This window comes from Paraburkholderia lycopersici, assembly GCF_900096975.1.
Taxonomy (GTDB): domain Bacteria; phylum Pseudomonadota; class Gammaproteobacteria; order Burkholderiales; family Burkholderiaceae; genus Paraburkholderia; species Paraburkholderia lycopersici.
On record NZ_FMYQ01000035.1, the window covers coordinates 1 to 56,925 of the forward strand.

Genomic DNA, 56,925 nt, shown 5'->3' on the forward strand with positions numbered 1-56,925 from the left:
CTCTTGATACTTTTGCTGCTCCCGGCCGCCCAGAAGGACTGCCGGGTCGCCGCCGCATCAAGCGCCCACACTTATCGGCTGTAAATTTTTAAAGATCGCTTCACTCAAAAACGGCGCTTTGTTTCGCTGTTTTTTCGTGCCCTGCAACAGAAGGGAGGCGAATTATGCAGGGCCGAAGAACACCTCGTCAAGAGAAATTGGAAAATATTTTCGGGGCTGCTAGCTGACGAGGTTAAGATCATTGGCCACCCGCTATTGCGTTGAATTGCGGCCAGTCGACGAAATCGTCCATATGCACGGGCTTGTCAGCGTCCAATGCACCAGCGCTGAATAGATCGCGCCATTTGACACCAGATTGACACCAGATCGGAGAACGGTTTCCGTACCCTTCCCGCCGCGTAATCCGATTCGAGCGCTGGAAACGAACCGACACCCAATCCCATCCCATCGACCACAGCCTGGCTGCATTGGCTCGCAAGCGAACGCTTCGAGTTGCCCGCAGGCCGGATCGGCGATCTTGTGGTGCTCGGCAGCGCCGCTGGCCAGAACGATCCCTTCGGCCTCAGCGTGACGCTACGTTCTCATGGCGGCATATCCGGGCGGAAAGTCCTGCTCCTTTCAACCGCAAACTCGCCGGCCTCTATAACACCCGGCGCTTGCGCAATTTCGATGCGTTCAATCTCGCGCTCAATCGTCTGGCCTACTCCCTTCAAGTCGCCCGATAACAGCAACATTGCCGGCCAGCGCGACATAGATCGCTCGCCGCAAAGCGACAGCAATGCCCGTCGATACGCCCGACGGGTGGTCCCGCATATCTGAATGACCGCGCGGCAAGCCGCCACCAGCCGGCACAAACGGGCGCGTTACGCCGCCACGCTCGCGCCAATCCCTTCGGGAAGCGGCTCGGGCAAACCAACGCAAAAGCCCTGCGCGTAATCGATGCCAATACCGCTCAAGCGGCCGATGATCGCCTCGCTTTCCACGAATTCAGCGATCGTGGCTTTGCCGGCAGCGTGGGCCACCTGATGAATCGACTGGACGATCGTCCGGTCGAGGTCGCTGCTGGCGATGCCGCGCACGAAGCTCCCATCGATTTTCAGGTAATCGACGGGGAGGCTCTTCAGGTAGGTGAACGAAGACATGCCGGCGCCAAAATCATCGAGCGCGAACCGGCAGCCAAGCGCTAGCAAACTCTCCATGAGCGCAATGGCTTTCGAGAGATTGGTGACGCGCACCCTGGAGTCGCTGGGCCGCAATCCCGATGCAGCGGTACAGCGGCACGAAATCATCCGGTTTGCGCAAGCGCCGGAAAACGGCGGCGGCGCCCGCTCGCTTTCGCAGGCAATCGATCTGTTACGCAAGGAGAATCCGCGCCTGCAGGAATTCCCGTTCGAATGCTTATGCGCGCGAATGATCCGGGAGGGCCTGCCGGTCTACCTTTGATCGGACTGCATAGCGTTTTGGATACGGGCGTCGTCCCGCATAAGCGTCCCGTCCACCTGACCGAACAGCACGTTCGCGATCGCATGCAAGTCACGCTTCGAAGTGATCGCAGGGCATGCGGCGCGCTGCACGCGTGGCAGGCGAAAAAACGCTAACCTGTTTGAGGCTTGTGCGAGCGGCGAAGGCGCCCTCCGGGCGCGCCCGAAGTCGACATCACTGTAAGGAGTGACCACGAAGGAGTGACCACGATGAAAATGCAGCCCAAGACTTCCTCGATCGCATCGACCCTGCTGACTGCCACGTTCGCGCTCGTCATCGCAGGCGGCGCAAGCGCACAAACGGCCGCGCCCACGGGCGCCATGCCGCCAACGGAGCAACAGGGCGATGTGTCGTTCGTGTCCGGCGGGGTTGGCAGCGACGAATCGACTGCGCTGCGGCAAGCGCGCAACCAGTGGCCGCTGTCGCTGCTGTTCACCGGCCCCGGATCGTCATACGTCTCCGACGTCCAGGTGCAAATCGCAAACGCCCGCGGCACGGGCGTGCTCGACACGCGTTCGCACGGGCCTTACATGCTCGTGCGGTTACCCGCGGGCAGCTATACGGTAAGCGCCACCTACAGCGGCGTGACGAGGAAGCAAACCGTAAACGTGCGCGGCAACGGCAGCGCGCGAGCGACGTTCGCGTTTCCGGGCGCCCGTTGAGATTGGCCTGCAGTTCCCGCCAGTAGAGAGCGTTTGGCGGGCAACACCCGCCGGGACGACGTATCGGCGTTTTCCCGCTCGCCTGGCCGACCCGGCACATGTATGCGGAAGCGGCGAAGCGGCGGGATCGGGACGATGCTTCCGTCGAAGGCATGATGCCCCTGCCGTCCATACGCATGCCCAACGGCCTCGACGCGGGCCCAATCCGACGTCAGACGCCGGCCGGTCGCCATCGACAGTCCCGTGGCGCGAATACCGCCGCTCAAGGAAAGTAAGCGATGCGAAGGAGACGTCGTCCTGTCGCCGCGGCCGGCGACACCGTCGTATTTTCTCAGGCCCGGCCTCGTTCGATGAGTCGCGCGCCCACGATTCCGGGCCTCGCCCTGGAACGCGTCATGCTTGCCAAACCCGATGCCCCTTCACCCTCGCACTCGGGAGATCTGACATGCAAACCGGACTCGCCACTGACTTTTCGCACGTCAAACCGCAGGACACGGCATTCACGGGCGGTGGACTGCGCGACTTCTTCGTCTATCGCGATCTGGGAATCGCCAAGGCCACGCAAGGCAAGGTGGTGGCGCAACTCGTCAGGGCAAATCTTGCGCCGGAGTTGGGCACGGGCTGGCACCGGCATGAGGCAGATTTTCATATCGTCATCATGCTCAAGGGCTGGGCGCGCTTCATGTACGGCGACAAGGAAACACTCGTGGAAGCGGGCGACTGCGTGCATCAGGCGCCAGGCATCGCCCATTACCTCTTCGATTATTCGCCCGACATGGAGTACCTCGAAATCGTGAGCCCCGCCGATTTCAAGTCGATCGACGTGGAAGCGCCGTGCGCCGTGCCGGCGCCGGCGTCCTGGCAAGCGACGAGCCCCGAAAAATGACGCACGCGCCTTATTTGGGCTGCGTTTCGGCCGCGCGCGTAATCGCCGTTGCGGCATGCGCTTCGGCGTCGAGCAGCGCGCGCAGGGTGACCTGATCGCCGCTTGCCGCCTGCGGCGCCGCGATGCGCCGCGCGCGCGGCTCGTGGTCGTGGATGGTCGCGCGCACTAGCGGATAGATCTGCGCGTCCCAGCGGCGGCCGTTGAAGACGCCGTAATGGCCCACGCCCGTCTGCACGTGATGCGTCTTCATATAGGGCCGCAGTCCCGAGCACAGATCCTGGGCGGCGACGGTCTGGCCAACCGCGCAGATATCGTCCTTCTCGCCTTCGATCGTGAGCAGCGCGGTATGGCGGATCGCGTGCGGCTCGACGAGGCGCGCCCCCACCTTGAGCTTGCCTAACGGCAGCTCGTATTGCTGGAACACCGAACTGACTGTTTCCAGATAGAACTCCGCGGTGAGATCGGACGTGGCGAAGTACTCGCGATAAAACACGTTGATCGCATCGGCCTTGGCCGGATCGCCCTTCGCCCGCTCGTGGCGCATCTCCGCGAACGAGGCGAGGTGACGCTCGAGGTTCATCGACATGAACGCGCCGAGCTGAACGAAGCCCGGATACACCCGACGCTGCGCGCCGGGAAAACCGCCCGGCACCGCGCTGATGAGATTGCGCTCGAACCAGTTGATCGGCTTGCTGTTGGCAAGCTCGTTGACCTTGGTGGGATTCACGCGGCAATCGATCGGCCCCGCCATCAGGGTCATGCTCGCGGGCTGCGCGGGATCGTTGTCGGCGGCCATCAGCGATACGGCCGCGAGCGCCGCGACTGTCGGCTGGCAGATCGCCACCAGATGCGCATCGGGGCCGATGCGCCGAATGAACGACATGACGTGCTCGACATATTCGTCGAAGCCGAAGCGGCCCGCCGACAAGGGCACGTCGCGCGGGTTGTGCCAGTCGGTGATGTAGACGTCGTGATCGGCGAGCATGGTGCGCACGGTGCCGCGCAGCAGCGTCGCGAAGTGTCCCGACATCGGCGCGACGAGCAGCACGCGCGGCTGCGGCGTCGCGACGTCCTTGCGAAAGTGGAGCAGCGAGGCGAAAGGCGTGCGCTTGACGACTTCCTCGGTCACCGGCGTGCGCACGCCGTCCACGTCCACGAAATCGATCCGGAACGGCGGCCGCGCGTGCGAGAGCCCGCCAAGCTCGATCTGCTCCCACCAGGCATCGAGATAGCGCGCGTCGAATCCGTAAGCGAGCGCGGGCCAAGCCGCGAGCGCCGCGCGCGAAAACGACGCGGCGGTACGCCAGAGCCCCGTCAGGTCCGCGAACGCCTGATAGGCGGGATAGGCAAGCAGGTTCATGGGCACAGCCCCCGATTCTCTTGAACGCGAGGTCAGGCAGGCAATACATATGCCAGAGCCGTCCACTGGCACAGTGCTTGCACCGCTTCGGCGGCGCGCCATGCGCGCGCGAGCGCTCGCCCCGGCAGTCGCGGCACGCCGCGCCAGCCTGGCGAGAGCGCTTTGCGCAACCTGGCTGCGCCTTCGCGCATGCCGCAATGTAGTGCGGCCAGCGGCGCGAGAGGTGCATGCGAGAGCAATGCGCGCATTCGGTGCACGCGCGGGCGCTGCGCACGGCTTCCCGAGCGTCGCGCCGCTTCGTTGCCGTATCCCTACTGCCCGGGAGCTTCCCATGAGTCAGACGAATGCGACCCTGACGATCAGCAGCCGAAACTATTCGTCGTGGTCCATGCGCGGCTGGCTGCTTGCCAGACTCGCTGGACTCGAATTCGACACGGTGACGGTGCCGCTCGACGACGCGGCCACGCGCGCCGAACTGCTGCTGCTCTCGCCTTCCATTCTCGTTCCCTGCCTGCGCCACGAAGGTATCGCGGTCTGGGACACGCTCGCGATCTGCGAGTACCTCAACGAGATCTGCCCACAGGCGCAACTGCTGCCCGCGGACCGCAAGGCGCGCGCGCACTGCCGCTCGGTCTGCGGGGAAATGCATTCGGGCTTCAGCGCATTGCGCTCCGCGCTGCCGATGAACCTGCGCGGCCACTTTCCGAACTTTCGCATCTGGTCGCGCGCGCAGGACGACATCGAGCGCATCGTCACCATCTGGCGCGAATGCCTGCAGAAGTATGGCGGCCCCTGGCTCTTCGGTGAGATCGGCGCGGCCGACGCGATGTACGCACCCGTCGTCACGCGCCTGCTCACCTACGACGTGCCGATCGACCCCGACATCGGCGACTACTGCATGCGCGTGCTCAAGCAGCCTTACGTCGCCGAATGGATCGCGGCGGCCCAGGCGGAAACCGAAGACATCGACGAACTCGACATGGAGTTCTGAGCGCCGTTGCGCACCAATGTCGAGCACGACATCTCGGCCGCTGTGCGCGGTTCGGCGCGGCCACGCATCGAAAGCGTGCGGCGCGGCGCAGGCACCCGGATTTCAAGGCGTCACGCCACGCACGGCGCATCGCCTGGCACGGCCAACGCCATAAAACGCGCCTTGGGCCGCACATCGGCATGGAAGTTGCGTTGCTCCATGTGGCCCGATCACCGGCGTGGCGGCAGTTGCCGCGCGGCGCGCGTGCCCGCACGGCCTTGCTCTTGTCGAAGGCGCGAGCGGCACATGTTTTCTTGATCAGGCACATGCGTCGATGCGGCAACCGGCTCGCTCTCGGGGAGCAAGCTGGCGCACGCGAAATCGGCAACAGGCGTCGTCGATCGAGAGCAGCGCGCTGCGGCACGAGAAGCCAACCGTCGATCCGGGCTGTGGGGGCGCAATCTGCCCGAAACAGCGCGAAGAAGCAGCGGACGGAAGAACGGATATGACGCAAACATTCTTCAATGAGATGTTCGAGCACGGGGAATTCGACGTTCGGGGCCTGGCCGCCACGGCGTTCGCGCAGGCCGGCGAGCCGCGCACCCACTACCGCGAATTCTTCGCGTGGATGCGCAGCCAGAGCGAGCAGCAGATGCTCAAGAAGCGCGCCGAAGCCGATGCGATCTTCCGGCGCGTGGGCATCACCTTCGCCGTGTATGGCGAAAAGGACGTCACGGGCGCGGGCACCGAACGCACGATTCCCTTCGACGTGATCCCGCGCATCTTCCAGCGGCAGGAGTGGAACGCCCTCGAGCGCGGCCTGCGCCAGCGCGTGAACGCGCTCAACCGCTTCATCCACGACATCTATCACGAGCAGGAGATCGTGAAGCGCGGCATCGTGCCCGCCGACCAGATCCTGTGCAACGCGCAGTACCGCCCCGAGATGCAGGGCGTAAACGTCGCGCACGACATCTATGCGCATATCGCCGGCATCGACATCGTGCGCGCCGGCGAGGGCGAATTCTACGTACTGGAGGACAACCTGCGCGTGCCCTCGGGCGTGTCGTACATGCTGGAAAACCGCAAGATGATGATGCGGCTCTTTCCCGACCTGTTCGTGCGCAATCGCATCGCGCCGGTCGCGCACTATCCCGACCTGCTGCTCGACACGCTGCGCGCCGCCGCGCCCGCCGGCGCCGACAACCCGACCGTCGTGCTGCTCACGCCGGGCATGTACAACTCGGCCTACTTCGAGCACGCGTTCCTCGCGCAGCAAATGGGCATCGAGCTCGTGGAAGGCCAGGATCTCTTCGTCGAGAACGACTACCTCTACATGCGCACCACGCAGGGCCCGCAGCGCGTGGACGTGATCTACCGGCGCGTGGACGACGACTTTCTCGATCCGCTCGTATTCCGCCCCGAGTCGACGCTCGGCGCGGCGGGTCTCATGAACGTCTACCGCAAGGGCAACGTGACGCTGTGCAACGCCGTGGGCACGGGCGTGGCCGACGACAAGTCGATCTACCCCTACGTGCCCGACATGGTGCGCTTCTATCTGGGCGAGGAACCGCTTCTCCGGAACGTCCCCACGTGGATGTGCCGCAAGCCCGACGACCTGCAATACGTGCTCGACCATCTGCCCGATCTGGTCGTGAAGGAAACGCACGGCGCTGGCGGCTACGGCATGCTGATCGGTCCCGCTTCCACGCGCGCCGAGATCGAGGCGTTTCGCGCGGCGCTCGTCGCGAACCCCGACAAGTACATCGCGCAGCCCACGCTGTCTCTCTCCACCTGCCCGACGTGGGTCGAGACGGGCATCGCGCCGCGCCACATCGACCTGCGCCCGTTCGTGCTCTCGGGCAAGGAAGTGCGCATGGTGCCGGGCGGGCTCACCCGGGTCGCGCTGCGCGAGGGCTCGCTCGTAGTCAATTCCTCGCAGGGCGGCGGCACGAAAGATACCTGGGTGCTGGAGCGCTGAGCCGCCCGCCTGCGAATTCAGGACGATCGATCAGGATCGCAAATCAACCCAGGACGCCCGGCCGCACGCCCGCGCCACGCCAAACCGGAGGCCTCATGCTGAGCCGCACCGCCGAACATCTGTTCTGGTTGACCCGCCACACCGCGCGGGCCGAGCATCTCGCCCGCCTGCTCGACGCGAACTATCAGCTCTCGCTGCTGCAGCCGGAATGCGAGGGCGCCGCCGCGCCATACGGCGACGAAGGCGCCAGCCGCGGCTGGCTCGCGGTCCTTTCGATCGCCGGCCTCGCCGACCACTACCGGCTCGCGCACGACGGCATCGCGAGCCGGGAAGTCATCGCCTATATGGCCACCGACCCGGCGAATCCGTCGTCGATCGCCAGCAGCCTGCGCTTTGCGCGCGAGAATGCGCGCGCGGTGCGAGGCTGGGCCAGCGCCGACCTCTGGGAGACGTTCAACGGCACGTGGCTCGAATTGCAGCGCCTGATCGCGGACGGCCTGCACGAGCGGGACCCTTACGCCTTCTTCGAGTGGATCAAGCAGCGCTCGCATCTCGCGCGAGGCGTGCAACTGGCGGCGCCGGTGCAGGACGAGGCGTTCGAATTCCTGTGCCTCGGAGGCTGTGTGGAGCGCGCGGACCACATGGCGCGCACCCTCGAAGCGCACTGCGATCTGCTCGACATGCGCGCAGGCGCGCCCGCCTTCGACTATCACCGCGCAAGCGCGCTGCTGCGCGCCGTCTCGGCCTTCGACGCCTACCGCCAGCTTTACCGCTCCGCCATCGCGCCCGCGAGCGTCGCGGCGCTGCTGCTGCAGCGCGCGGACTGGCCCGGCTCGCTGGCGGCGAATCTCGACGAGATGCGTCGCATCGTGGTGCGGCTGCGCAACGGGCAATCGACGCAAACCGAACGCCTCGCGCAGCAGCTCTGCGACGAAGTCCGCCGGGCGCCGCTCGACGAGTGGCTCGCGAGCGGCGCGCTGCGCGACTGGCTCGTCGCGCTGATCGGGCGCGTCAACGAGCTTGCGCGGCGCGTGGGCAACACGCTCGTGCGGCCCGCCCTCCCCGAGTCGGTGGCCGCGGCCGCCTGAGTCGCGCGCGCCTTCACGACCGCGAAGCCGAAGCCGAGATCACGCGATGTACGAACCGCAACTTGTCGATGACGGGCGAAGCCAGTGCGAACGGATAGCCGTCGGGCATGCCGAGGCTGCGGTTCAGGCTGTTGAGCACGTAGGTGAGCGGAAACCAGCGCGCCATCAAGCCTTCGAAGCTCGCTTCGTCCACCGGTGTCTGGTCGACCAGCAGGGGCTCGTCGGGGCTTTCGGGCAGGAGCGCAAGGCCGCAGGCCGTCGCCGTGTCGAGCGTATCGACGATATGCAGGTAATGCGCCCACGTCTCGGCCCAGTCCTCCCACGGATGCGCCGACGCATACGCGCTCACATGGCGCTCGGCCCAGTCGGGCGGGGAGCCGTCGGCGTAATGCGCGGCGAGCGCCTCGGCGTAGTCGGCGCGCTCGTCGCCGAAGCGGCGGCGAAACGGGTCGAGCCAGCGCGTGCCCGCTATGAGGCGGTCGAAATAGTAATGGCCGACCTCGTGGCGAAAATGCCCGAGCAACGTGCGATACGGCTCGTGCAGCGAAATGCGCGTGCGCTCGCGATGCGCGTCGTCGGCCTCCGCGATGTTCATCGTGATGAGGCCGTGATCGTGGCCCGTCATGATGCGCGGGCCATCGCCCGTTTCCTCGAGGAACTCGAACTGCAGGCCATGCCCGGGGTCTTCGGCGCGCGTGACGAGCGGCAGACCGAGCGCGCCCAGCGTGTACAGCAGGCGCCGCTTGGCCGTTTCGAGCCGATACCAGTAAAGGCGGTTCTCGGGCCGCGCAAGGTCGGGGATCGTGCGCGTGAACTGGCAGGCGCGGCACAGCGTATCGGCGCAATCGGCGGGGATCATGCCGTTGCAGACGTTTTCGGCCGCGTAGTTGTGGCACTGGCGAAAGAACGCGCCCTGCGCCTCGGCATTGAGGCTGCGCCAGCGGCCATCGCCTGCGTCCTCGAACGCGTGCATTTCGCCGGTTTGCGGGACGTAGCCCAAGCGCGCCTCGCAACGCTCGCAGCGCTCGTTTTCGAAAAACACCAGCTGATTGCAGCGATCGCAGTGAAAAGTCTTCATTGCCGTATTCCCGTGATGGCCGCGCGGGCCGCAAAACCTCGCCGAGCACGCGGCGTGCCTCGCTCGCGCGTGGCCGCTGTCGCCCCGGTTTTCGCCGCAGTTTTCGCCGCCGTTGTCATATCCGGCACGCTCACCGCCCGCATCATACGCACGCTGCGCCGTGCGCCTTTGCGTCCCTTCCATTCATGTCGATCGAGGAGTCGGGTGTGTCCATCCGTGTCGCGTTAAACCATGTCACGCAGTATCGCTATGACCGGCTCGTGCGCCTCGCGCCTCACGTGGTGCGCCTGCGCCCCGCGCCGCACTGCCGCACGCCCATCCTCTCGTACTCGATGCGCGTGGAGCCCGCCGATCATTTCGTCAACTGGCAGCAGGACCCGTTCGCCAACTACCAGGCGCGGCTTGCGTTTCCCGAGCCGACGCGCGAGTTCCGCGTCACGATCGACCTGGTCGCGGAAATGGCGGTCTACAACCCGTTCGACTTCTTTCTCGAGCCGAGCGCCGAGCACTTTCCGTTCGCCTACACGCCCGAGCTGGCTGCGGAGCTCGCGCCCTATCTCGTGCGCGGCGAGCCGACGCCGCGCTTCGCCGCGTTCGTCGAGACGATCGACCGCACGCCGCGGGTCACCATCGACTTCCTCGTCGATCTGAACCAGCGCCTGCAACGCGAAATCGGCTACCTGATCCGCATGGAGCCGGGCGTGCAGACGCCCGAGGAAACACTGGAAAAAGGCTCCGGCTCCTGTCGCGACACGGGCTGGCTGCTCGTGCAGACGCTGCGCCAGCTCGGCCTCGCGGCGCGTTTCGTCTCGGGCTACCTGCTGCAGCTCACGCCCGACGTCAAGGCGATCGACGGCCCGCGCGGCGCCGAGGCCGATTTCACGGACCTGCATGCCTGGTGCGAGGTCTACCTGCCGGGCGCGGGCTGGATCGGGCTCGATCCGACCTCGGGGCTGCTGGCGGGCGAAGGCCATATTCCGGTGGCCTGCACGCCGGAGCCCGGCAGCGCCGCGCCGATCTCCGGCGCGCTCGACGAATGCGAAGTCGAGTTCTCGCACTCGATGTCGATCTTGCGCGTGCTCGAAACGCCGCGCGTAACGAAGCCCTACACCGAAGCGCAGTGGGCCGACATGCATGCGATGGGCGCCCAGGTGGACGCCGCGCTCGCCAGCCAGGACGTGCGCCTCACGATGGGCGGCGAGCCGACCTTCGTGGCCGCGGGCGACCGCGACGCGCCCGAATGGAACACCGACGCGCTCGGTCCAACCAAGCGCCGCTACGCCATCGCGCTGATGGACAAGCTGCGCGCGCATTATGGCGCGCTGGGCTTTCTGCACATCGGCCAGGGCAAATGGTATCCGGGCGAGCAGTTGCCGCGCTGGGCGCTGTCGCTCTTCTGGCGCGCCGACGGCGAGCCGTGCTGGCGCGATCCCGCGCTGTTCGCCGACGAGCGCTCGCCCGCCCATCACACGGCGCAGGACGCGCGGCGCTTCATCGAACACCTCGCCGCGAAGCTCGCGGTCGACCCGCGGCATGTACAACCAGGCTATGAGGACACCTGGTATTACCTGTGGCGGGAACGCCGCCTGCCCGTGAACGTCGATCCGTTCGACTCGCGCCTCGACGACGAGCTCGAGCGCCTGCGGCTGCGCCGCGTGTTCGACGCGGGTCTCGACACCGTGACCGGCTACGTGCTGCCGCTCGCGCGCGAGCGCAGCGACACACCGGCGGCGCAGCCCGCCTTGCAGGGTCCGCGCTGGATGAGCGGCCCCTGGTTCTTCCGCGACGAGCGCATGTACCTCATTCCCGGCGACTCGCCGATGGGCTACCGGCTGCCGCTCGATTCGCTGCCGTGGGTCGCGGCGGGCGACTACCCATGGCAGCACACGCGCGATCCGTTCGCCGCGCCGGCGCCGCTGCGCAGCGCGGCCGAGCTGCGCATGCAGTACGAGCGCAGCGTCGACGCAGCCGCGCAAGCGCGGCACGGAGAAAGTGCGCGCCTCGCCGCCGACGTCGAAGGCGCCGCAAGCGCCGACGGGACCGAAGCCAACCGCCCCCCCGAGCGCGGCGAATCCGCGGACTGGCTCCACCGCACGGCGCTGTGCGTCGAAGCGCGCGATCCCGCGCGCGCGGCGGGCCCGAAAGCCGAGGCCGCATCCGTCGGCTGCGGGCAAGGCCAGTTGCACGTGTTCATGCCGCCGCTCGCCGAGCTCGACGACTACCTGGACCTGCTCGCCGCCGTCGAAAGCACCGCCGCCGAACTCGCGCTTCCCGTCGTGATCGAGGGCTACCCGCCGCCGCGCGACCCGCGTCTGAAACTGCTCCAGGTCACGCCCGACCCCGGCGTGATCGAAGTGAACATTCACCCATCGTCGAACTGGGACGAACTGGTCGAACGCACCGGATTCCTCTACCAGGCCGCGCACGAAACGGCGCTCTCCACGGAAAAGTTCATGCTCGACGGCCGGCACACCGGCACCGGCGGCGGCAATCATTTCGTGCTCGGCGGCGCCACGCCCGCCGACAGCCCGTTCCTGCGCCGCCCCGACCTGCTCGCGAGCCTCCTCGCCTACTGGCACAACCATCCGTCGCTTTCGTACCTGTTCTCGGGGCTTTTCATCGGGCCGACGAGCCAGGCGCCGCGCGTGGACGAGGCGCGCAACGATCAGGTCTACGAACTCGAGATCGCGCTCGCCAGCGTCCAGCGCCAGGTCGATCTGCTGCATGGATTCGCCGAAGCCGCCGGCGGCGGCGAGCGCGTGCCGCCCTGGCTCGTCGACCGCGCGTTGCGCAACATCCTCATCGACGTGACCGGCAACACGCACCGCGCCGAGTTCTGCATCGACAAGCTCTACTCGCCCGACGGCCCGGCGGGCCGCCTCGGCCTGCTCGAACTGCGCGGCTTCGAAATGCCGCCGCACGCGCGCATGAGCCTCGCGCAGCAACTGCTGCTGCGCGCGCTCGTCGCGCGTTTCTGGAAGACGCCGTACACGCGCCGCCTCACGCGTTGGGGCACAGAGCTGCACGACCGCTTCATGCTCTCGACCTTCGTGCGGATGGATTTCGACGACGTGCTCGCCGAAACCGCCGCGGCGGGTTTCGCGCTCGACCCCGCCTGGTTCGCGCCGCACTTCGAGTTCCGCTTCCCGCTGGTGGGCGAGCTGCAGACGAGCGGCATCGCCCTCACCGTGCGCCATGCGCTAGAACCGTGGCATGTGATGGGCGAGGAAGGCGCGCCCGCCGGCACGGTGCGGTACGTCGATTCGTCGGTGGAGCGGCTCGAAGTGCTCGCGCTCGGCATCAACGAGAGCCGTCACGTCGTCACCGTGAACGGCCGCGCACTGCCGCTGCAGCCCACCGGGCGCGTGAGCGAGAGCGTGGCCGGCGTGCGCTTTCGCGCCTGGCAGCAGACGGCCGCGCTGCACCCCGCCATCGGCGTGCACGCGCCGCTCACGATCGATATCGTCGACACCTGGAACGCTCGCGCGATCGGCGGATGCCAGTATCATGTTGCGCACCCGGGCGGCCGCAATTATCAGACGTTTCCCGTCAACGCCTACGAGGCCGAAAGCCGGCGCCGCGCGCGCTTCTTCACGACCGGACACACGCCGGGTTCCGTGGAAGTCGCGCCGCCCGAGCGCAGCCTCGAATTTCCGTTCACACTGGATCTGCGCCGCGGCTGATCGCGGCCGATAACACGTCAAGCGCCCTAACCGAAGGTGCGCCTCGCAAACGAGGCGCACCGCCACGACTCACGATCTTGCCGACCCAATCCACCTTGCCGTTCGATTCCTCCGCCAGCGACGCGCCGGCGCTCGCGCCGCTGCGCACGCTGCCGGTGCGCACCGGACACTGGAACGAACTGCGCACGGCGGATGGCGAGCTGCGCGAGCCCTGGCAGCAGTTTTTCGGGCTGCTCGGCAAGCGTGGCGTAGCGGGCTTCGACGGCGCGGCGGCATCGGTCGCGCGCCAGGTGCGGGAAAACGACATCACCTATAACGTCTACGCGGACCCGGGTGGACCGCGGCCGTGGGCGCTCGACGTGCTGCCGCTCATCATCGACGAGGGAGAATGGGCGCAGATCGAGCGCGGCGTCGCGCAGCGCGCGCGCCTGCTCAACGAGATCGTCGCCGACATCTACGGACCGCAAACGCTGCTCGCGCGCGGCCTGCTGCCGCCCGCGCTGGTGTTCGGCCACCCCGGCTATCTGCGCGCCGTGAAAGGCTTCGCGCCGCCGGGCCGCCAGTATCTGCAGATCGTCGCCCTCGACCTCGCGCGCTCGCCCGAAGGCCAGTGGACCGTCGTTTCGCACCGCGCGGAAGCGCCCTCGGGGCTCGGCTATCTGCTGGAAAACCGGCTCATCGTATCGAGTCTCTTCGCCGAACCGTTTCGCACCATGCGGGTGCGTCGCCTCGCGCCCTCCTATTCGCAGCTCATCGCGACGCTCGCCGCAGCCGCGCGCGCGATCATGAACGCCGATGCGCGCAGCGCGAATGGCGCGTCTCCGCATATCGTGCTGCTCACGCCGGGGCCGTTCAGCGAGACATATTTCGAGCACGTGTTCCTCGCGCGCTATCTCGGCCTCACGCTGGTCGAGGGCAAGGACCTCACGGTACGCGACGACATGCTGTACCTCAAGACGCTCGACGGCCTGGAGCGCGTGCACGCGGTGCTGCGCCGTCTCGACGATAGCTTCTGCGACCCTGTGGAGCTGCGCGCCGACTCGACTATCGGCGTGCCGGGCCTGCTGCAGGTCATGCGCGCCGGCAACGTGATGGTCTCGAACGTGCCCGGCGCGGGCTTCGTCGAATCACCCGCGCTGCACGGTTTCATGCCCGGAATCGCGCAGGCCCTGCTCGGCGAGACGCTCACGCTGCCGGGCGTCGCGACGTGGTGGTGCGGCGAAGACGCAGCGTGGCGCGACGCGCTCGCTCAGGCGCCCGAGGCGCTGCTCGTGCCGACCTGGCCCGGCAGCTCGCGCGCGCCGTCCGCGCCGCCGGGGCTCGCCGCCGGGCCGCAAACGCTCGCCGACTGGCGCGAGCGCATCGAGCAGTTGCCCGACGCCTTCACGGTCCAGCAACCGCTGCGCTACAGCTATACGCCCCGCTACGAGAACGGCGCGGGCATGCTCGGCTCGCGGCCCGCCGTGCTGCGCGTCTATGCGATCGCCGACCAGGCGTGCGGCTGGCGCGTGCTGCCCGGCGGCTTCACGCGCCTCGCGGCGGAACATCAGGAATCGGTATCGATGCAGGTGGGCGGCAGCAGCGTGGATACCTGGGTGCTGTCGAGCCAGCCCGGTTCGGCTTTCACGCTCCTGCCGAGCCCGATGAAACCCGGCGACCTGCGTCGCGAGCGTCGGCGTGTGCCGAGCCGCTCGGCAGAAAACCTGTTCTGGGCCGGCCGCTACGGCGAACGCGCCGAAAACGGCGTACGGCTGTGCCGGCTGATTCTCGGCTCGCTCGAAGGCAGCGACGCGCAAGCGCTGTTCGGCACCTTCGTCGAACTCGCGGCCGCAAACGGCCTCGTGCCGTCCACCGGGGGCGAAGCGCGGCGCGGCCTCGACAACTTCGAGCGCGCGCTCGTGGCCAATCTGCACGAGAATGCGGGCGCAACGGGAATCGGCCGGACGCTCGCCAGCCAGGCGTACGCATGCGGCGAAATTCGCGGGCGGCTTTCGAGCGACCATTGGCGCACCGTGCTCGCCTCGCGCAACGACTTCCGCGACGCGCTCGAGGCGCTTTCACTCGCGCCGGCGCGTCACGGCGCGGCCATCGAACTCAGGCGCCCCACGCCTTACGACCGCATGGCGCTGATGGACGCGCTCGAGGCGCTCGCCACGCAGCTAAGCGCGATCAGCGGCTGCCAGGGCGACCGCATGACGCGCGACGAAGCGTGGCGGCTGCTGTTCGCGGGCCGCCACATCGAACGCGTGGCCGCGCTGGCCACGATGCTACGCATTGCCGCACACGAACGCACACTGGCCACGCCCGCGGGCTTCGACGTGCTGCTGCAACTGTTCGACAGCACGCTCACGTATCGCTCGCTGTATCCGGGGCGCCTCGAAGTGCCCGCCCTGCTCGACGTGATCGTGACCGATCCGACCAATCCGCGCGGCCTCTACGGCGTCTACGTGCGGCTGCGCGCGCGGCTCGACGAGATCGCCCAGGCAGCGGGAGGACCGCCGCGCGAGCCGTTCGCTTCGCAGCTCGCGCCCATCGAGGCGCTGCCCACGCTGGAGACGCTTTGCGAGCCCGGCGACGACGGCCGGTATCCCGCGCTCACGGCGCTGTGCGACAGTCTCGCCGGGCGCATGGCCGCGACGTCGAACGAGATCAGCGCGCGCTGGTTCAGTCACGCCGTGCCGCTCGCCGCGCAGGTATGGTCATGAACGGCACGCGCCTCGCGGTCACGCACCGCACGACCTACCGTTATTCGACGCTCGTCGAGACCGCGCAGCATCTCGCGACGATCCGCCCGCTCGACCTTCCCTGGCAGCGCGTGCTGGCGCACCGCGAACGCATCGAGCCCTCGCCGTCGTATCAGACGAGCCGCCGCGACGCGTTCGGCAACGAGGTCCTGTACTTCTCGTTCGACGCGCCGCACGACTACCTGCGGATGACGAGCGAGACGAGCGTGCTGCTCACGCCGCGCTATGCTTCGCTCGACGCTCGCGGCACGCCGGTCTGGGAAGACGTCGCGCGCATGCTTCGTTACACGGCGGGCGGCGCCTTCCATGCGGAGTCGGAGTTCTGCTTCGCCTCGCCGAATATCGCCTTGCTTCCCGAACTGCGCGCCTACGCGCTGGAGAGTTTCCCTCCCGGCATGCCCGTGCTGGCCGGCGCGATCGAACTGATGCATCGCATCCACGCCGATTTCACGTACCGCCCCTCGGCAACGGCGTTCGATACGCCTGCCGCGCGCGCATTCGAACTGCGCCACGGCGTGTGCCAGGACTTCGCCCAGGTGATGATCGGCTGCCTGCGGTCGATCGGGCTCGCGGCGCGCTACGTGAGCGGCTATCTGCGCAACGACCCGCCCGAAGACGCGCCGCCGATGATCGGCGCGGACGCCTCGCATGCGTGGGTGTCGCTCTACGTGCCCTCGGCGCCTTCCGCCGGCTGGATCGATCTCGATCCCACCAACGACGTGCTCGCCGATCAGGGCCACGTGACGCTCGCGATCGGCCGCGATTACACCGACGTGTCGCTCCTGCGGGGCGTCATACTTGGCGGCGGCGCGCATCAGGTGGATGTGGCGGTCGACGTAAAGGCGGATTGAGACGGATTGAGACGGATTGACACTACGGAGCGCGCACCGCCGCGCGGCGCGGATCTCCGGCCTGTGCGGAACGGCGCCCCGGGGGATCGGACCAACTGGCCGAATTCCTTCCCGATCCATATCGGCCACGCGACCGGTCCCGCCATGCCAGCGCCCCTCATCGCGTTGAGGCGGTTTTCGCATGGTGCAACGTCTATCCGATGCATGGAAAATCGGTCCATTCACGAGGGCCGGTGAATTGCGCATCAAAAAACACGCTCCCTCATCGTGAAAACATCCTCCCAAGCCATTGAATACAAAGGAACAATCAATACGCCCATGCAGGAAGACAGCCGGACTTCCCGTGAGATACATTAAATGAAACGAATCTTTCACTCACTGGAGCTACACGATGGACGTATTTATCGAGCCTTTGCCCAGAGGTCAATGGGGACCTATCGACGGTTATTCGCTGGAATTCGTCGATGGCAGCAAGTTCACCAACGACATATTCCGTTCGGAAGCACTCGCGGCCAGCGAAGCCATTCTGCGCGGTTACACACCGTTGCTGCCAACGGTACGCATCACGGACAAACTGGCTGTCGAACACTGGAAGCGGCCTGAAGCCTTGAAGCGATATTCGCCATAACCAGCGCCTTGCGCGCCCGCATGCACACGGCCAGATGCGAGACCGCGTGAACATACGGGCGCATCGCGCATATCAATCGACCGACGGACTGCATTCGCATTCGAGCGCCGCGACGCTCGCCGGCCGCTCCATCGCCGCGAGCCGCTGCAGCGTCACGAGTCCGGACACCGCCAGCGCGCAGCCAAGCACCAGGTCGGCGCGCACGCCAGCATGGTCTACGATCGCGCCGCCCACCGACGAGCCCAGCGCGATCGCCACCTGAATCACGCTCACGAACATCGCCGAGCCCGCTTCGGGCAGATCGGCGGTGCCGCGCTGGATCCAGACGGAGAAGCACAGCGGAATCGCGCCGAACGCGACGCCCCACATCAGCATCGCGGCGATTTCGCCAATGCGCGCGTGGTCGAGCAGGAGCATCGCCGCGAGCGCACACAGCAGGAGCGCGGTCATCGTCGCCACGGAAGTCTTGAGGCGCTTCGCGACCGCCACGGAGGTCAGCGCGTTGGAAAAGAAGCCTATTACGCCGAATGCGAGCAGCAGCAGCGTCATCGCGCTCATCGAAAAGTCCTGCTGCAAAAGCGGTGCGATGAAGGTGTAAGTAGAAAAATGCGCGCCGAACACGAGCGCCACCATCAGCATGCTCAAGCGCACGTGCGGGCGGCGCAGCAGCCTGGCGAAATCGGCGATACGCAATGCGGCGGCCGAAGGCAGCGACGGCACCAGCAACGCCTGCGCAATGAGCGCGAGCGCGACGAGACCACCCGTCACGAAAAACGACATGCGCCACGAAGCAAGGCCCGCGATAAAGGTGCCCAGCGGCACGCCGATCACGGTCGCAAAAGTCACGCCGGTGAGGATGATGGCCGTGGCGCGCGCGGCGTCGCTCATATGCACGAGGCGGCCCGCTGCGGCGGTCGCGAGCGTCCAGAAGCCGCCTAGCGCCGCGCCGAGCATCGCGCGGCCGATCAACATGGTGGCGAAATTCGTCGAGAGCGCGGAGACGATATTCGATGCGAGCAGCATCGACGTGAGCAGCAAAAACACGGACCGGCGGTCCATGCGCCCCGCGAAGATCATGAGGCCAGGCGCAAAAATCGCCGCCATCACGCCCGGCGTGGTCACCATCAACCCGGCGGTGCCCGGCGTCACATGAAGGTCGCGTGCGATCCCGGTGAGCAGGCCGACCGGCAGGAACTCGGAGGTCACGAACGCAAAGGCGCTGATCGCCACGGCGAACACGGACAGCCATTGGCGCAGCGTCGTCTCGTCCTGCCGTGAAAGCGCGCGATCTGGAATACGGTTGTTCATGATTCGATGACTGTTGGGTAACTGGCGAATAATAAAGACGATTGTTCGGCCAATACGCGCTAAAAAAACCGCGTAAATCGCCGTTAAATCGAAAATGCGGGAATGATGTTTAAATTAACATCAAAGAAAGAATCGCGTGCGACCTCGCAATTGGCGGGGTCGGCGAAAGGGTGATGAACGGAACATGACGCGGCGCGCGCTTCGCGCTAGCGCCGGCGAGCGCAACGATGTCGTTTCAGCGGGCGAAAATAAATGAAATCTTTTGCGTCGGGAAAATCGCGCATCTGATTCCAGCCGACCGGCCGGCAGTCGTCATGCGGTTCTTTCGGCCGGAGCAGCGGGTATGCCAATCGTTTTTTGGCGCTTGACCGCATACATCGCGAGATCGGCGCGGCGCAATGCCATTTCGATATCCAGGTCGTCCGCCGCGACCATCGTGAAGCCGACGCTCGCGCCGACGCTCACCAGCAAGCCCGGCGCCAGTTCGAACGGCCGCTCGATCGCTTCGGTCACGAAGGCGGCCCATTCATGGGGCGCCCGTTCCACGCGGGGCTCGATGATGACGAATTCGTCGCCGCCTATGCGCGCGACCCACGCGCCCGGGCTCGCAAGCGTGCGCAGGCGGCTGGCTACCTGCGCGAGCAGCACGTCGCCCGACTTGTGGCCGTGCGCGTCGTTGACCGACTTGAAGCCGTCCAGATCGACGAAGAAAACCGTCATGCCCGCCTTGATGAGAGACGCGCCCGAGCGACCCGCCGCGCTGAACAGGCCGTCACGGTTCAGGAGCCCGGTCAGCGCGTCGTGCCGCGCGCGATGACTGTTTTCCCGTTCGGCCTTCATCGTCGAGATGAGCATGGCGTTCAGGTGACGCGCCGCGACGCTCATCGCAAACACATAAAAGGGAATTTGCAGCAGCGTGAGCAACAGGACCGGCTCGCCGCCGAACAGCGCTCCAATGCAGCACGGGCCGAGCGAGAGGCAGATCATGACCGCCACGAGGCGCGGCGCCGCGAAATTGCGAAAGCAGATCCCGCCCACCATCGCGGCGGCCGAAAGAAAGGCCAGCGTGGCGGCGACCCAGTCCCGGCTCATCGCGCTGACCAGCGCGCCGTAACCGACTGTTGCTCCCCACAAGGGCGCAAGCAGGACATAGAAGTCGGTGGGCGTCGTCTTGCCTTCCGACGCGCGGCGCCGGGAAAGCGCGAGCGTGCCGAGGCGCATCGCGCATACGACAATCTCGGCGAGGACCCACAACTTGAACGGCAGCGTAGGATGCCGGCGCGCCAGCACCCATGCCACAGCCACGGTGTTCGATACGCCGCCGAAGAAGATCGGCAGGGTCCCGAACAAGGTGCCGACAAGCGCGACGCGAATGTCGTGGGGCGTATCCTGTCCGGGCGCGGTCAGCCATCGGGCCAGCCTGCCGCGCGGCAAAGAATAGATTTCGTTTCGGGCGCTCACATGCGTTACCGTTGGTCTCTTGCCGCGCACCAGACGGTCAGTCTGTCGCGCTCTCGAATTGCCGCTGCACCACGCCAGGATTCATGACCGGCGACTGTCAAGCCTTGACCCCGCGGCCGTGCCGTAGCAATACGGACCGCTACGCTAATGCCATAACGGCAGGCGGCGTCTCAAACTTTAGGAGCGCGGCGGGAAGCCGGTGCCGCGACCGGGTGGGGGAACTGTCGCACGGTGGCGCCGTCGGGTACGTAGCGCGCGAAAAGGAAATCTGCGAATACCGACGAAGGCATCGTCGGCGAATTCGAGCGATGCGAAACAGGCCCGCCCATTGACCCGAAGCCGCTTCGAAGTGCCATTGGCCGGCGCCTCGGTCCCGGTTGCGATCGATGGTCGCGACGAATAGATCGCGCATAAAAATCGCGCATAACATCCGCACCGGTTTTCGCGCGCAACGGCGTCAGCCTTTCTCAGGTATTTGCATTTTCGCGGGCAGGCACGATCACGCTACCCGGGCTGCCCGGTTGGGTACCCAGGCACCAGCAGGTTGCGCCGGTTGAGCGAACGGCCGCTTCGGTCGAGGAAATAACCGCGGTGCCCGCATATCGACGCTGATATACGCTACCGCTCGCGGACTAGCGATAGTTCACGAAGTTGATGATGTCGTTGAGAAACCACGGAAGAATCAACTGCGTATCGGGATCGCTGACGCCGACCGTGAGCCTCGGCGGCTTTGACGTCGAAGTGCCCGGCGTCGCGCGGTAGGGCGCGTGCAGCATGTAGGTATCGGTATGCGCGTCGGGCGGCGGCGACGCGCACCCGACGGTAAGCACGATGAGGAACGCTGCGCAGCACAAGCGCTTCATGATGGAAAACCCCAGCCACGTGACCTTGAGGTGCAAGCGTACCATTGGCCCCGCCGCTGCCGCGTGGACGTGCGCAGGCGAGTTGCCGGCCTTGCGTGCGCCTCAGTTCGCCCCGCGCTTGCGGATCAGCAGGTCGCTGTGTCCGTCCTGCACGGTCTCGCCGCGCTGGTTGAGCAGCACGAAGCGGCGGCCCAGCCGCCCCACACGCTCGCTCTTGCCGGCATCCAGTCCCGTGATCTCGAGGCGCAGCCGCAACGTGTCGCCGACGAAGATCGGCGCGATGAATTTCCATTCGTTCAACGACATCATCGCCACCGCGCTGTCATGGAAGATGCCGAGTTGATGCAGCATGCCCGTCGCGATTGCGATGCCGAGCGTGCCGTGCACGACACGCTGTTCATAGCGCGTCGTGCGCGCGAATTCCGCGTCGGCGTGAATGGGGTTCCAGTCTCCCGAGAGCATGGAGAAGAACGTCAGGTCGCTTTCTGTGATCGTGCGGCCGCCGCTCTCGAACGACTGGCCCAGTTGAAAATCTTCGAAGAAAAGGGAGTTCAACATCGTCAGGATTCCTTTGTTGTGATACGCCGCCTATCAACGCAAACCCGAACGCAAACCCGAATGCAAGTCCGAATGCAAGTCCGAATGCAAGCCTGCTTCGGCCTGCACGCGCTGAACCGCCATTTCACGCAGCCTCGCGCGCTGGATCTTCACGCCGTTCGAACTCTGCGTGACGGGGAACGCATCGACGAACCACACGCGCGCCGGCACCTTGAAAGCGGCAACGCGTGCCCTGAGCGCGCCCTGCACGACCGCGGCCGCCGGCGCATTCGACGGATTCGCGATCACGAACGCGACCGGGCGCGGCTGACCGTCGAGTTCGACGCTCACCACCTGCGCATCTTCCACGCCGTCCACCGCCTTGATTTCGTCCTCGATTTCGACCGGATTGACGAGAAAACCCGCAAGACGGATCGCGTCGCCCTTGCGCGTCTGGTACACGAAACTGCCGTCGTCGCGCAGGAAACCGATGTCGCCAGTGCGAAAGAAGCCGTCCGGCGTGAGCGCCTCGGCGGTGGCCTCGGGATTGTCGAGGTAATGCGCAAAGTTGCCCGGCGACGCAATCTCGATCTCCCCGCTCATGCCCGGCGGCAGCAGTTCGCCGCTTTCCAGATCGCGGATGCGGATGCGCGCCGCCTCGCCCGCCGCCGGGTAGCCGCCGCCTTCGATGCGCGCTTCGAACGGCGCTTCGCGCTTTTGCAGCGAGAAGAGCGCCTGCACCTCGCTCGACCCGTACAGTCCGATTAACTGCACGCCGCGCGTCTGCGCATGCGCCGCGAACGTGCCGAGCCCCGGCTGAAAAGCCGCGAAGCCGAAAAAGCGCGCTGAGGGAAACGGCCGCTCGCCTTCGGCGGATTCGAGCAGACGCCGGTACATCTCGTCGCTGCCGAACGTGTGCGTCACGCCATGCTTCTGCACGAGCCGCGCCGCCTGCGGACCGTCGAAGGTATCGATCAGCACGACCGGCGCACCGCCCGCATACGCGGCGAGTGCGCCATTCAGGCCGAACACGCCGCAGAACGGCAGCGCGGCGAGCATCACCGCGCCGGGCTCGGCAAAGCCGTATGCGCGCGCCGCGCGCTGGCTGTGACCGGCGACGGTGTGCTGTGGATGCACGACCAGTTTCGGCGCCTTCGTGGTGCCGGAGGTGGTGAAGAGCACCAGCGGCGCTTCGGCCGATTCGCCGGGCCGCCGCTCGCGCGCCGGATCGAGCGCATCGAGTGTATCCAGACCCGCGCAACGCACTACCGGCTTGCCCAGCAGCGTGGCGGGCGCCGCGTCGTCGGCATCGAGCACGGCGATCTTCCGCAGCGATGCAATCGCCCCCGGCGCGATACCCTGAAGCTCGGCCGCGAAGTCGATCTTGCGAAAGTTCAGCTGCAGCACCAGCATCTTCGCGCGCGACTTGCCGAGAATATGCTCGAGTTCCGCGCGCCGGTAGCGCGTATTGACCGCCACCACGCTCGCACCGATCCGCGCGGCGCCGAACAGCAAGGCAAGCCATTCGATGCGGTTCACGAGCCACACGGCCACGCGCTCGCCCGCGCCGATGCCCTCGGCTTCGAGCCAGCGCGCGGCGCGCTCCGCTAGCGCGTCGAACTGCGCGTGGCTGATCGTGCGATCGCCATCGATGAAAGCCGTGTCCGACGCGCCCGCGGCGAGCCTCGCTTCGATGAGCGCGTTGAGGATTGCGTGTTGCGGCATCAATAGAGCTCCATCAGTTTCGCGTTCGTATCGAGCTCGGCGGGCAGCGCCTCGCGTATTAGCGAGCCGGACTTCATCACGGCTACGCGGTCGCACACCTTGAGCGCCTCGCGCACGTTTTGCTCGACGAGCAAAATCGACATGCGCGTATCCCGCTGCAACTGGCGAATCGGGCCGAGCAGGTCCTGAAACAGCTTCGGCGCGAGGCCAATGGACGGCTCGTCCATCAGCAGGCAGCGCGGCCGCGAGAGCAGCGCACGGCCAACGGACACCATTTGCTGCTGGCCGCCCGAAAGCGAGCCGGCGCGCTGGCGATAGAAACGCTTGATGTCGGGCAGCACCTGCATGACCCAGTCGAGGCGCGCCGCATGCCCGGCCGCTGGCACGTCCGCCGACCACAGACCGAGGCGCAGCACCTCTTCTACCGTGAGGCTCGGAAACACGCCGCGCCCTTCGGGCACCAGCGCGATGCCGGCGGCCGTGGAGGCTCGCACACTCTGGCGATCGCGCCTTACGCCGTCCACCAGCACTTCGCCGCTGGTCGGCGCCATGAGGCCGAACAGCGTCTTCACGAGCGTCGACTTGCCCGCGCCGTTGTGGCCGAGCAGGCACAGCACCTCGTTTTCGCGCAGTTCGAGGTCGATGCCGTTGAGCACCGCGCGGCCGCCATAGCCGGCCGTCACGGCGCGCGTTTTCAGAATGGGTGCGCTCATGCGGTCTCCCCGAAATAGATCGATGCGAGGCGCGCATCGTCGAGCACTTCGCGCGGCGTGCCCTCCGCGAGCAGCCGGCCCTGATCGAGAAACGCCACGCGGTCCGACACGTTCGCCACCACGTCCAGGTTGTGTTCGATGATGCAGACGGTCACGCCGCCTTGCACCTGGCCGCGCAGCAGCGCGACGAAATCTTCATACGAACGCGGGTCGAGCCCCGAAGCAGGCTCGTCGAGCAGCCAGATCTTCGCTTCGCTGGCGATGAGGCGCGCGATGCTCAGGAACTTTCGCTCCGCATAGGCGAGGTCGATGGCGCGCGAGCCCGCCACGTGCGCCAGATGGGTGGCCGCAAGAATCTCGCGCACCTTCGCGACGCGCGCGCGCCGCGTCGCGCCGCCGCCCGGCTGCCAGAGCCAGGCGCTTTGCTCCATCGCCGTCAGCACGTTTTCTTCGACGCTCATGTGCGTGAAAAGACGCAAGTCCTGGAACGTGCGGCCGACGCCCGCGCGCGCAATGCGCCACGGCTCCATGCCGATGAGCGAGCGGCCCTGGAACAGCACGTCGCCGGTGCTGGGTCTCAGGTGGCCGGTAATGAGGTTGAAGAGCGTCGTCTTGCCCGCGCCGTTGGGTCCGATCAGCGTCGTCACGATGCCCGCGCGCAGCGAAAGCGACACGTCGGAGACGGCCTGCAAGCCGCCGAAGCGCTTGCCGAGCTGGCGCACTTCGAGCAGCACGGGCTGGGTGGCGCTTGCCGGTGCGTTTGCATGAGCGCTTGCCGCGCTTGTCACAGGTGCGTTCATCGCGCGCCTCCTTCGCCGAGCTGCGCGCTCGTCTGCGCGGCTTGCTGCGCCTGCGCCACCGCGTTGCGCCTGCGTTTGCCCGCGCCCACGATGCCGCCCGGACGGTAGATCATCAGCAGCACCATCACGAGGCCGTAAACCGCCTGCTGCACGAGCCCGACCTCCGCTTGCGGCAGGCCGGGCACGAAGCTCAACGCGGCGGGCAGCAACACGAGCAGCGCCGCGCCGATCAGCGGCCCGAACAGCGACCCCGTGCCGCCGATGATGACCATCGCCATCAACAGCACCGAAAGGTCGAGCGTGAAGCCCTCCACGTTGATGAAGCTGAGGTAGAACGTGTAGACCACGCCTGCGGTTCCCGCCAGCGCGGCCGCCGCCACCACCGAAAGCGTCTTGATCGCCTTCACGTTCTTGCCGAGCGCCTGCGCGGCCGATTCGCTGTCGCGAATCGCCTGCAGGTTGCGCCCGAAGCTCGAGCGCACGAGCAGCCACAGCACGAGCGCCACCGCGATCAGATACCCGAGCGCGAGCAGGAAAAAGCCGTTCGACGTCTCGACCGGCACGCCGAACACGACGGGCGACGGAATATTGGTGATGCCGCCGAGCCCGCCCGTGACCGAGCGCCATTCGGAGAACACCGTCACCGCGAGCATCTGCAAGCCGAGCGACGCGGCCACGAAGTATTCGCCGCGCACGCGCAGCGCGGGCAGCGCAAGCGCGAGCGAGAGCGCGCCGCAAAGCGCCATCGACGCGATCGTGCACACGAAGATCGACGAGCTCACGTGCATCGACACGAGCGCCGCCGCGTAGGCGCCCACGCCGAAAAACACCGCATGCGCGAGCGAAAAAATCCCCGCGTAGCCCATCAGGAAATTGAGCGTCATTGCGAGAATCGCGTTCACGCAAATCAGCACGGCCAGGTTCTGTAGATAAGCGAGCATGTAAGTCCCTTTGAGCCTGAAGCCATCAATGAGCCAGCGCGCGGCCGAAGAAGCCGGACGGCCGGAACAGGATGAACAGGAACAGCACGATGAACACCACCGCTTCGCTCCACTGCGAACTGAACCACGCGAGCGAAAGACTTTCGGCGAGGCCGAGCAGCAGTCCCGCGCAGGCCGCGCCGCGCAGGCTGCCCACGCCGCCCACGATGGTCGCCGCGAGGCTGATCAGCATCACGTGGCTGCCCACGGACGGATTGAGGCCCGCGCTCGCGCCGGACAGGATGGCCGCCGGCACCACCGCCAGCGAGCCGAGCGCGAACGCTACCTGCGAGAGCCGCTGCGGCGACATGCCGAAGGCGCGTACGAGTTCGGGGCTGTCGGCGAGCGCGCGCAGCGCGATGCCGGTCTGGCTGCGCGAGAGAAACGCGTTGAGCGCGCCGAATGCGACCAGTGTCGTGACCACGGCAATGCCCGCGAGCGGCGACACGTACACGCCGTTCAGCACTTCCACGCCTTTCGAAAGCGGCGTGGGAATGGCGACGAAACCGCGCCCGAAGCAGAACGCAATGAGGTTCTGCACGATGATGCCCACGCCGAACGCGCCCGCGAACAGCGTGAAGAACGAGTTTTCGTGACGCTTGATCGGCGTGTACACCAGGCGGTCGAGCAGCACGCCAAAGGCCACGGTCACGACCGCCGCGATCACGAGCGCGACGTACCATGGCCAGTGCAGCTTCGCGTAGATCTCATAGAAGCCATAGCCCGCGATCATGAAAGCCGCGCCGTGCGCGAAGTGGAAAATGCGCGTCGCGCCGAAGATCAGCGAGAATCCGCCCGCGGTGAGCGCATAAAGCGCGCCGAGCTGAATGCCGTTGAGAAGCAACTGGATGAAGAGCATGGGCGCGTTCCTCATTGCGTGGTCGAGACGACGGTGCCGCCGGCACCATCGATCTGGTTGATCTGGATGGGTGCGCGCACGGCGCCGTTCGCATCGAACGACACGCTGCCGCCCACCAGATCGAACTGCCGTGACCGTTCGCGCTCGGCGAGCAGATTCTCGCCCGTCACCGGCTTGCCTTCGTGCTCCAGCTTCGCGGCAAGGATCGCGAAAAGGCGCACGGCGTTGTAGTAGTTGGCGGCGTACGCGGTGGGCTTGTGGCCGTATTTCGCCTGGTAGTCGGCCACGAAACGCCGTGTGAGCCGGTCCGGCGCGTTCCAGTCGAAGCGCTGCGTGGTGTAGAGCGCGCCCTTCGCTTCGGGCAGCGCGTTGATGGCCGGAATGCTGAACGCGGAATAGCTCGCGATCTGCTGGTTCACGCCGTTGTCGCGCAACTGCTTGACGATCTGCGATTGCTGCGCGCCGTACGACGCGATGAAGATGAGATCGGGGTTCGCGTCGCGCACGCGCGCCACCACGCCGCCGAACTGCTGCGCGCCCGCCGGCACCGCAAACGACGCCAGCAACTGGCCGCCCGCCGGCGACAGGTCCCTGGCAAGCTCTTCGTTGATCGACTGGCCGAGCGGGTCGTCCACGTAGATCAGCACGAAGCGCTTCAATTGCTTTTGCGTGACGAGATAGGGAACGATGGCCCGCACCTCCGCGTTCGCGAGCGGGATCACGTTCCAGAAATACGCACCCAGTTGCGCGAGATCCGGGCCGACGCCGCCGCCGTTCACGGCCACCGTGCGGCTGCGGCGCGCGAGCGGCGCGATCGCCTTCGAAACCCCGGTGAAACCGGTCAGCACGAACGGCGTGCCGTACACGTTGACGAGCTTGTTCATGCCGAGCACGCCTTGCATGGGCAGCGCCTGACTGTCCTCGTAGGTGAGCACGAGGTTTTCGGCGAGCAGATGGTCGGCGTTGACGTGCGCCACGGAAAGGTCCGCGCCCGAGCCGAAGGTCTGGCCGTATTCGGCGTTCGGGCCGCTCATCGGCAAGAGCGCGCCGATCTTCAGCTCCGGGGGCCCGGCGAGCGCTTCGCGCCCTCCCCCGGCTAACCACGCCATTGCGGCCGCGCATAGCGCGGCCGAAAGCCTCCGCCTCCTGGGTGACATGATCTGGTGTCTCCTTGTTCTGTTTTTTCTGGCCGCTAGCGGACCATCTCCGACGCTTTGCGATGCGGGTTCGAGTATCACGCGCCGCAAAAGGCCGCGTCTCTGCTTCTCGCGAAACCCGGCTTAAGCAAATCGGAAGAACAAGGTGCGGGAAGACGTGGCCGCTGCGAGCCGACCGTCAAGTCGCCATTCGGGAATCATCGGTACACCGGAGGAACACGCTCATTCGCTGCGCGCATGCGTGGTGATCTGCACGAAATCGGCGACGATGTGCCCCGCGCCGTAACGCGTCTGCATCTGCTTCAGTTGCTCGTCGACGGCGGCGAGATAGGCGGCCCGAGACTCGGCGGGCGGCCGCAGCCCGTCGAACAGCGGCGCGGGCGTAATCAGCAGCACGACCATCTCGGTGCCGAACGGTTTGTCCACGACCCAGTCGCCCGTGCCGCCGACCGTGGCCGAAAAGCCCGGCGGCGCCTGGTTGTCGCGTTCGTGATTGCTCGGCACGAGATGCACGACGCTGCCGTCGAGCGCGAAATAATCGACGTTGACATACGAGTCGTAATGCGGCGTGGTGATATCCACGACGAGCGGCGTGCCCTGCGCGAGTTGCGCGTCCGGCGGCCGCGTGCGGATCGTCGCCCCGCCCCCTGCCTGATGATTGGCGCGCCAGTAAGGCGCGAACGCGCTGACGACCTCGCAGTTATGGCTGTCGACGGGAATCACTTCGAGTTTCGCCCCCTGCGCCCCGGGCGTTTGCGCAAGCGCGTCGCGAACGTGAGCCATGCTGTCGCCCGGATTGGCGAACCCGCGAACCTGGAGCACCTGCGCCGGCAGCGACGCTGCCAGCGCCGAGCACGGGATGCGCGCGAGCGTCGAGTTCAGCGCGGCCAGCGCCGTTGCGCCCGGCACGGCGGCCTCCGCCATGGGCGCGGACACGGGCGCGGAAACGGACGCGCTCGCGGCAGCCCCATGCGCAACGGCAACGGCGGGCATTGCGGTGAGGAGCGTCCCGGCCGGGGCTGCCGGGACGCTCGCCGGGCCATCTGTCTGCGCGACCGTGTTCGCCGCGCTGGCGGAAGGCGCGACGGCCACGGAAGCGCTCGCACGCGGCTCTTCATGCCAGGACAGCGCGCGGTAGCCGACCCACAGCCCGCCGGCCACCACGATGGCCCCCGCGCCAATCGCCCCGAGGCGCGCGCCGGAGAACGCCGATGCATGGGGCAGCACGCCCATGCCCTCGAGGAACTGGTTGACGCTGGCGGTGCGCGACGCACGGTCAAACGAAAGCGACGTGCTCAACGTGCGCCATTGCGTGCGGTCGAGCCCCGGCGGACGCTCGGCGCGCATCTTCTCGCTGCGCGCCTGGGTGGCCGACTTGCGGCTGAACGGATGTTTGCCGGTCAACAGTTCGTAAGTCACGCATGCAAGCGCGTAGACATCGTCGCGCGGGTCCGGCTCGCGGTGCTCGAACATCTCGGGGCTCGCATAGGCGGGCGTGATTCCGCCCAATGTCGCGGGATCGAAAACGGTGACGTCGGGATCTTCTTCCGGTCGCTGAAACACGCGGGCAATGCCGAAGTCGATCACCTTGACGTCGCCGCCGTCGGTGAGGAACACATTGGCGGGCTTGAAATCGCAATGCACGAAGCCGCGCTCGTGCGCATAAGCCAATGCCTGTCCCATGCCTGCAATGACCGGCCGGGCCTGATCGAACGGCATGCCCGCGAAACCCGGTTTGCGCAGCAGTTTGCTGAGCGGCTTGCCCGACAGATACTCCATCGTGAGGTAGACGAGCGGCCCGTCGCGATCGAAGTCGTACACCGTGACGATATTGCGGTGCGCGAGCGTTTGCGCCTTGCGGGCCTCGCGCTGGAGCGCGATCAACGAAGTCGGCTGGCCGCGAAACTGCACGTTCAGCACCTTGATCGCGATATAAGGTTTGCGGTCGGAAGCTTCGAGCTTGCGCAGATCGAGCGCCTTGTAGACGGTGCCCATGCCGCCCACGCCCAGACATTCTTCGAGCACGAAGCGTCCGTTGAGCGTATCGCCGATGCCCTTCACGTGCTCGGCTTCCTCGGATGCGGCTGAACTCGCGGCCGCGAGACTCTCCTGGACGCGGGTTTCGTCGCCCGTGGCCGCCGTGCTGTCCAGGCGGTGCTCGATGCGGCGCAGAACTTCCGCGTAGTCGGCATCCGGCAGCGGATGAAGCGTCTGCGTCGCGTCCACCGCTTCGCGCAGGCGCGCGCAATTCGCCGAATCGACCGCAAGCACGCGGTCGACCTCGGCGAAGAACGCCTCACGTGAAAGCGTTCCGCTCTGAAACGTCTGGATCAGCTGCGTGAGGCTCATCATTCCCAGCCCTTCTACTCAGCTCCAGCCGGGCCGACGCGATCGCGGCGCAAGATTGCGGCACAACAGCGCGCTGCAATGGGCGGCATTGGCTGCAAGGCGCGATCCCCGTCGAGTCCGCTGCAATGTGGTCTCGTCGTCCTCTACAGGATACAGACTCGCCGCGCGCCCTGCGCCCGCCATGGCCTGCGCCAACGCACGCAAAACACCTTGCGGCAAGGTCTGAAGAAAGATTAGTCCGCCGCAACGTCTAGCGCAATCGGTGCCCGAACTAGCGGCCCGCTCGCCGGTGTTGCCATGAAACCAACGACGCTCAGACGCACTGTTGGGCGCACGCCACCAGCGTCGTTGCGCGCAGACCGCGCCATAGGCCGCGCACGCGCGCATCACCTCGGCTCAATGCTCCGCCGCACAAGGCGGCGCGCTCTTCGACCCATGCGCGCCGCGTTGCTGGCACGTCCTGTGCATTAAGGGAAGCGAGCCCGCAACACACTGCAGCTCAATCGCCAACTACCCTGTATTACCCTTCTGGAGAACTGTCATGAGCAAGCTGATGATCGCAGACCTGAGCGTCGCCCAGGAACTCGGCCGCCGCGAAATGGGCGCCGTACGCGGCGGCAACCTGGCCCTGTGGCCCGTCTACCCGACGCCGAGCGTGAAGTACGACACCACCAACTTCACCGCCGAACAGGTGATCGGCCAGACCAACAGCATCGTGGCCAACGTGGGCAACGACGTCGCATTCGCGTCGAACATCCACGCGTCGGTCAACCCGGTGCAGACGGCCCACAACACGATCAACTTCTGATCGCCCCGACGGCGGCGCGAACGCACCCCGGTTCATCGGTGCGTCGCGTCCGCCGGCATTCATCCGCTTCTGGAGGTGCATCATGTGTTCCCTCGTCATTCGCGAGCTGGCTCCCGGCACGGAGCTCGACCGCCGCGCCATGACCGCCGTGCGCGGCGGCAACAACGGCTCATCCTATGGTTACGGTTCGATCGCCAACATCAACGTGTCGCCGAACATCGTGCAGAACATCTCGCAGGTTCAGGTGGTCGACGTCGCCGCGCTCAACAACATCGGCTATATCGGCGCCGGCTTCGGGCCGCTGAACCTCAAGGTCAATCCCTCGCAATACGCGAGCACGGGCGCGATGTTTTAGCCGCCGCGCTGCTCCGGCCCCTCGCAGACGGCGCCGCAAGGCGCCGCCTGCCTGTTCGCGTGCGCCTCGCGCCGCCTATACTGGGGAACACGGGGTGAACGCCCCGCAAACCTACCGCAACGCCGCGGCGGCACGGCGCGCTGCTTCGCGCCTCGCATCCGCTCTCGTGGAGCAGGCCATGGGCATTCTGGTCATCAAGGATCTTCCGGAAAGCGTGGATCTGGACAAGCAGGCAATGGCCGCGTTCAGCGGCGGCGCCCGAGTCGCGTCGCGCGAAACGCTGCTCGCGCCGCGTCCGTTCATCGCAATACGCATCGGCGCGGCGACATCCCGTGCGCCGGTCGCGGAAACCTCGAAGCCGCCGCGACCCACGCTGCTGCGCTGAATTCGCATCTGTGCCGCAACACGGATCAGGCGGCGCGGGCCGTCATGGCCGGACGGGCGGCCGCCGGCGGAAACACGCACCATGAGCCATCGCCGTGACGAAAGAAGAAGATCGCAATCGTGCGAGCCGGATGAACCGCCTCGACGCAAACAAAACGCAGCCGGTGTTCCTGTGTGCGGCTAAAGCGCACCACGCGGGCCGGCACGCATGCATTGGGCGCGAGCCATTTGTCGACGAGGGTGCGCAGCGGCGATCCGGTGGGGTTCATGATGGTCTCCTAAGCATGTGGGGGCAGCATCGTCTGAAGCACTGGCGCTCACGCCGCCTGCATGGCGTACGCGCTGCGCCGCGCATGAACCAGCGCGCGGACGACGCGCAACCCGGCAAGCGGATGGGCAACGCAGGCGCGAACCTGTTCGCTGCGGCCTTTGCCGTCCACGCACCAGGTACAGAAATGCTCGCAGTTGTTGCTGAGCAGCCGATAGCGGTCTTCGCCGAGACGCGAGCGCGCCCGCGCCACGGCCGCGCGGCCCGCATACGCCGCCAGCGGATGCGCGACGACGGCGACTTCGTGCCCGGCCGCAAAGCGCTCGAGCGTGACTTCTTCGACCGGCCCGCGATGCAGCGACTTGCACAGCCCTGCGTAATGAACGACACGGCCCGCGCCGACATAGATCCCGTGATGGCTGTAGCCCGTGCGCAGCGAGACGAGATGCGCGCCCAGCGGCGGTTCTTCCGCGGCCGGCGTCGCCGGTCGAGCGACCGAGCGGACGTCGGCGCAGGACGCTGCGTCTGCGCTGCGGTTCATCAGTTGAAGATCGAGGCTCATGGCGAGGTCCGTCTGGCTGGTTGCCGGCGCCCCGGAATGCCGAGGGGTTTGCCGGTTGCCAACTATCCTGCATCAGCCATGCCAGGCAGGCCGACGACGGCTGCGCAAGGCTCCGGGCGAAGACAGGCTCTACGGTGGCGCCGGCGTGTCGGTGACGGGCCAACGAAGCCGCCGGGCAGGTGTTCGTGGCAAACCACCAGTTCGCAGCCGATTCCGCGGGCGAATGGCCCGTTTCAAATGTGTCGGACTGCTGACGACAATGGGCCTCGCGGTGTTGGCCTGCTCACGACCATTGCGCAGCCAGCCCGTGGGGCGCCAGGATGCGGAGAATGCGGACTCTCGCCGGAGCGTCTCGATGGACAAGGCTCGCGACGATGGGGCGAGGATCGGCCCGTCGTCGCCCCGGAATGGCATGGTGCTTGCAAGAGATGGACGGCAAGCCGCGTCCGCGGCCATCATCTGGAATCTGGACGGAGACTCATCATGACCTCGCTCGCGATCACCGACCTTCACCTGCAACGCGACATCGACCGCAAGGCGATGTCGTTCATTCGCGGCGCCGGCGCGCCGTGGGTATTCGGCTGGATCCAGCCGTACGAACCCGCGCAGCCCGCCATGCTCGGCCCGGTCATCAATCTCTACCAGACCAGCAACACGTTCTATGCGAACCAGGTCATCAACCAGTACCAGACGCTCGACGTGACCAACTCCGCGGCCAATTCGAACGTGACGGTGGGCGTGGGCCAGAACGGCAGGAACAACGGTCTCGCGTAGCCTATGGAGGCCCGATCGTGACGAGCGGATTGCAGTGGACCTCGGCGTCTCGCACCGATGTCGGCCGCGTGCGCGCGCTCAACGAGGACGCGTGTCTCGATCTGCCGCGAGCGGGTTTGTGGGCGGTCGCCGACGGTATGGGCGGCCATACGGCGGGCGATCTGGCCAGTGCGATGATCGTGCGCGCGCTCGGCGCACTCGCCGCTCCGGACTCGCTTACCGGCTTTTCAGGCGCCGCACGTGGCGCGCTGCAAACGGTGAACCGCCAGTTGCGCGACGAAGCGGCGCGGCGCGGCGTGCGCATGATCGGCAGCACGGTCGCCGTGCTGATGGCGCGCGGGCGCGAATTCGGCTGGCTGTGGGCGGGCGACAGCCGCATCTATCTGTATCGCGACGCGCGCCTCGAAGCGCTCACGACCGATCACAGCTATGTCGCGGAACTCCAGGCGCAGGGCCACCTGAGCGCCGAGGCCGCGCGCCACCATCCGTCACAGCATCTGATTACGCGGGCCGTCGGTGCGGCGGACTGGCTCGACCTCGACGAAGGCCGCATCGTCGTGCGCGACGGAGACCTCTTTCTGGTTTGCAGCGACGGCCTCAGCAACGAAGTGCAGGCGCCCGAGATGGCGCACGCGCTCGACGACGGAGACTGCCAGCTCGCAACGGACATGCTCGTCGACATGGCCTTGCGGGCCGGCGGGCGCGACAACATCACGGCCGTGGTCGTGCGCGTCGACGACCCCGGCGGCGCCGACCATACGCTCGTCAATCCGGCCGTGGAGCGCTGAGCGCATACCGGCCTCACGAGTCCTTCTCGTGACTGGCCTTGTCCGCGTGACGAAAATCCTTCGAGCGAATGCCGTGTTTCTTGAGCAGCATCTGCAGATGCGAGCGGTTCATCTCGCAGCGACGCGCAAGCTCGGCGACCGTGCCGCCCGTTTCCTGCAGGCCGCGTTCGAGAAATGCGCGCTCGGCTTCGTCGCTCGCGGCGCGCTTCGCGTCGCTGAGCGAGAGCGACGCGCCCGGCGACTCCGTCTCCACGGCGCGCAGCACCGGCACTGTGGGCTTCGGACGGATGTCGTCGGGCAGATGCTCGATGTCGGCGGTATCGCCGGCGAGGCAGGACAGCCGGTAGACGAGGTTGCGCAACTCGCGGATGTTGCCCGGGTACGCATACGTGAGCAGGAAATCGCGCAACTTCGGCGTGAGCTTCACCGGGCGGCGCTTGAGCTGGCCGGCGGCCTCGTCGCCGAACCAGGCGATGAGCAAGGGGATTTCGTCGCTGCGTTCGCGCAGCGCGGGCAACGTGACGTGGATGACGCTCAGCCGGTAGAAGAGATCCTCGCGGAACTGCCCCTGCGCGGCAAGCTCGCGCAGGTTCCGGTTGGTCGCGGCAACGATGCGCGTGTCCACCGCAATCGGTTCGTCGGAGCCCACGCGCTGGATTTCGTGCGATTCGAGCACGCGCAGCAGCTTGACCTGGCCTTGCAGCGGCAACTCGCCGATCTCGTCGAGAAAGATCGTGCCGGTATGAGCGCTTTCGAACTTGCCTTTGCGGTCGCTCGACGCGCCCGTGAACGCGCCCCGGCGGTGGCCGAACAGTTCCGATTCGAGCAGGTTGTCGGGAATCGCGCCGCAGTTCACCGAAATGTAGGGCCGGTCGGCGCGCGCGCCGTTGGCGTGAATCACTTTCGCCATCAGTTCCTTGCCGGTACCGCTTTCGCCGTCGATCAGCACGGGCAGATCGGTCGGCGCCGCCTTTTCAGCAATTTCCAGCGCCGCGAGCAGCTTCGGGTTGTCGCCGAATATCCCCTCGAAAATGAAGCTGCGTGCGATCAGCGCCTCGCGCCGCCGGTGCGCCGAAGGCGCGAGCGCCTCCGGCTTTCCGGGCGCGTCGAGCGCGTCGAGCGCATCGAGCGCATCGAGCGTGTCGGGCACTTCGGCTGCCGCTTCGATGAAGCGCTCCTTGCGCGAAAGCTGCATGACTTCGTCGCGCAGCGCATTCGACTGGTTCAGCAGCTTCTCGATCTCGGCGCGTTCGAGCCGCGGCGCCCAGCGCAGCGTGGAGCGCAGGATCTCGATCTTTTCGAGCAGCCCCGCATAAGAAACCACGGAACTGCCAAACCCGTGCGGATCGAAAAGTTTCATGATGTACCCAGCTGTTTCTGGACGAGCTGGTAATACATCCCCCTGCGTTCGACGAGTTCCTCGTGCCGCCCCTGCTCGACGATGGCGCCTTCATAGAGCACGAGGATCTTGTCCGCCTGCATGATGGTGCTGAGCCGGTGCGCGATGATGAGCGCCGTGCGGCCCTGGAGGATGTCGTGCATGTTCGCGAGTATGTTGCTCTCGGACTGCGTGTCGAGCGACGACGTGGCTTCATCGAACACGAGCAGACGCGGATCGTGATAGAGCGCGCGCGCGATGCAAAGACGCTGGATCTGCCCACCTGAAAGGCCCATGCCGCGCTCGCCCACCACCTGCTCGTAGCCGAGCGGCATCTTGCCGATGAACGCGTGCGCGTCGGCCATGCGCGCGACTTCCTCCATCCTGCGCCAGTCGGGACTCGCATCGCCGCATGCGATGTTCTCGGCGATGGTGCCCGAAAACACGAGGTTCGTCTGCATCACATAGCCGATCTGGCCGCGAAAACAGGCGTGGTCGATCGCGCTCATGTCGTAGCCGTCCACGCTGATCTTGCCTTCCGTGGGCGCGTAGAAGCCCACCAGCAGCTTGGCGAGCGTCGTCTTGCCCGAGCCGCTGCGCCCCACGATCGCCACCATCTGGCCACGGCCCACGGAAAAGCTGATGTTCTCCAGCACGTAAGGCGTTTCGTTGCCGCCGTAGCGGAAATACACGCCGTCGAACGCGATGTCGCCCTGCAGATCGGGCAACAGCACGCGCGAGCCCAGGTCGGCGGGCTTTTGCTCGGGCTCGATGTCGAGAACGTCGCCAAGCCGCTCCATGGCGACCGCGGCGTCGTTCATGAGGCTCCAGAGACCGACGAGGCCCATGAGCGGGGCGAGCACGCTGCCCATGAACGCGTTGAACGCGATGAGTTGCCCGATGCTCAACTCCTGGTCGAGCACGAGCGTGGCGCCCACCCAAAGAATCACGATCGTGGTGGCGGCATTGAGCAACTGACTGCCCAGCCCGACGAGAATGTTGAACGCCTGCGCGCGATACTGCACTTCGAGCGACTTCGCGTACTTGCGCTCCCACTTGAGCCGCACCGCCCTTTCTATGCCCATGCCCTTCACGGTTTCCACGCCGCCCAGCGTTTCCATCAGCATGGAACGCGCGTCCGTCGACACGGAAAACACTTCGCGCGCGTAGCGCTTGATTCTCGGCGTCGCAATTGCCGTGAGCGCCATGATCGGAATGACGAAAGCGATGAGCAGCAGCGTGAGCTTCACGTTGTAGAGAAACATGATCGTGAAGTAAATGAAGATCATCAGCAGATTGAGCGCCGTGGTGACCGTCGACTCGGTCAGGAACGCGCGAATCGTCTGGTTTTCCTGGAAGCGCGCGAAAATATCGCCCGTTTTGCGGCGCGCGAAGAACGAGAACGGCAGCGACATGGTGTGCTTGAAGAACTGCGACATCATCGCGAAGTCGAGACTGCGCACCATGAAGTTCGACAGATGTGCGCGTATCGTCGTCATCAACTGCGTGAACACGTGCGAGATGACGAGGCCGACGATCAGGAGGTGCAGCAGGCTCACGTTCTGATGCACGATCACGCTGTCGAGAATGTTCTGGATGATGAGCGGCGGCACGACGCCCAGCAGCTGGATCACGAAGGTCGCGAGGAACAGGTGGGCGAGTATTTTCCGGTACGGCAGCAAATAGCCGATGAAGCGCACCCACGGCGAGCGCGCCGCCGCCTGCGCGCCGGTCGTCTCGCCCGCCGTGAACAGCAGGCACGTGCCGCTCCAGCCGCGCTCGAACGCTTCCACGCTCAACTTGCGAAACCCGAGCGCCGGGTCGGCCACCCTCACCCACTGCTTCGAAACGCCATACACGACGATATAGTGGTATCCCTCCCAATGCGCGATGAAGGGCAACTCGAAACCTTGCAGGGCCTCATATGTACACTGCACGCCGCGTGTCGTGAAGCCTAGCGCCTCGCCGGTGCGCGCAAGGCTCTCGAGCGTCGCGCCCTGCGTCGTCACGTTCGCGAGATCGCGCAGCTTGCCAAGCGTCATCGCAACGCCGTAATGCCGGCAGATCATGGCAAGGCAGGCTGCGCCGCAATCCATTTCCTCGGCCTGCTCGATCAGCACGAAGCGCTTGACGACACGCTCGCTGAATTTCGCATCCGCACCGCTATCCACCGCGACGGGCCGGCTGCGGCGCTCGGCGAGCTTCTTCTGGCGTTGCAGTTCGCGCTCGGTGAAGCGCACGCGCTCTTCGAGCACCTCGCGCAGCTTCGGGTTGCGCTCCAGCATGAAGTGCACGGTCTTTTCGGGAATGACGAGAAGCCGCACATCGGTGAGCGCCGTGACGGTCGCGACCTGGTCTTGCCGCAGCAGGCACGCGCGTTCGCCGAATATCTCGCCCGCACCGAGCTTCGCGAGTTGATAGACGCCGCCGTCTTCCTCGCGTGCGATGCCGACCTCGCCCTGGCGCACGACATAAAGCCGCATGTCGCCGCCCGCGCCCTGGCGGACGATCTCCTTGCCGGCGCCCACGCGCTTCACGCCCACGCTCGACACGTATTCCTCGAGCTCGGCGCGGGAGAGCTTGCCGCGCAAATCGAAAAGCCGCGTGACGAAACCGCCGGCGGAGCTGATCGCCACGTAGCTCGTCACGAACGACCGCGCAGCGGGATTCGCGGCCAGCAGCGGTTCGAGCGCCGCGCGCGGGACGCAAAGCACCTCGGTTTTCGCCGACGCGCGCACCGAAACTTCATGCCAGTAGTCGCGCAGCATCGCGATCTCGCCGAACACCTCGCGCTCCTTGCGCACGCCGAGACTCATTTCCTTGCCGCGCTCTTCGGCGATCAGGCGCACGGAGCCCGACCGGATCACGTAGAGCCCGGCGGCCGGTTCGCCGGGCTTGCAGATCGTGTCGCCGAATGCGTAGCTGCGCTTCTCCGCCTGCGCGGCGAGACGGTCGAGCTCTTCGCGCGCAAACAGCGACAGCGGTTCGACCGATGCGAGAAAGTCGGCCAGCGAGGGAACGCTGGCTGGTGCGGGCGCCTGGGTGTCCATCTGCGTGGGCCTGCGCGCTCAGTGCGCGTCGATGATGTGTTCTTGAGCGCGCTCCGCAAGCCATTCCTCGCGCAGGAGCCGGCGCACCTCCGAGGAGACATCGGCTTCGAGCGCCGCCGGATGTTTCGCGGTCACGCAGAAAATTTCGAAGAACGAACCATCCGGCGCGGGAAACGGACCGAGCAGGTCGCCGACGTGCGCATTGAACACCTTCGCTTCGATGTCCGTCTTGAGCGAGCCTCGCAGCACTTTGCCGATCACGCCGCCGCGCTCCCGCGTATCGGCGATCGAGTGCTCGCGAGCCATCTCGCCGAACGCCTGCGGCTCGTCCTCGAGGATGGACATGACCTCTCTCGCCTTGCCTTCCGAGTCCACGACGATATGGCTTACCTCGATGCTGTCGAATTTCGGCGAATTGAGCTTGAAGTAGCTCTCGACCGCCTCGTCGTTGCAAACCTGGTCGAAGGTCTTCTCCTGATAGAGCGTGTCGGTAATGAAGCGCTCGAAGTCCTCCAGACTGACGCCGAACACGTCCAGATAGCGATTCATGTCGGCCGCGCGGTGCAACCCCCGCACGCGGCGGAACTGGTCGGCGCGCTGCTGGATTTCATCGGGACTCACGTGCACGCCCATTTTTTTTGCCGCGATGACCGTGAGCCGGTCGCGCACCTGTTGCTCGACGAGGCTTTCGAACTGCCCCGTGAGCTTCAGCACCCGGATGAAATCCTCCGTGCCGATCACCTCGTCGTCGATACGTACGATTGCCGTCATTTCGTTCCCCTGGGTTCTCATTCCCGAATTTCGATGCCTGATTGCCGATGCATGGCTGCGGCCTTCACCCCGCGACCTGCCGGAACGGGTCCAGCGCGAAATCGATGAGCCGTCGCTCGCGCACGACGATCTCGGCCGTCGCCGTCATGCCGTAACGCAGCGGATACGTCGCGCCGGCAATCGAGAAATGATCGCGCGCGAGACGCACACGCCCCTCGTAGACCGGCTCCCTGGTCTGCGCCTGCGGCTTGGTGGTCGGCGAAATATATTCGAGCGTGCCGTCCACCACGCCGTAGCGCTGATAGGGAAACGCGTTGAACTTGAGCTTGACGGGCAGGCCCTCATGCAAAAACGCGCGGTCCTGCTCGGCAATCGCGACCTTCACGACCGGGCGCGCATTGGCGGGCGCAATGTCGCCTAGCGGGGTATTCGCCTGGATCTTGTCGCCTGGCTGAGTCGTCGTCACCTCCGTTATCACGCCGGACACCGGCGCGAGCACGAGCAGGAAATTGTCCTTGTCGATGTTCTCGAAGCGAATGCGCGCGGCCGCGTCGGCGGCGAGGCGCGCCGTCTGCACCTGCAGACGCAGCTTGTCTTCCGTGTTGGCGATTTCCCGCTCGGTCGCGTCGTATTCGATGCGCAGGCTCGTGAGCTGCCCGGCGCTGCCTTCGAGCTGCGCCTTCGCCTGTGCGAATTCGTGGCTCGTCTGCGCCTGCAGTTCCGCTAGCCGTGCTTGGGCGATCCGGTAGTTGTTGTCAGCCTGCACGAACGCACTGCGCTTTTCTTCCACCTGGCTTTGCGAGACCCCGCCGCCGCCGGGCAGCGCGAAAAGCCGCTCGTACTTGGCCTCTTCGTCCCGCGCGAGGTCGCGCACATGGCGTGCGTTGTCGATGTTGCCGCGCGCTTCGTCGAGCTGGGCATTCTCGGCCTGCTGCAACTTGCTCGTGCCCTCCGCGATGCGGGTTTCGTGCATATGCGCTTCGACGTCCATCTGGGCCTTGAGCGCCTCCGCCTTGCGCTCCATGAGCGCCTTTTTCTCCGGGAATTCCTTCCATTCGCGCTCGGCGTCGTCGAGCTTCAAATGCGCGTCGAGCGCATTGGTCGCGGCCTGAATCGCGCCGCGCGCGTTGATGCGGCCAATCACGTCGTTCTGCTCCACGGGCTGGCCTTCGGCGATATAGATGTCGACGAGCTCGCCGTCCACCGGCGCGTAGATGCGACGCACTTCGGACTCCGGAGCAAGTGCGCCTTGCGCGCTCACGATCACATCGGCGCGGCCGACGAGCGACCAGATGAGCGCGCACACCACAAGCGCGGCGAGCGCGATGATCGTCGCCTCGATGAGTCGCCAGGGGCGAGCGGTGAGAATCGCGACGCCTTCCTCGGTGTGATCGCCGAGCGCCTCGCCAAGCGGCCGCGGCGGCTCGGGCGGCGAATGCGCGCGGCGTGCGCGCTCAATGAGCCGGAGCAGCTTCACCGTGACCTCCTGCCGAAGCGATTTTCTCCAGCCCCGGCGCATGCGCTTCGAATTGCGGCGTGGCGAAGCGCGCGGCGGCAAGGCGCTCGCGCACCGCCTGTACGTGGCCTGCATGGGCTTCGCCATCGATCTGCTGATATTGGTCGAGGTCCGCGCGCACCGCGTCGAGCCCGGCAAGCCGAGGATAGCGCTGGCCGTAGTCGCTCAACATCGGGCCCAACGCGTCGAGGCTGTCGCTATCCAGCGCCTTGCCGATTGCCTGCCTGATGCGCCCGAGCGCCGCCACATAGACGGAGTCGTCGGTCTGCAGCTTGCGCAAATGGCTTAGCGCATCCGCATAGACGGCCGCAAACGCGGGCACGTAGCCCGAAATCCTGTCGAGCGCGCGCTGATGCTCGCCGGGGTCGTCGTTCCAGCGGCTCGTCAGCGCCTTGATCGGCGCTTCGTCGCGATAGATCCGGATGGGCGCTTCCGGACCGCCGCGCCTTTGCACGAAAGACTGCAGCGCGCCGATCCAGTCGATGTTCTGCACGAGAGGCGCGGCGTCCGCATTGTGGCTCGCCAGCGCGCGCATCTCGCGCACGACGGCCTGCGCGCGGTCGAACGCGCCGGCGTTGATGGCGGCGATCCACTCCGGCGCTTTCGCCTTGATGAGCGCTTCCGTCCCCATCGCGCGCCACGCGCCGTCGCCGGGATGCCGCGCGAGGTACTGATCGGCCATCCGCGCCGCGGCCTCGAACCGGCCGCTCGCCATCAAGGCCTGCATGTCGCGCTGCGGCGCGCCCTGGAAGTATGTGAAGGCCACAAGCGCGACGAGCGCGGCGAGCGCGCCGCCGCCCCATCGCCACAGGCGGCCCATGTCGATTTTCCCGCTGCCGCCCAGCGCTTCGCTCAGTTCGCAGAGAAAGACTTCGAGCTTGCCGCGGCGGCGCCTCGCGTCATGGCCGGATTCGGGCGCCTGCTGTGGCGCGTCGGGGTTGATCTCGTCTTCCTGCGCGGGAGCGGGCGGCGTGCAGAAGATGTCGAGGAACGAGTGCGCCGTACCCACGAAGGTCGTGCGGTCGGCGTCGTCGGAGGCTTCCGTCGCGCCGGGCTGGCGCGTCGCGGTCACGGTGGCGTCGGTCCCCGGCGCGCTCTCGAGGCTTACGCGATAGACGAAGTGCTCGCCGCCGAAGGCGAGCCGCTGGCCGTCTGCGAGCCTCACCGCGTGCTCGTCCAGACGCTGTCCGTCGACGAACGTGCCATTGGTGCTGCCGAGGTCCTCGACGTAGATGGCGTCGTCCTCCGCGTAGATGTGCGCGTGACGGCGCGACAGGTAGTTCACCTGATGCGGCCAGGCATCGCGATACTGCGCGAACGTTTCGTCGGTCTTGCTGACGAGAAACGGAAAACCCGTGACGACGATCAGTTGCAGCCCCAGATCGCCGCGCTCGGGCGTGAGCGTCACGACGGCCGGCCGCGCGGCCTCGCGCGCCGCGCGCGCCACGAAGCTCACGCGAAACGCGAGCGCGCCCGCAAAGCACAGTTCGTCGCCGTCTTTCAGGACATGCGGCTTTTGCGTGACTTCCACACCGTTGACCGCGGTGCCGTTCTTGCTGCCCAGGTCGGCGACGTACGCCGCCGTTCCTTCGCGGAAGATGCGCGCGTGACGGCGCGACACGTCGACGACGACCTCGGGCTGCGCCGCGGCAAAGGGCGGTTGCGTCCGCCCCACCGCGAACAGGTCCTTGTCGATGCGAATCTCGCCCAGCTCCGGATGGGATATCGGCCGAAGCACGATATCGAACGTCCAGTCGAGCGTAGTCTGCCTATCGGCAATCGAAGCGGCGTCAGGCACCATGATTCCGCCAACGATCAGCATGGTTGAGCCAGGCTGTGCGCGACGCAAGCGCCGCGCACGCACTGGCGATCCGTGTGAAGCCGCGCGCCTTGCACATGGCGATCGGAGTGTGAGAAAAGTGTAGGCGACACAGAGCGGTAGTCAAAAGGCCGCCGTGGCCGGCGCGAACGCGCGGGCTCATCGGGCACTCGCCGCAGCCGCCGCGGAACTGGAGGCTACGTTGGTGATTTCGACGTCGGTCCAGCCGCCGCCGATCGCCTTGTAGAGCGTCACGGTGTCGCCGAGGATCTGCTGGTGATTGGCGAGCAGCGAGAGCTCCGCGGAAGCGAGCGAACGTTCGGACTCCAGTACTTCGAGCTGCGAAACGAGCCCTTCCTTCAACTGCGCCTCGACCTGGGCGGCCACGGTGCGCAGGCGCTCGTTCTGCTCCAGCAGTTCGGCACGCTCCTTCTTGTGCGCATCGAGGTTCACGAGCGCGTTTTCGACCTCTTCGAAGGCCGTGAACACCGTCTGCCGATACTGCTCTTCGACAACCTTGCTTTGCGCCTCGGTCGTCTTGATGTGGGCGTGCACGCCGGGGTCGAACATCGGCAGGTCGATGCTCGGCATGAAGCTGAGCGTGAACACCTTGAAGAGATCGGAGAGCGAGAACGCCGCCGTGCCGGCGCGGCCCGTGAGGCTGATCGTCGGCAATTGCGCGAGCCGCGCGGACCCGACTTCATCATACGATTCGAGAATACGGAACTGCGCGGCCACCACATCGGGCCGGCGCGCGAGCAGTTGCGCAGGCAGACCCATGGGCACGTCGGGCAGCTTGACGCGCTCGCGCAGATGGCCCGCCGGCATCCGGAACTCGCCGGCCGGCACGCCGATCAGCGTGGCCAGCGAGTTTTCGGCGGTATCGCGCGAGCGGTGCAGCTCGAGCAGTTCGTTAGCAATCCCATTGATCTCCGCACGCTGGCGCAGGACCTCGGTCTTCGGCGCCACGCCGTTTGCGTACATCTGTTCGTAGATCGTGAGAATCTGCCTGTTCCTGTCGAGCGTGTGCTGTTCCTCGCGGATCTGGTCGTCGAACTGAAGGATCTGGAAATAAGTGGTCGCCACATTCGCCACGAGCGTCAGATAACCTGCGCGCCAGTCGGCCTCGCTCGCGTGGTATTCGGCCTTCTGCGCCTGCACGCTCTTTTCGACCTTGCCCCAGATATCGATGTCCCAATTCACCTGCGTGGCGACGTTGTAGGTCTTCGTGAGCGTTTGCCCGGTGCTCTTTTCATAGTCGATGCCGGCACCCGCATCGAGCGCAGGCAACTGACCGGCCTGCACTTCTCCGATCTGCGCTCCGGCCACGCCAATGCGCGCCGCCAGAACCTTGATGTCGACATTGGCCGAGATCGCCTTGTCGATCAACGTATTCAGATACGGATCGTCGAACTCCTTCCACCATTGCGGATTCACGGTATCCGCCGCCGAAACGGCGCCGCGCGCGTGCGCCCACGTTTCCTTGGCCGGCATGTCGGGGCGCCGGTAGGCCGGCGTGCTCAGGTCCGTGCAACCGCACAGCACCGCCAGACACAGCCCCGCCGGGGCGACGCAGCGGGCCAGCCGGCGCATCGTTCCGCAGCGAAGGTCCGCAGCGAATGGCGAAAGAAGTGTGTTCACGATCGACTCCTTGAGCGGAACGCGACGAAGAGCGTGGGCGGGGACGAAAAAACCAGGAAGGTGCCGTGGAGACGCGAGTGCCTCCACGGCTTGCCGCGCGATCAGAAGTTGATCGTGTTGTGGGCCGACTGCTTCGGGCTCGACGACGAGGCAATACCCGACACGAAGGCCACGTCGTTGCCCGTGTTGTTCACGATGCTGTTGGTCTGGCCGATCACCTGCTCGGCGGTGAAGTTCGTGCTGTCGACCTTCACGCTCGGCATCGTCGGGTAGTACACGGGCCACAGGCCGCCCATGCCCAGGTTGCCGCCGCGCACGGCGCTCATTTCACGGCGGTCGAGTTCCTGGGCGACACTCAGGTCTGCGATCATCAGCTTGCTCATGACAGTTCTCCAGAAAGGTAATGCCAGAATGTTGGCGTTTGAGCTGCAGTGTTGCGGGCTCGGCTGCAACAACGCATGAGCCGTGCCAGTTGCGCGTCCGCGCACGCGCGATGCGACGGATCGGCCGCTGCATAAGGACTTTTCTGGCATTCGCACAGGTGGCGCGCGCTCCGGTCGTGGTACCTCGCGCATGCGTGCTGATGGGTGGGCTCCAACTCATCGCCCAGGTTGTGTCGGCTTGCTGCCGACACTTCGACTCTGGATGCCGTGCCAAGGGGTTTCCACGCGCAAACCGGCCGTCCCGACTTTGTTATGGATCACTTAACGTATATGGTGATCTTTTTCGAGTAGACGGGTGGCGAGTGCGGCACGTGGTGCGCGTCTCCCATCAGTAGCTGAAGCGTGTGCTTGCCCGGCGGAAGCTGGAGCATGGTCTCGGTTTGGCCTGCACCGAAGTGGAGATGATTGCGGTCGGAAGGTATGGGCTGATCCATCGGAGGCAGGTCGGTGTCGACGAGCAGATGATGGTGCCCGGTGTTTGGAAACTCCACCTCCGAAGGCGCCACGCCCATGTTGCGCAGACCGAACCAGACGCGAAAAGGACGTCCCGCGGGCATGACCTGACCGTCGTTTGGCCAGCCGATATAGACGATGGCCCTGGGGTCGGCCGGCGTCGTGCCCGCCTGCGCTGCACCGCCCGCGAGCAGCGCGAACGCGGCCGCAACAACGAGGATCTTGTTCATGGCATGCACTCCCGCTTCGTTCCCGCTCGTCTCCGGCTACCCGGCAAAGGCGGACGGACTTCGCTACTTGACCGTGATCGTGATCTTCTTCGAGTACACCGGTGGATCGTGCGGCACGTGGTTGTAATCGCCCATCAGCAACTGCAGCGTGTGCTTGCCCGGCGGAAGTTCGATGCGGGCCTCCGTTTCGCCCGCACCGAAGTGAAGATGATTGCGATCCGACGGGATGGGCTGGTCGAGCGGCGGAAGATCCGTGTCGATGAGCACGTGATGATGGCCCACGTTCGGCCGGTTGATGCCCTTCGGGCAAATCCCCATGTTGCGCAGGCCCATACGCACCCAGAACTTGCCGGTGGGAATCGTCGCCCCGTCGGGCGGCCAGATGATGTATACCTCCGCGCCGGGCGGCGACGGCGTGCGCCCGGCAAACGCGAGGCGCGGCACGAGCATGGTCGCTGCCACGGCCAACAGGATCTCTCTTCGTTGCATCTTGACGCTCCTTGTTCGGCAGACGGCACGCGGCCCCGGATTCGTCGTTCGGTGCGTGTTCTACAGCTTAGGTCGGATTCACGCGGATGGACACAAATCGCCGCGCGCCAACGTGTTACTGCATCGTGCGATGCGCGTGCTATTTTGTAGTTGTGCGCGAACCGTACTTGCGTCGGTAGCGCCGACCGCGCCCCCGTCTTGAGACCGCGGCGGGGGCAGCGCATCATCGGCATGCAACGCCGATGGTGCCCCGATGGCGCCTGACAGGGAGAACGAACATGTGGCGGCTATGGGTGCCTGTGTGTCTGTTGATCTCGCTAGGCCTGACTTCCACGAACCGCGCCGCCGCGCAAGAGACGCGCGCCGCGACGGTCAACGCGGCCCGGATGGCCGGGCAACACGATGGCGTTGCGATCATGCGTGTTGGCCTGATGCCCAAAGACACTTCCGAAGAGTACGAAATCACGTTCTGGAATTCGATCAAGGACAGCCAGTATCCAGGCGATTACGAGGCTTATTTGAAGGCCTATCCGAACGGGCGCTTCGCGCCGCTCGCTCAGACCCGCCTTGCGCGCTTGCGCGCGGAAGCTCCGAAGACGATCACCGCACCGTCGGCGCACGCGGCAAGCAACGCCGCCACTACGCCACCGCCGCAACCCGCGCCACCGAAGACCGCGCCGGCACAAGCCGCGCCGCCGGCCTCGCAGACGAAGACGGCCCCTGCCGCCGCAGCGCCGATTCAGACGCCGGCCCAGGCGGCAGCGCCTGCGAAAGCCAACATGGTCGCCGCCGCGAAGCCGGGTCCCCACGACATTCAGGACTGCCCAGCGTGCCCGCTGCTGATACAGGTCACACCGGGAAACTTCACGATGGGCATCGATACCGACGATGCATCCGAACGGCCCGCACACCACGTGACGATCAACCATGGCTACGCCCTCTCGAAATATGCCGTGACCGTGGCGCAATGGAACGCATGCGTCGGCGCGGGCGCATGCCCGCGCTTGTCGAACGAAAACAACGCTGCACCGAACGCGCCCGTTCGCGACCTGAGCTGGGACGACGCACAGCAATACGTGAAATGGCTCTCGAAAATCAGCGGCAAGCCGTACCGCCTGCCGACCGAGGCGGAATGGGAATATGCGGCGCGCGGCGGCACCGAAACGCGTTACTGGTGGGGCAACGAGATGCGCAAGGGCACGGCGAACTGCAAGGACTGCGGCCCCCCGTGGCGCATCGAAGCGCCCGACGACGTGGGCTCGTTTCCGGCCAATCCGTTCGGGTTCTATGACATGGCGGGCGGCGTCTGGGAATGGGTCAGCGACTGCTGGCACAACTCGTACAAGAACGCGCCTGGCGACGGCCACTCGTGGGACGAGCCCAACTGCCAGACACGCGTGATCCGCGGCGGATCGTGGCGCGACGGCGCAGGCTACATGCTCACGGCAACCCGCTTCAAGTACGACAGCAGCGTTCGTTACGACGCCAACGGATTTCGCGTGGCGCGCGACATGAAATAGCCAGGCGCGCCATGGCGCGACATTGATCCATTGCATCAGCCATTCGCGCGTAATTGCCGGACAAGCTGGAGACGCAATATGGCTTGCGATCGCCCCATCACCCGACGGACATTCCTCAAGGCCGTGGGGAGCGGCGCGTTCACCGTCTCGGTGAGTTCCATCACCGCGTTGACGGCCTCCTGTTCCTCGCAGAGAGCATCGGTCCGCTCTGATGAGCGTGCCGCCGCCACGCATGCCGCGCCGGAGTTCGCAACCGGCGCGCCTGACTGGGCGCCGGAGCCGGGCAAGGCGCGTTGGCGCATAGAGGGCGTACGCAAGGTAACGGGAGCAAAAATTTATGCGCGCGACTACAAGGCACGCGACTTCGACGGTTGGCCGAAAGAGGAAAACTGGTTGTACGCACTCCGATGTAATTGCGTCGACAAGACAGTGGAGGGATTCGACCTGAGCGTATTGCCGCGCCACCTTCGGCCCATTTCAGTGGTATCCAACCAGACGTTAAACGACAATCGCGTCTATCTCGCGACGAAGCAGGACCCGCTGAAAAACAAGGATATCTATCTTTTTGCGCAGGAAGGCAATCCGGCGGATTGCTATGGACAACCTGTTGCCTTGCTGATCTTCGAAGACTTCGATACCTATCGACGCGCGAAGACGTTGCTCGACTTCAACGAGACGACGATTCGCTATGGCGCAACCGTGTCGAGGGACAAAAATCCGCCAACCTTGTTTTCCGCGCCCAAACTCTATGTACGAGACGACGACAAGTCGTTCTCGAACATCCACATGGAAACGGACAAATCCGGCAACCCGACCGATGCATTCAAAAGCCGGTGCAGGGCGCTGGGCGACGAGATTCGCGCACTCGCTGCGCAACGGGTAACGAGCCACGCCTGGCACGCGTTCAATGGCACTTTTCAGACGCCCGCAATCGATCCCATGTTCATGGAGCCGGAAGCAGGACTGGCCTGGTACCAGGCGGAATCGGGCGTGCTGCAAATGGTGCTCGGCACGCAATCGCCACGCGACGATGCCTCCTCCGCTGGCAGCCTGTTCACCAACAGCAAGATCAGGATAACCCACGTTCACGTGCAAGGATGCTACCCCGGAGGAGGATTCGGCGGCCGCGACAAATCGTATTTTCCGCTCTACCTCGCCTTGGCGGCGCCCTTCGCGAAGGGTGCGCTGCGTTGGCAGCAGTCACGTTACGAGCAGTTTCAGGTGGGGCTGAAACGCTCCGAAACCGCCTTCACGGAGTCCATCTGGCTCGACGACGACGGCAAACTCCAGGCATTGGATAGCACGTTCAGGCTCAATGGCGGCGGTAAAGCCAATCTCACCGGCGCCGTCGGCGACCTAGCCGCCATGAGCGCGATGAGTTGCTACGACATTCCGCGCGCGATTGCACAAAGCTCGGTCACTTATACGCCCGAGGTGTTCGGAGGTTCGCAGCGAGGCTTCGGCGGCCCTCAAGCCTTCCTCGCCATCGAAACGCTGATGGACGAGGCCGCGCAATCGCTGCACAGAAGTCCATTCGATATCCGTCGCGGCAATCTGCTCGTCAAAGGCCGCGGCAAGACCGTGACTGGCGCACCCATTCTGTTCGACCTGCAACTGGAAGAACTGCTTGGCCGGCTGGAAACGCACGCGTTATGGCGGGACAGGGAGAGGACGCGCGCGCAACGCCACCGGCATGGCCTGCGATACGGCGTCGGGCTCGCGATGTCGAATCAGGCGTACGGAACCGGGAAAGACGCCGTCTTCGCAATGGTTCAGATCCAGCCAGACGCCAGTCTGCGCGTGCTGACCCATTACGCCGACATGGGCAATGGCGCGGCCACCACGCTGGGCCTCGCGCCCGCCACCTGGCTCGGGCAAAACGCCCGGGAAATCGTCATGAGCGAAGTCGAGGCTTTCACCTCGATCACGGATTTCGACTATCGGTTGCTGGGCAAATGGCCGGACGACGACCGAAGCTATTCCATTTCGGGTCCGTTCGGTTCGTCGAGCGCCTGCCTCGGCGCATTCCACCATTTTCAGGCCGTGGATCGCGCGGCCATGGCGTTGATGCTGCAGAGCGCGCTGCCCGCGGCGCGGGAAATATGGGGCAACCCGCGTATCGAACTGCACGATCTCAAGTGGACCAATGGGAAACTGACTGCCGCTGGCCGCTCGCCAATTATCTGGACTGCGTTGCTCGACAGGATCAATCGCATGCAGTTGCCCGTTGTGGCAGCCGTACACGTAACCTATGCGGGCGGCTTCTGGAGGAGCAAGTACACGTTCAAATCGGGGCCCGCCGACATGGACTGCGACTTCGTCGCGGTGGGCCCCGACACGAACACGCTCAAAAGCTTGCCGCACGGCGAACTGATCTCGCCGCACGACGCCGTCGGCTATGGACGAACCAACTATGCTCCAGCCGCCGCGCTTGTCGCCGTCGCCGTCAACCCCGATAGCGGCCGCGTGAAGGTCGAACATGTCGTCACGACGCTCAGCGCCGGCCGGATCATCTGCCGCGAGATCGTCGAGGGGCAATCGCAAGGGGCGGTCGCCATGGCGATCGGCAACGTGCTGAGCGAAAGTTGTCCGCTCGGCGATCGGGGCCCCGGAAACGGCAAATGGAATCTCGACCAGTACCTCATCACGCAAATGACGGATGTTCCGTCCCAGGAGCTCGTTACGTTGCCGCCGCCCGCAGAAAAGGAGCGCCATAGCGCGCGCGGAATCGGCGAGGCGGTGATGTGCCCGATCGCACCGGCACTGCTCAATGCGCTCGCCATGGCCACGGGGCACCGCTTCAGGCAAACGCCCGTCACGCCCGACCAGATCCGCGAGGCCCTCAAATGAGCACAGCCGAGGTGAAGATTCACGTGAACGGACGGCCGGTCACGGTCGTTGCCGCCGATACCGACATGAGCCTCGCCGAATTCCTTCACGAGCGCCTCGACCTGACGGGCACGAAGGTTTGCTGCGGCATCGGCGTGTGCCGCGCGTGCACGGTCGGCGTGCGCAGCCGCCACGATGCGCTAATGGAAAAAACCCTGGCATGTGTCACGCCGGTCAGCGCTGCGGCGAATCAGTACATCTATACGGTCGAAAGCCTGGCGGACGGCGCACGGCTCTCGCCGTTGCAGCAAACCTTCCTCGAATCTTTCGCATTTCAATGCGGTTATTGCACCCCAGGTTTCCTGATGGCGGCCACGGCCATGCTCGAGCATCTGAAGACGTACCGCATGAGCGCCGATCAACTCGAAACGGAAATCGATGCATGGGTCGGCGAAAACCTGTGCCGCTGCACGGGTTACGTGAAGTACCGGGAAGCGATCCGCAAAGTCGCGCAAATGCAAATGAAACGCGGAGCGTGAAGATGCGTGTCTTCATTCGCCTGGCCGCCTTGTGCTGTATCGCCGCGATACCGCTTGCGGCAATCGCGCGCGAGCAGTCATTGCTCGAATATGGCGAGCAATGCGCGAGGGAAATTGGCGAAATCCCGCCATTCGATTGCAACGACGGAACGGACATTCCCATTACGGTGGACGGCAAGCCGCCCGCGCAAGGAGACGCCCCGAAACTGTGCGATAAACCCTCGCTGCTTCACCCGACCGCTGACGCTGCCGGGCAATGCCTGCCCTACTCCAAGATTCTGAATCTCTCGCGGGGCAATACGCAGATCTCCGCATACTGCCGCCGAAACGCGCTGCGCGCCGACAAGGATCCACTGTATGACGAAGTGGTCGTCGTGGCGCATCACTCGGGCAACGGCAAGACCTGCTGGTTTCAATCGCGCGCGCGCGCAAACGGAATCGACGCTTCGCGCGTGCCGCCGCCCAGCGAGAAAACGCCGCCGTCCGGCCATCCCTCGGCCGTCGAATTCTGGACGACGCCGGCAAGAATCGCCGCGGCAAAGCCCACCTGCATCGCCTGCCACGATGCGGGACCGTTCATATTCAGCCCGTATATCGGGCAAGTCTGGGACAAGATTCCCACCGATCCCTTGGGACGATATTCGAACATCGGCGCGGCGTTTTCGGCGTATCGCCCCACGACGATCACGACGCCGGGAAACGCTTGCATTGGTTGCCACCGGATTGGAAGCGACCAGAGCTGTCGGGTATATATCGGCCTCTCGGCGGGCCGGCTATCGGCACCCGGAAACGACGCGCACGCCAACCGCTATCCGCTTAGCCACTGGATGCCGACCGACAACACCATGAGCGAGGCACAGTGGAACGAGGCCAACGTCAGATCGGTCGACGCGCTCCTCGCATGCTGCAAGGACAAAACGCATAGAAGTCCAAACTGTACGTTTACCCCTGTTCCCGCGAGTTCGAATACGAGGTAGCGGCGCTCGGCGCCGCCCGGACCCTTCATTGCCACGCGAGGAGAGCACGCCATGTCATCGAGCATCAGCAAGAGCAAGAGTAAAAGCAACGTCATAGACGACGTTACGCAAACCCTGCAGACATTCGACCTGACCGAACTGCAGCAATACACGCGCGAGAAAAGCTACTCGAGCACGGCGAGCAAGGACTTTCACCTGTTCTACGTCGGACGCGACGACGTTCACGAGATCCTGAAGTATGTCCTGTCTCGCGCAAGCGTTTCGCTGTATATGAACATGTTCGGCTTCGACGACGAGGAACTCAACGATATCCTCATGCAGCAAGCCCTCGACCCGAGCATCACCATGATGATTACGCTCGACAAAAGCCAGGCGGGCGGCGTTCACGAAAAGAAGCTTCTCGATTCCGATATCGCGCAGAATCCTGCCAGATTCAACACGTACTTTGTGATCGGACAATCGGCGACCCACCAGATCAGCCACACGAAAGGATTCGTGGCCGACGGCCGCGTCGGCGGCGAAGGCTCGACGAACTGGTCGGCGGCTGGCGAGGGGACGTTCGTCATCAAGGGTATGCCCGGCGGTAAGGGGTACAAGGCGCAAAACAATACGCAAACCATCTTTACGGACCCCGACACGATCAACCGGTTTCAAACGGAACTGATCGCAGAACACATGACAGCGAAGGCGCAAAGCACGGCCGCCACCGCCGCCACGGCCGGAACGCGAACAACAGGCGCCGGAAAAGCGAGCGCGGCCGCCAGTGGCAGATAATGCCGGCCGTCATCGGCCGGTCTATCCGCCTGACCATTCTCGACATGCCGATATTCGCGAAGCTCCTCGCCGAGCGCGAGATGATGATTCGCAGCCTGCCGAGGGACATCCTGCTTTCGGCTCTATCGCGTATGGCCGGGCAGGCACCGTTTTATATCTATACCGCTTTCGTTTTCACCTATGGTGTGACGACGTTGCACGTTTCGCGCGAACTCAGGCACGCCGCGGTGCTGGCTACCGCCGCGCGGCAATTCGCGAACATTCCGCTATTCGGACATATTTCCGGTCGGCTTCTTTGCCGCGTGGCGCCTGGGCGATTTCACGAACAAGGACATTTCGCGCGAATACGACGACGTGCGCCCGTTGGGCGATGACGGACAAGCTTCCCACCCCGCCTGACAAGCGAACAAAAAAAGGAGCGCGCCCCGGCTTTTTTTAGCCGCGCAAGGGCGCACTCCCTTCATGCCTGCACAGGCAGTCGCGCGCGTCAGATCTTCGGGGCCTTGTCGAGCGCGACGCCGGTGGCCGGATCGAGGAACAGCTTGCGGTCGTTGTGGCCTTTGCCGCGGCGATCGAAGTCGAACATGCCCGTGATGCTGCCCGCCGACGCGTCGAACGAACCGCCGCCGATACGCTTGCCGTCAAGCCAGTTGTCTTCGATGAAGCGCACCACCGAAGCCTGGTCGATCTGCGTATGGTCGACGTAATTCTCCTTCGCCCACGGCGAGATCACGACAAACGGGATGCGCGTGCCCGGACCGCAGCGGCCGTTCACGGGCTTGCCGTTCAGGCCGTCGCGCGCCGAACCCGTGCCGCAGATGCCGGGCGCGGTAAGCTGGTCGGCGACCGCATCGTATGAGGCGCTCGTCGGCAACGCGTAAGCATGGTCGTACCAGCCATCGGAGTCATCCCATGCCACGATCACGGCGGTGTCGTCCCAGTCCCTTTGCTCCTGCAGGAAGTTGACCACCTTCGCGACGAAAGCCTGCTCGTCCAGCGGATCCGAATATCCGGCGTGACCATCCTGGTACGCCGGGGCCTTGAGAAAACTCACTGCCGGGAAATTGCCCGCCTTCACGGCGTTGAAGAAGTCGTCGCTGTCGTACTGGTGATTGGCCGGGTCCGGATTGCCATCTCGGCCCACGCTATGCCCGATCGCCGCGAGCGAGCTGGGGCGCAAATGCTTGGGATTGGACGTGGACGCGTAGTACTGGAACCAGTTGTGGTGCGGAATATAGTCGGCCGTGGCGGCGCCGACGACGGTCGAGAGCGTGCTGCGCTTGCAGCCGGTCGTGCCGTTGCCGTTCACCGTCGTGAGGTTGAAACCGCCCATGAAGCCGCCCCACGAAATGTTGCGCGCGTTCAGCAGGTCGCCGATATTCTTGCCGGACATCATCGCGGTATCGGTCGTGCTCGAACAGGAGTCGTAGGCCGGGTCGACGTCGTTGATCATCGTGAACCCGCCCTGGCCGTCGTTCACATAGTACGACCCGGCAGTCGAAGGCTGCCTGGTTGTCAGCACAACCTTCATACCGTTGGTTTGCCCCGAGACGACTTCGAGCGCGCCCGGCGTGGACGGCCCATAAGTCGACGTATAGGCGTTGTCGCTCATCGCGAAGCGCTGCGCGTAATTCCACAGTGCCGTGACCGTGTTGCCGTCGTAATAGCCCATCACCTGGCCGGTCGTGCCGAAGGCGCCGGCTCCGCCGCTCGTGCCATTACCCGTGTACTTCGGGAAAAGATCGGCCGCGCCGTTGTCGTATGCCTGCTCTTCCGCTGTGTATGCGTGATTCTGGTCGGCGGTGGCCGCTTGCGTACGGTCGAGGCGGAACGGATTGGCCGCGCCCGCGCCATTGGCCGCATTCGTGAAATTCGGGTTCTTCGTCAGCAGTGCACCCGAAAGGCCATTCACCTCGGGCGTGCCCGGCTGCGCATGGAATGCCGGCTCGCCGGACGGATTGCCCGCGTGCGGATAAGTCGCGAAATAGTGATCGAACGAGACGTTCTCGCCGTAAATCACGACCAGATGCTTGATCGGAGTGGCCGTGCGAATTTCATGCGGCCCGCTCTTGTCATGATCGTCACCGGCACTCCACGCAACTGTCGATGCGAATGCTGCGGCTGCGAGCGAACCCGCTGCTATATGACGCCATTGCATATTCGGCTCCAGGTTGGTTTCGTATTGTCGGGATCACCGCGGAGCCGATGCACAGGGCGGATCCGGTCCGCATTGCGGCGTCTTGCCGGCGGAATGCGGGGGGCTACACGGCTGTAGCATTAGAGCATCGAGGTATGAATGCCTGGCGTCAGACTCCTTACGAAATATTTTCGATTGCCTCGTCAGGCGTCGATACGAGTGCAACGAGCAGAAAATCAAGTACGACGAATTAACCGGCGCCCATGCGCCGGTTAGCAAACAAGCCGGACTTTAAATGAAATTCACGCCGCCGTTCACGGCGATCGTCTGCCCCGTGACGAAAGCATTGCCCGTCACCATCAGCACGGCTTGCGCGACCTCGTCTGCTTCGCCCAGGCGCCCGACGGGCAGCCGCTCCGCCACGTTCGACGCCTTCAGCGGCGCGGCCATTTCGGTGTCGATGGGCCCCGGCGCCACGGCGTTCACCGTGATTCCGTCGCGGGCCACGCGGGCCGCATAGCCGCGCGTCAACCCTTCGACGCCTGCTTTCGACGCGTTGTAGTGAACGCCGACGAGCCCGCCGCCACGCGCCGCCGCCGACGAAAGATTGACGATGCGTCCCCAGCGGCGCGCGCGCATGCCGGGCAGCACCGCTTGCGTACAGAGAAACGCCGACTTGAGGTTGACGGCGAGCGTACGGTCGAATTCGGCTTCCGTAAGCGCGTCGATGTCGCACACCGTGCCCGTTCCCGCATTGTTCACGAGCACGTCGATCACGCCCAGGCGCTTCTCCACTTCGTCGATCATGTGCGCGACCTCGTCTGCAGCCGATACGTCGGCGCGTACCGCGATCGCGCGGCCCCCGGCGCTTTCGATCTGCGCGACGACATGGGCGGCTTCCGCCTCGCGTTGCCGGTAGTTCACGGCGAGCGCCGCACCGGCCCCTGCAAGCGCGAGCGCAATGGCGCGACCGATGCCTCGCGACGCGCCGGTCACCAGCGCAATGCGATCGTTCAGATGAGGGATACCAGCAGGCATGACGCACTCCTTTCTCGTGGGGGACAAGTCGCGAGGAGCGGCGGCGAACGTCATTTACCGACCGGATACGGAACCGGCCGGCGCTCGGCCGCGCGCATGGCGAGCGCGTCGATGGCGCGCGCCGTATCGAACCACGCGTTGCCGTCGAACTGATCGGGGGCGTCGCGTGCGTGCATTGGCGGTGCAGCTCCTTCTACGGTCGATAGATTACGCCAACGAAGCGTTCGAGGCGCGCTTCGCCGGGGCGCTCGCGCAGTGTGTCGTGCAAGCCGCGCACCAGACAGACGTTGCCGCTCGTCCGTCTGTCTGTTCATGCGCGCGCGTGAAAATTGCAGGCTAGTCCGGCTGGGCCGGTGAAATTAGCCATTCGCGTTCGGGTGTGCGTCATTGCGTTCCGATTCCACGACCTCCTCCCGCGCAAGACACTTGCTGCGCGCTCATGGCGCGGAGCCGATGCCCCCGCCTGGCCCGGCCAGTTCGCCCTCCTCGCTTTGACGAGGCTCGCTGGCAGCGTTACGCGCGCCGCCGAATCCATGACGGCGCGAAAGCGCGCTTGCGCGCAATCCCGCCCGCCGACGCGATCCCGAAACGGGGTCCAGATAGAACATGACGAGCGTGCCCGCCACTGCGGCCGCCGCAAATTGAATCAAAGCTCTCATGGATGCCTCTCGACGAATGCGGCGCACACCGCGCGCCGACATCGGCACATCCGGCGTTCCCTCGATGCGCGCAAAGCTTGTGCCGACACGGGCACACTAACCTGGCCGAATGTATTGCTGCATTTCATTCAGTCGCCCCCAAGGACGCAACCGGCTCGACGCCGCGCCGCGCTCAGAAGGCGCCCTCGTCCCATCGCGAATCTCGCACCTGCACGACGCCAGCCTCCACGCGCACCGCGAATGTCGCAACGTCCTCGTATGCCGGCGGCGCGAGGACCTTCCCAGTCTTGATGCAAAAGCGCGCGCCATGTCGCGGACAAACCACCACGTCGCCCTCCACGGCGCCGCCGGTAAGAACGCCGCCGTCGTGCGGGCACGTATCTTCGATCGCGTAGCAGGTTCCGTCGAGATTGAACACCGCGACCTGCGCGCCGTCCACCTCGACGCTGCGAACCGAGCCCGGCGGGAAATCGCCATATGGCGCGACATTCACCCAATCGGCCATGTCAAAGCATCCCCAGTTGCAGGAGCGCCGCCTCGGACATGCGCGCGCGTGTCCAC

Annotated in this window: 51 protein-coding genes and 2 pseudogenes (1 of these 53 only partly in view); 22 read left to right on the top strand and 31 right to left on the bottom strand. The window is 65.5% G+C overall.

Annotated elements, in window-relative coordinates:
• Nucleotides 1-474 precede the first annotated feature (474 nt).
• Nucleotides 475-725 (top strand): annotated as a pseudogene (locus BLU17_RS34025) (phosphonoacetate hydrolase); the annotation flags it as partial.
• Between the two features lie 138 nt (nt 726-863).
• On the opposite strand, the gene BLU17_RS27925 reads toward BLU17_RS34025, so the two are convergent.
• A complete protein-coding gene (locus BLU17_RS27925; protein ID WP_218137050.1) occupies nt 864-1,235 on the bottom strand; it encodes an EAL domain-containing protein in 372 nt (123 codons plus the stop codon).
• Between BLU17_RS27925 and BLU17_RS33370 the strand changes: the two genes are divergently transcribed.
• The 3 genes from BLU17_RS33370 (at nt 1,198) to BLU17_RS27935 (ending at nt 3,030) form a co-directional block, all read left to right on the top strand.
• Nucleotides 1,198-1,443: a hypothetical protein gene (locus tag BLU17_RS33370; protein WP_176929217.1), complete on the top strand. Its 246-nt coding sequence runs from the start codon at nt 1,198-1,200 to the stop codon at nt 1,441-1,443. The genes BLU17_RS27925 and BLU17_RS33370 overlap by 38 nt on opposite strands.
• 248 nt (nt 1,444-1,691) lie before the next feature.
• Nucleotides 1,692-2,144, top strand: coding sequence for a hypothetical protein (locus BLU17_RS27930; RefSeq protein WP_092004518.1), 453 nt, complete (start codon nt 1,692-1,694; stop codon nt 2,142-2,144).
• A gap of 445 nt (nt 2,145-2,589) precedes the next feature.
• The gene (locus BLU17_RS27935; protein WP_092004521.1) at nt 2,590-3,030 is read left to right on the top strand and encodes a cupin domain-containing protein; all 441 of its coding nucleotides are present in this window, start codon (nt 2,590-2,592) and stop codon (nt 3,028-3,030) included.
• A gap of 10 nt (nt 3,031-3,040) precedes the next feature.
• Here BLU17_RS27935 and BLU17_RS27940 read toward each other — a convergent pair whose 3' ends face one another.
• The gene (locus BLU17_RS27940) at nt 3,041-4,390 is read right to left on the bottom strand and encodes a polyhydroxyalkanoate depolymerase (protein WP_092004524.1); all 1,350 of its coding nucleotides are present in this window, start codon (nt 4,388-4,390) and stop codon (nt 3,041-3,043) included.
• A gap of 331 nt (nt 4,391-4,721) precedes the next feature.
• Here BLU17_RS27940 and BLU17_RS27950 point away from each other — a divergent pair, with 331 nt between their 5' ends.
• The 3 genes from BLU17_RS27950 to BLU17_RS27960 all read left to right on the top strand — a co-directional run bounded on the left by BLU17_RS27950 (nt 4,722) and on the right by BLU17_RS27960 (nt 8,426).
• A complete protein-coding gene (locus tag BLU17_RS27950) occupies nt 4,722-5,381 on the top strand; it encodes a glutathione S-transferase family protein (protein WP_092004530.1) in 660 nt (219 codons plus the stop codon).
• 484 nt (nt 5,382-5,865) lie between these two features.
• On the top strand, nt 5,866-7,338 hold the full coding sequence (locus BLU17_RS27955; protein ID WP_092004533.1) for a circularly permuted type 2 ATP-grasp protein: 1,473 nt from the start codon (nt 5,866-5,868) through the stop codon (nt 7,336-7,338).
• A gap of 95 nt (nt 7,339-7,433) precedes the next feature.
• Nucleotides 7,434-8,426, top strand: coding sequence for an alpha-E domain-containing protein (locus tag BLU17_RS27960; RefSeq protein WP_092004536.1), 993 nt, complete (start codon nt 7,434-7,436; stop codon nt 8,424-8,426).
• Nucleotides 8,427-8,439: 13 nt separating this feature from the next.
• Here the strand turns inward: BLU17_RS27960 and BLU17_RS27965 are convergent, their stop codons facing one another.
• Complete coding sequence (locus tag BLU17_RS27965) at nt 8,440-9,504, bottom strand: zinc-binding metallopeptidase family protein (protein WP_092004659.1); 1,065 nt, start codon at nt 9,502-9,504, stop codon at nt 8,440-8,442.
• A 206-nt stretch (nt 9,505-9,710) separates the two neighbouring features.
• Here BLU17_RS27965 and BLU17_RS27970 point away from each other — a divergent pair, with 206 nt between their 5' ends.
• The 4 genes from BLU17_RS27970 to BLU17_RS27985 all read left to right on the top strand — a co-directional run bounded on the left by BLU17_RS27970 (nt 9,711) and on the right by BLU17_RS27985 (nt 17,410).
• On the top strand, nt 9,711-13,187 hold the full coding sequence (locus BLU17_RS27970) for a transglutaminase family protein (protein ID WP_092004662.1): 3,477 nt from the start codon (nt 9,711-9,713) through the stop codon (nt 13,185-13,187).
• A 77-nt stretch (nt 13,188-13,264) separates the two neighbouring features.
• A complete protein-coding gene (locus BLU17_RS27975; RefSeq protein WP_092004540.1) occupies nt 13,265-15,892 on the top strand; it encodes a circularly permuted type 2 ATP-grasp protein in 2,628 nt (875 codons plus the stop codon).
• A complete protein-coding gene (locus tag BLU17_RS27980; RefSeq protein WP_425434151.1) occupies nt 15,883-16,782 on the top strand; it encodes a transglutaminase family protein in 900 nt (299 codons plus the stop codon). Before BLU17_RS27975 ends, BLU17_RS27980 begins: the two co-directional genes overlap by 10 nt.
• 391 nt (nt 16,783-17,173) lie before the next feature.
• Nucleotides 17,174-17,410 carry a hypothetical protein gene (locus BLU17_RS27985; RefSeq protein WP_092004543.1) on the top strand — a complete coding sequence of 79 codons (237 nt, stop codon included), beginning with the start codon at nt 17,174-17,176 and terminating at the stop codon, nt 17,408-17,410.
• 72 nt (nt 17,411-17,482) lie between these two features.
• On the opposite strand, the gene BLU17_RS27990 is transcribed toward BLU17_RS27985, so the two are convergent.
• From BLU17_RS27990 to BLU17_RS28040, 11 genes are all read right to left on the bottom strand, one after another.
• Nucleotides 17,483-18,718, bottom strand: coding sequence for an MFS transporter (locus tag BLU17_RS27990; RefSeq protein WP_092004546.1), 1,236 nt, complete (start codon nt 18,716-18,718; stop codon nt 17,483-17,485).
• A 312-nt stretch (nt 18,719-19,030) separates the two neighbouring features.
• The gene (locus BLU17_RS27995; RefSeq protein WP_092004549.1) at nt 19,031-20,179 is read right to left on the bottom strand and encodes a GGDEF domain-containing protein; all 1,149 of its coding nucleotides are present in this window, start codon (nt 20,177-20,179) and stop codon (nt 19,031-19,033) included.
• A gap of 632 nt (nt 20,180-20,811) precedes the next feature.
• Complete coding sequence (locus BLU17_RS28000) at nt 20,812-21,087, bottom strand: hypothetical protein (protein ID WP_245747043.1); 276 nt, start codon at nt 21,085-21,087, stop codon at nt 20,812-20,814.
• Between the two features lie 57 nt (nt 21,088-21,144).
• Complete coding sequence (locus BLU17_RS28005; protein ID WP_176929218.1) at nt 21,145-21,600, bottom strand: MaoC/PaaZ C-terminal domain-containing protein; 456 nt, start codon at nt 21,598-21,600, stop codon at nt 21,145-21,147.
• 33 nt (nt 21,601-21,633) lie between these two features.
• Entirely contained in the window at nt 21,634-23,304 is a 1,671-nt protein-coding gene (locus tag BLU17_RS28010) for an AMP-binding protein (protein WP_092004552.1), read from the bottom strand.
• Nucleotides 23,304-24,017, bottom strand: a complete 714-nt coding sequence (locus BLU17_RS28015; RefSeq protein WP_092004555.1) for an ABC transporter ATP-binding protein — start codon at nt 24,015-24,017, stop codon at nt 23,304-23,306. The genes BLU17_RS28010 and BLU17_RS28015 overlap by 1 nt, the downstream gene beginning before the upstream one ends.
• Nucleotides 24,014-24,817: an ABC transporter ATP-binding protein gene (locus BLU17_RS28020; RefSeq protein WP_092004558.1), complete on the bottom strand. Its 804-nt coding sequence runs from the start codon at nt 24,815-24,817 to the stop codon at nt 24,014-24,016. The genes BLU17_RS28015 and BLU17_RS28020 overlap by 4 nt, the downstream gene beginning before the upstream one ends.
• On the bottom strand, nt 24,814-25,758 hold the full coding sequence (locus BLU17_RS28025) for a branched-chain amino acid ABC transporter permease (RefSeq protein WP_092004561.1): 945 nt from the start codon (nt 25,756-25,758) through the stop codon (nt 24,814-24,816). Before BLU17_RS28025 ends, BLU17_RS28020 begins: the two co-directional genes overlap by 4 nt.
• Nucleotides 25,759-25,783: 25 nt before the next feature.
• On the bottom strand, nt 25,784-26,656 hold the full coding sequence (locus BLU17_RS28030) for a branched-chain amino acid ABC transporter permease (protein WP_092004564.1): 873 nt from the start codon (nt 26,654-26,656) through the stop codon (nt 25,784-25,786).
• An 11-nt stretch (nt 26,657-26,667) separates the two neighbouring features.
• Entirely contained in the window at nt 26,668-27,813 is a 1,146-nt protein-coding gene (locus BLU17_RS28035; protein WP_245747044.1) for an ABC transporter substrate-binding protein, read from the bottom strand.
• A gap of 222 nt (nt 27,814-28,035) precedes the next feature.
• A complete protein-coding gene (locus BLU17_RS28040) occupies nt 28,036-30,165 on the bottom strand; it encodes a serine/threonine-protein kinase (protein WP_092004570.1) in 2,130 nt (709 codons plus the stop codon).
• A 538-nt stretch (nt 30,166-30,703) separates the two neighbouring features.
• On the opposite strand from BLU17_RS28040, the gene BLU17_RS28045 reads away from it, so the two are divergent.
• The 3 genes from BLU17_RS28045 to BLU17_RS28055 all read left to right on the top strand — a co-directional run bounded on the left by BLU17_RS28045 (nt 30,704) and on the right by BLU17_RS28055 (nt 31,710).
• A complete protein-coding gene (locus tag BLU17_RS28045) occupies nt 30,704-30,970 on the top strand; it encodes a hypothetical protein (RefSeq protein ID WP_245747045.1) in 267 nt (88 codons plus the stop codon).
• An 82-nt stretch (nt 30,971-31,052) separates the two neighbouring features.
• Entirely contained in the window at nt 31,053-31,325 is a 273-nt protein-coding gene (locus BLU17_RS28050) for a hypothetical protein (RefSeq protein ID WP_092004572.1), read from the top strand.
• A gap of 94 nt (nt 31,326-31,419) precedes the next feature.
• Nucleotides 31,420-31,710 carry a hypothetical protein gene (locus BLU17_RS28055; RefSeq protein ID WP_092004575.1) on the top strand — a complete coding sequence of 97 codons (291 nt, stop codon included), beginning with the start codon at nt 31,420-31,422 and terminating at the stop codon, nt 31,708-31,710.
• 25 nt (nt 31,711-31,735) lie between these two features.
• Here BLU17_RS28055 and BLU17_RS28060 read toward each other — a convergent pair whose 3' ends face one another.
• Entirely contained in the window at nt 31,736-31,978 is a 243-nt protein-coding gene (locus tag BLU17_RS28060; protein WP_092004578.1) for a hypothetical protein, read from the bottom strand.
• A 48-nt stretch (nt 31,979-32,026) separates the two neighbouring features.
• On the bottom strand, nt 32,027-32,539 hold the full coding sequence (locus tag BLU17_RS28065) for a lecithin retinol acyltransferase family protein (RefSeq protein ID WP_245747046.1): 513 nt from the start codon (nt 32,537-32,539) through the stop codon (nt 32,027-32,029).
• A gap of 483 nt (nt 32,540-33,022) precedes the next feature.
• On the opposite strand from BLU17_RS28065, the gene BLU17_RS28070 reads away from it, so the two are divergent.
• Together BLU17_RS28070 and BLU17_RS28075 are read left to right on the top strand one after the other, a co-directional pair.
• Nucleotides 33,023-33,313, top strand: coding sequence for a hypothetical protein (locus BLU17_RS28070; RefSeq protein WP_092004581.1), 291 nt, complete (start codon nt 33,023-33,025; stop codon nt 33,311-33,313).
• 17 nt (nt 33,314-33,330) lie between these two features.
• Nucleotides 33,331-34,101 (top strand): PP2C family protein-serine/threonine phosphatase, encoded by a 771-nt coding sequence (locus tag BLU17_RS28075; protein WP_092004584.1) that lies wholly within the window; start codon nt 33,331-33,333, stop codon nt 34,099-34,101.
• Nucleotides 34,102-34,114: 13 nt separating this feature from the next.
• Here BLU17_RS28075 and BLU17_RS28080 read toward each other — a convergent pair whose 3' ends face one another.
• The 9 genes from BLU17_RS28080 to BLU17_RS28120 form a co-directional block, all read right to left on the bottom strand.
• Nucleotides 34,115-35,461: a sigma-54 interaction domain-containing protein gene (locus tag BLU17_RS28080; RefSeq protein WP_092004588.1), complete on the bottom strand. Its 1,347-nt coding sequence runs from the start codon at nt 35,459-35,461 to the stop codon at nt 34,115-34,117.
• Nucleotides 35,458-38,529 (bottom strand): peptidase domain-containing ABC transporter, encoded by a 3,072-nt coding sequence (locus BLU17_RS28085; RefSeq protein WP_092004592.1) that lies wholly within the window; start codon nt 38,527-38,529, stop codon nt 35,458-35,460. The genes BLU17_RS28080 and BLU17_RS28085 overlap by 4 nt, the downstream gene beginning before the upstream one ends.
• Before the next feature lie 18 nt (nt 38,530-38,547).
• Nucleotides 38,548-39,300 carry a peptidylprolyl isomerase gene (locus tag BLU17_RS28090; protein ID WP_092004595.1) on the bottom strand — a complete coding sequence of 251 codons (753 nt, stop codon included), beginning with the start codon at nt 39,298-39,300 and terminating at the stop codon, nt 38,548-38,550.
• Nucleotides 39,301-39,364: 64 nt separating this feature from the next.
• Nucleotides 39,365-40,777, bottom strand: a complete 1,413-nt coding sequence (locus tag BLU17_RS28095; protein ID WP_245747047.1) for a beta-barrel domain-containing protein — start codon at nt 40,775-40,777, stop codon at nt 39,365-39,367.
• Entirely contained in the window at nt 40,755-42,638 is a 1,884-nt protein-coding gene (locus BLU17_RS28100; RefSeq protein ID WP_245747048.1) for an FHA domain-containing protein, read from the bottom strand. The genes BLU17_RS28095 and BLU17_RS28100 overlap by 23 nt, the downstream gene beginning before the upstream one ends.
• A 156-nt stretch (nt 42,639-42,794) precedes the next feature.
• Nucleotides 42,795-44,228, bottom strand: a complete 1,434-nt coding sequence (locus BLU17_RS28105) for an efflux transporter outer membrane subunit (RefSeq protein ID WP_092004686.1) — start codon at nt 44,226-44,228, stop codon at nt 42,795-42,797.
• A 149-nt stretch (nt 44,229-44,377) separates the two neighbouring features.
• Nucleotides 44,378-44,659, bottom strand: coding sequence for a hypothetical protein (locus BLU17_RS28110; protein ID WP_092004600.1), 282 nt, complete (start codon nt 44,657-44,659; stop codon nt 44,378-44,380).
• Between the two features lie 317 nt (nt 44,660-44,976).
• Entirely contained in the window at nt 44,977-45,402 is a 426-nt protein-coding gene (locus tag BLU17_RS28115; protein ID WP_092004603.1) for a DUF4399 domain-containing protein, read from the bottom strand.
• Nucleotides 45,403-45,465: 63 nt separating this feature from the next.
• Nucleotides 45,466-45,891 carry a DUF4399 domain-containing protein gene (locus BLU17_RS28120; protein WP_092004606.1) on the bottom strand — a complete coding sequence of 142 codons (426 nt, stop codon included), beginning with the start codon at nt 45,889-45,891 and terminating at the stop codon, nt 45,466-45,468.
• Between the two features lie 278 nt (nt 45,892-46,169).
• On the opposite strand from BLU17_RS28120, the gene BLU17_RS28125 reads away from it, so the two are divergent.
• From BLU17_RS28125 to BLU17_RS28150, 6 genes and pseudogenes are all read left to right on the top strand, one after another.
• Nucleotides 46,170-47,411: a formylglycine-generating enzyme family protein gene (locus BLU17_RS28125; protein ID WP_092004609.1), complete on the top strand. Its 1,242-nt coding sequence runs from the start codon at nt 46,170-46,172 to the stop codon at nt 47,409-47,411.
• Nucleotides 47,412-47,489: 78 nt separating this feature from the next.
• Nucleotides 47,490-50,261, top strand: a complete 2,772-nt coding sequence (locus BLU17_RS28130; RefSeq protein ID WP_092004611.1) for a xanthine dehydrogenase family protein molybdopterin-binding subunit — start codon at nt 47,490-47,492, stop codon at nt 50,259-50,261.
• The gene (locus BLU17_RS28135; RefSeq protein WP_092004614.1) at nt 50,258-50,779 is read left to right on the top strand and encodes a (2Fe-2S)-binding protein; all 522 of its coding nucleotides are present in this window, start codon (nt 50,258-50,260) and stop codon (nt 50,777-50,779) included. Before BLU17_RS28130 ends, BLU17_RS28135 begins: the two co-directional genes overlap by 4 nt.
• Nucleotides 50,683-51,756, top strand: coding sequence for a hypothetical protein (locus tag BLU17_RS28140; protein WP_245747049.1), 1,074 nt, complete (start codon nt 50,683-50,685; stop codon nt 51,754-51,756). Before BLU17_RS28135 ends, BLU17_RS28140 begins: the two co-directional genes overlap by 97 nt.
• Nucleotides 51,757-51,807: 51 nt before the next feature.
• Nucleotides 51,808-52,530 carry a phospholipase D-like domain-containing protein gene (locus BLU17_RS34030; RefSeq protein WP_245747050.1) on the top strand — a complete coding sequence of 241 codons (723 nt, stop codon included), beginning with the start codon at nt 51,808-51,810 and terminating at the stop codon, nt 52,528-52,530.
• 11 nt (nt 52,531-52,541) lie between these two features.
• A pseudogene (locus BLU17_RS28150) lies at nt 52,542-52,814 on the top strand (MFS transporter); the annotation flags it as partial.
• Nucleotides 52,815-53,017: 203 nt separating this feature from the next.
• Here BLU17_RS28150 and BLU17_RS28155 read toward each other — a convergent pair.
• The 6 genes from BLU17_RS28155 to BLU17_RS28170 all read right to left on the bottom strand — a co-directional run.
• Nucleotides 53,018-54,688 carry a phospholipase C gene (locus BLU17_RS28155; RefSeq protein WP_092004622.1) on the bottom strand — a complete coding sequence of 557 codons (1,671 nt, stop codon included), beginning with the start codon at nt 54,686-54,688 and terminating at the stop codon, nt 53,018-53,020.
• Nucleotides 54,689-54,958: 270 nt separating this feature from the next.
• Nucleotides 54,959-55,705: an SDR family NAD(P)-dependent oxidoreductase gene (locus BLU17_RS28160; RefSeq protein ID WP_092004625.1), complete on the bottom strand. Its 747-nt coding sequence runs from the start codon at nt 55,703-55,705 to the stop codon at nt 54,959-54,961.
• 50 nt (nt 55,706-55,755) lie between these two features.
• Nucleotides 55,756-55,881 (bottom strand): hypothetical protein, encoded by a 126-nt coding sequence (locus tag BLU17_RS34295; RefSeq protein ID WP_281247871.1) that lies wholly within the window; start codon nt 55,879-55,881, stop codon nt 55,756-55,758.
• Between the two features lie 261 nt (nt 55,882-56,142).
• Nucleotides 56,143-56,364 (bottom strand): hypothetical protein, encoded by a 222-nt coding sequence (locus BLU17_RS32740; protein WP_143189363.1) that lies wholly within the window; start codon nt 56,362-56,364, stop codon nt 56,143-56,145.
• A 172-nt stretch (nt 56,365-56,536) separates the two neighbouring features.
• On the bottom strand, nt 56,537-56,869 hold the full coding sequence (locus BLU17_RS28165; RefSeq protein ID WP_092004628.1) for a Rieske (2Fe-2S) protein: 333 nt from the start codon (nt 56,867-56,869) through the stop codon (nt 56,537-56,539).
• 1 nt (nt 56,870) lies between these two features.
• Nucleotides 56,871-56,925, bottom strand: partial view of an SUF system Fe-S cluster assembly protein gene (locus BLU17_RS28170; RefSeq protein ID WP_092004631.1) — the 3' end only. 302 nt of this gene lie beyond the right edge of the window; the window shows 55 of its 357 coding nt (coding positions 303-357); its start codon lies beyond the right edge, outside the window; it ends in the stop codon at nt 56,871-56,873.

Excerpts from the sequence above, each read along its gene's own strand:
- BLU17_RS33370 (WP_176929217.1), top strand. The coding sequence starts at position 1,198 with ATGAGCGCAATGGCTTTCGAGAGATTGGTGACGCGCACCCTGGAGTCG.
- BLU17_RS27930 (WP_092004518.1), top strand. The coding sequence starts at position 1,692 with ATGAAAATGCAGCCCAAGACTTCCTCGATCGCATCGACCCTGCTGACT.
- BLU17_RS27935 (WP_092004521.1), top strand. The coding sequence starts at position 2,590 with ATGCAAACCGGACTCGCCACTGACTTTTCGCACGTCAAACCGCAGGAC.
- BLU17_RS27940 (WP_092004524.1), bottom strand. The coding sequence starts at position 4,390 with ATGAACCTGCTTGCCTATCCCGCCTATCAGGCGTTCGCGGACCTGACG.
- BLU17_RS27950 (WP_092004530.1), top strand. The coding sequence starts at position 4,722 with ATGAGTCAGACGAATGCGACCCTGACGATCAGCAGCCGAAACTATTCG.
- BLU17_RS27955 (WP_092004533.1), top strand. The coding sequence starts at position 5,866 with ATGACGCAAACATTCTTCAATGAGATGTTCGAGCACGGGGAATTCGAC.
- BLU17_RS27960 (WP_092004536.1), top strand. The coding sequence starts at position 7,434 with ATGCTGAGCCGCACCGCCGAACATCTGTTCTGGTTGACCCGCCACACC.
- BLU17_RS27965 (WP_092004659.1), bottom strand. The coding sequence starts at position 9,504 with ATGAAGACTTTTCACTGCGATCGCTGCAATCAGCTGGTGTTTTTCGAA.
- BLU17_RS27980 (WP_425434151.1), top strand. The coding sequence starts at position 15,883 with ATGGTCATGAACGGCACGCGCCTCGCGGTCACGCACCGCACGACCTAC.
- BLU17_RS27985 (WP_092004543.1), top strand. The coding sequence starts at position 17,174 with ATGGACGTATTTATCGAGCCTTTGCCCAGAGGTCAATGGGGACCTATC.
- BLU17_RS27990 (WP_092004546.1), bottom strand. The coding sequence starts at position 18,718 with ATGAACAACCGTATTCCAGATCGCGCGCTTTCACGGCAGGACGAGACG.
- BLU17_RS28000 (WP_245747043.1), bottom strand. The coding sequence starts at position 21,087 with ATGGTACGCTTGCACCTCAAGGTCACGTGGCTGGGGTTTTCCATCATG.
- BLU17_RS28005 (WP_176929218.1), bottom strand. The coding sequence starts at position 21,600 with ATGTTGAACTCCCTTTTCTTCGAAGATTTTCAACTGGGCCAGTCGTTC.
- BLU17_RS28010 (WP_092004552.1), bottom strand. The coding sequence starts at position 23,304 with ATGCCGCAACACGCAATCCTCAACGCGCTCATCGAAGCGAGGCTCGCC.
- BLU17_RS28015 (WP_092004555.1), bottom strand. The coding sequence starts at position 24,017 with ATGAGCGCACCCATTCTGAAAACGCGCGCCGTGACGGCCGGCTATGGC.
- BLU17_RS28020 (WP_092004558.1), bottom strand. The coding sequence starts at position 24,817 with ATGAACGCACCTGTGACAAGCGCGGCAAGCGCTCATGCAAACGCACCG.
- BLU17_RS28025 (WP_092004561.1), bottom strand. The coding sequence starts at position 25,758 with ATGCTCGCTTATCTACAGAACCTGGCCGTGCTGATTTGCGTGAACGCG.
- BLU17_RS28030 (WP_092004564.1), bottom strand. The coding sequence starts at position 26,656 with ATGCTCTTCATCCAGTTGCTTCTCAACGGCATTCAGCTCGGCGCGCTT.
- BLU17_RS28035 (WP_245747044.1), bottom strand. The coding sequence starts at position 27,813 with ATGTCACCCAGGAGGCGGAGGCTTTCGGCCGCGCTATGCGCGGCCGCA.
- BLU17_RS28040 (WP_092004570.1), bottom strand. The coding sequence starts at position 30,165 with ATGATGAGCCTCACGCAGCTGATCCAGACGTTTCAGAGCGGAACGCTT.
- BLU17_RS28045 (WP_245747045.1), top strand. The coding sequence starts at position 30,704 with ATGAGCAAGCTGATGATCGCAGACCTGAGCGTCGCCCAGGAACTCGGC.
- BLU17_RS28050 (WP_092004572.1), top strand. The coding sequence starts at position 31,053 with ATGTGTTCCCTCGTCATTCGCGAGCTGGCTCCCGGCACGGAGCTCGAC.
- BLU17_RS28060 (WP_092004578.1), bottom strand. The coding sequence starts at position 31,978 with ATGAACCCCACCGGATCGCCGCTGCGCACCCTCGTCGACAAATGGCTC.
- BLU17_RS28065 (WP_245747046.1), bottom strand. The coding sequence starts at position 32,539 with ATGAGCCTCGATCTTCAACTGATGAACCGCAGCGCAGACGCAGCGTCC.
- BLU17_RS28070 (WP_092004581.1), top strand. The coding sequence starts at position 33,023 with ATGACCTCGCTCGCGATCACCGACCTTCACCTGCAACGCGACATCGAC.
- BLU17_RS28080 (WP_092004588.1), bottom strand. The coding sequence starts at position 35,461 with ATGAAACTTTTCGATCCGCACGGGTTTGGCAGTTCCGTGGTTTCTTAT.
- BLU17_RS28085 (WP_092004592.1), bottom strand. The coding sequence starts at position 38,529 with ATGGACACCCAGGCGCCCGCACCAGCCAGCGTTCCCTCGCTGGCCGAC.
- BLU17_RS28090 (WP_092004595.1), bottom strand. The coding sequence starts at position 39,300 with ATGACGGCAATCGTACGTATCGACGACGAGGTGATCGGCACGGAGGAT.
- BLU17_RS28100 (WP_245747048.1), bottom strand. The coding sequence starts at position 42,638 with ATGCTGATCGTTGGCGGAATCATGGTGCCTGACGCCGCTTCGATTGCC.
- BLU17_RS28105 (WP_092004686.1), bottom strand. The coding sequence starts at position 44,228 with ATGCGCCGGCTGGCCCGCTGCGTCGCCCCGGCGGGGCTGTGTCTGGCG.
- BLU17_RS28110 (WP_092004600.1), bottom strand. The coding sequence starts at position 44,659 with ATGAGCAAGCTGATGATCGCAGACCTGAGTGTCGCCCAGGAACTCGAC.
- BLU17_RS28115 (WP_092004603.1), bottom strand. The coding sequence starts at position 45,402 with ATGAACAAGATCCTCGTTGTTGCGGCCGCGTTCGCGCTGCTCGCGGGC.
- BLU17_RS28120 (WP_092004606.1), bottom strand. The coding sequence starts at position 45,891 with ATGCAACGAAGAGAGATCCTGTTGGCCGTGGCAGCGACCATGCTCGTG.
- BLU17_RS28125 (WP_092004609.1), top strand. The coding sequence starts at position 46,170 with ATGTGGCGGCTATGGGTGCCTGTGTGTCTGTTGATCTCGCTAGGCCTG.
- BLU17_RS28130 (WP_092004611.1), top strand. The coding sequence starts at position 47,490 with ATGGCTTGCGATCGCCCCATCACCCGACGGACATTCCTCAAGGCCGTG.
- BLU17_RS28135 (WP_092004614.1), top strand. The coding sequence starts at position 50,258 with ATGAGCACAGCCGAGGTGAAGATTCACGTGAACGGACGGCCGGTCACG.
- BLU17_RS28140 (WP_245747049.1), top strand. The coding sequence starts at position 50,683 with ATGGGTCGGCGAAAACCTGTGCCGCTGCACGGGTTACGTGAAGTACCG.
- BLU17_RS34030 (WP_245747050.1), top strand. The coding sequence starts at position 51,808 with ATGTCATCGAGCATCAGCAAGAGCAAGAGTAAAAGCAACGTCATAGAC.
- BLU17_RS28155 (WP_092004622.1), bottom strand. The coding sequence starts at position 54,688 with ATGCAATGGCGTCATATAGCAGCGGGTTCGCTCGCAGCCGCAGCATTC.
- BLU17_RS28160 (WP_092004625.1), bottom strand. The coding sequence starts at position 55,705 with ATGCCTGCTGGTATCCCTCATCTGAACGATCGCATTGCGCTGGTGACC.
- BLU17_RS34295 (WP_281247871.1), bottom strand. The coding sequence starts at position 55,881 with ATGCACGCACGCGACGCCCCCGATCAGTTCGACGGCAACGCGTGGTTC.
- BLU17_RS32740 (WP_143189363.1), bottom strand. The coding sequence starts at position 56,364 with ATGAGAGCTTTGATTCAATTTGCGGCGGCCGCAGTGGCGGGCACGCTC.
- BLU17_RS28165 (WP_092004628.1), bottom strand. The coding sequence starts at position 56,869 with ATGGCCGATTGGGTGAATGTCGCGCCATATGGCGATTTCCCGCCGGGC.